Source organism: Pseudooceanicola antarcticus, assembly GCF_900215355.1.
GTDB lineage: Bacteria > Pseudomonadota > Alphaproteobacteria > Rhodobacterales > Rhodobacteraceae > Pseudooceanicola > Pseudooceanicola antarcticus.
Genome location: NZ_OBEA01000005.1, coordinates 335,522 through 391,853 on the forward strand (window position 1 = coordinate 335,522; position 56,332 = coordinate 391,853).

At 68.9% G+C, this 56,332-nt stretch carries 46 protein-coding genes (2 of these 46 cut by a window edge); 17 read left to right on the top strand and 29 right to left on the bottom strand.

Annotated features, from left to right (window positions below):
* A protein-coding gene (locus CRO50_RS14395) for a hypothetical protein (protein ID WP_097146609.1) crosses the window boundary here: on the bottom strand, positions 1-583 show its 5' portion. 104 nt of this gene lie to the left of the window's left edge; the window shows 583 of its 687 coding nt (coding positions 1-583); its start codon is at positions 581-583; the stop codon falls past the left edge of the window.
* Between the two features lie 217 nt (positions 584-800).
* Between CRO50_RS14395 and CRO50_RS14400 the strand changes: the two genes are divergently transcribed.
* The 3 genes from CRO50_RS14400 to CRO50_RS14410 are packed head-to-tail and all read left to right on the top strand — an operon-like array spanning position 801 to position 4,291.
* Positions 801-2,177, top strand: coding sequence for a trypsin-like peptidase domain-containing protein (locus CRO50_RS14400; RefSeq protein WP_097146610.1), 1,377 nt, complete (start codon positions 801-803; stop codon positions 2,175-2,177).
* An 18-nt stretch (positions 2,178-2,195) separates the two neighbouring features.
* Positions 2,196-2,927: a response regulator transcription factor gene (locus CRO50_RS14405; RefSeq protein WP_097146611.1), complete on the top strand. Its 732-nt coding sequence runs from the start codon at positions 2,196-2,198 to the stop codon at positions 2,925-2,927.
* Positions 2,924-4,291 carry a sensor histidine kinase gene (locus CRO50_RS14410; protein WP_097146612.1) on the top strand — a complete coding sequence of 456 codons (1,368 nt, stop codon included), beginning with the start codon at positions 2,924-2,926 and terminating at the stop codon, positions 4,289-4,291. The genes CRO50_RS14405 and CRO50_RS14410 overlap by 4 nt, the downstream gene beginning before the upstream one ends.
* Before the next feature lie 95 nt (positions 4,292-4,386).
* Here the strand turns inward: CRO50_RS14410 and CRO50_RS14415 are convergent, their stop codons facing one another.
* The 7 genes from CRO50_RS14415 to CRO50_RS14445 all read right to left on the bottom strand — a co-directional run bounded on the left by CRO50_RS14415 (position 4,387) and on the right by CRO50_RS14445 (position 11,885).
* A complete protein-coding gene (locus tag CRO50_RS14415) occupies positions 4,387-5,628 on the bottom strand; it encodes an aminopeptidase P family protein (RefSeq protein WP_097146613.1) in 1,242 nt (413 codons plus the stop codon).
* 211 nt (positions 5,629-5,839) lie between these two features.
* Positions 5,840-6,919 (bottom strand): DUF1513 domain-containing protein, encoded by a 1,080-nt coding sequence (locus CRO50_RS14420; protein ID WP_097146614.1) that lies wholly within the window; start codon positions 6,917-6,919, stop codon positions 5,840-5,842.
* Between the two features lies 1 nt (position 6,920).
* A complete protein-coding gene (locus CRO50_RS14425; protein WP_097146615.1) occupies positions 6,921-7,922 on the bottom strand; it encodes an imelysin family protein in 1,002 nt (333 codons plus the stop codon).
* On the bottom strand, positions 7,922-9,508 hold the full coding sequence (locus tag CRO50_RS14430; RefSeq protein WP_097146616.1) for a di-heme oxidoreductase family protein: 1,587 nt from the start codon (positions 9,506-9,508) through the stop codon (positions 7,922-7,924). Before CRO50_RS14430 ends, CRO50_RS14425 begins: the two co-directional genes overlap by 1 nt.
* A 300-nt stretch (positions 9,509-9,808) precedes the next feature.
* Positions 9,809-10,294 carry a bacterioferritin gene (gene bfr / locus CRO50_RS14435; protein ID WP_097146617.1) on the bottom strand — a complete coding sequence of 162 codons (486 nt, stop codon included), beginning with the start codon at positions 10,292-10,294 and terminating at the stop codon, positions 9,809-9,811.
* Positions 10,269-10,535 carry a (2Fe-2S)-binding protein gene (locus CRO50_RS14440; protein ID WP_097146618.1) on the bottom strand — a complete coding sequence of 89 codons (267 nt, stop codon included), beginning with the start codon at positions 10,533-10,535 and terminating at the stop codon, positions 10,269-10,271. Before CRO50_RS14440 ends, bfr begins: the two co-directional genes overlap by 26 nt.
* Before the next feature lie 81 nt (positions 10,536-10,616).
* Entirely contained in the window at positions 10,617-11,885 is a 1,269-nt protein-coding gene (locus CRO50_RS14445; RefSeq protein ID WP_097146619.1) for an imelysin family protein, read from the bottom strand.
* 332 nt (positions 11,886-12,217) lie between these two features.
* Here CRO50_RS14445 and CRO50_RS14450 point away from each other — a divergent pair, with 332 nt between their 5' ends.
* Positions 12,218-14,269, top strand: coding sequence for an NADH:flavin oxidoreductase (locus CRO50_RS14450; protein ID WP_097146620.1), 2,052 nt, complete (start codon positions 12,218-12,220; stop codon positions 14,267-14,269).
* Positions 14,270-14,481: 212 nt separating this feature from the next.
* Here the strand turns inward: CRO50_RS14450 and CRO50_RS14455 are convergent, their stop codons facing one another.
* From CRO50_RS14455 to CRO50_RS14485, 7 genes are all read right to left on the bottom strand, one after another.
* A complete protein-coding gene (locus CRO50_RS14455) occupies positions 14,482-14,703 on the bottom strand; it encodes a formate dehydrogenase subunit delta (protein ID WP_097146621.1) in 222 nt (73 codons plus the stop codon).
* A complete protein-coding gene (gene fdhD, locus CRO50_RS14460; protein WP_097146622.1) occupies positions 14,693-15,508 on the bottom strand; it encodes a formate dehydrogenase accessory sulfurtransferase FdhD in 816 nt (271 codons plus the stop codon). Before fdhD ends, CRO50_RS14455 begins: the two co-directional genes overlap by 11 nt.
* Positions 15,508-18,393, bottom strand: coding sequence for a formate dehydrogenase subunit alpha (gene fdhF / locus CRO50_RS14465; protein WP_097146623.1), 2,886 nt, complete (start codon positions 18,391-18,393; stop codon positions 15,508-15,510). The genes fdhD and fdhF overlap by 1 nt, the downstream gene beginning before the upstream one ends.
* A 3-nt stretch (positions 18,394-18,396) precedes the next feature.
* Positions 18,397-18,612, bottom strand: coding sequence for a DUF4287 domain-containing protein (locus CRO50_RS14470; RefSeq protein ID WP_097146624.1), 216 nt, complete (start codon positions 18,610-18,612; stop codon positions 18,397-18,399).
* Positions 18,609-20,114 (bottom strand): NADH-ubiquinone oxidoreductase-F iron-sulfur binding region domain-containing protein, encoded by a 1,506-nt coding sequence (locus tag CRO50_RS14475; RefSeq protein ID WP_097146625.1) that lies wholly within the window; start codon positions 20,112-20,114, stop codon positions 18,609-18,611. Before CRO50_RS14475 ends, CRO50_RS14470 begins: the two co-directional genes overlap by 4 nt.
* A complete protein-coding gene (locus CRO50_RS14480; protein WP_097146626.1) occupies positions 20,111-20,602 on the bottom strand; it encodes a formate dehydrogenase subunit gamma in 492 nt (163 codons plus the stop codon). The genes CRO50_RS14475 and CRO50_RS14480 overlap by 4 nt, the downstream gene beginning before the upstream one ends.
* Positions 20,603-20,690: 88 nt before the next feature.
* A complete protein-coding gene (locus CRO50_RS14485; protein WP_097146627.1) occupies positions 20,691-21,581 on the bottom strand; it encodes a LysR family transcriptional regulator in 891 nt (296 codons plus the stop codon).
* Positions 21,582-21,917: 336 nt separating this feature from the next.
* Here CRO50_RS14485 and CRO50_RS14490 point away from each other — a divergent pair, with 336 nt between their 5' ends.
* Positions 21,918-23,309 carry a bifunctional enoyl-CoA hydratase/phosphate acetyltransferase gene (locus CRO50_RS14490; protein ID WP_097146628.1) on the top strand — a complete coding sequence of 464 codons (1,392 nt, stop codon included), beginning with the start codon at positions 21,918-21,920 and terminating at the stop codon, positions 23,307-23,309.
* Positions 23,306-24,478: an acetate/propionate family kinase gene (locus CRO50_RS14495; protein ID WP_097146629.1), complete on the top strand. Its 1,173-nt coding sequence runs from the start codon at positions 23,306-23,308 to the stop codon at positions 24,476-24,478. The genes CRO50_RS14490 and CRO50_RS14495 overlap by 4 nt, the downstream gene beginning before the upstream one ends.
* Positions 24,479-24,659: 181 nt before the next feature.
* On the opposite strand, the gene hemP is transcribed toward CRO50_RS14495, so the two are convergent.
* Together hemP and CRO50_RS20205 are read right to left on the bottom strand one after the other, a co-directional pair.
* Positions 24,660-24,821 (bottom strand): hemin uptake protein HemP, encoded by a 162-nt coding sequence (gene hemP, locus CRO50_RS14500; RefSeq protein WP_097146630.1) that lies wholly within the window; start codon positions 24,819-24,821, stop codon positions 24,660-24,662.
* Entirely contained in the window at positions 24,818-24,988 is a 171-nt protein-coding gene (locus tag CRO50_RS20205; protein WP_157791712.1) for a hypothetical protein, read from the bottom strand. Before CRO50_RS20205 ends, hemP begins: the two co-directional genes overlap by 4 nt.
* A gap of 360 nt (positions 24,989-25,348) precedes the next feature.
* Here CRO50_RS20205 and CRO50_RS14505 point away from each other — a divergent pair, with 360 nt between their 5' ends.
* From CRO50_RS14505 to CRO50_RS14525, 5 genes are all read left to right on the top strand, one after another.
* Positions 25,349-26,470, top strand: a complete 1,122-nt coding sequence (locus CRO50_RS14505; RefSeq protein ID WP_097146631.1) for an extracellular solute-binding protein — start codon at positions 25,349-25,351, stop codon at positions 26,468-26,470.
* A 174-nt stretch (positions 26,471-26,644) separates the two neighbouring features.
* Positions 26,645-27,760 (top strand): ABC transporter ATP-binding protein, encoded by a 1,116-nt coding sequence (locus tag CRO50_RS14510; protein ID WP_179747294.1) that lies wholly within the window; start codon positions 26,645-26,647, stop codon positions 27,758-27,760.
* The gene (locus CRO50_RS14515; protein WP_097146632.1) at positions 27,757-29,181 is read left to right on the top strand and encodes an ABC transporter permease; all 1,425 of its coding nucleotides are present in this window, start codon (positions 27,757-27,759) and stop codon (positions 29,179-29,181) included. The genes CRO50_RS14510 and CRO50_RS14515 overlap by 4 nt, the downstream gene beginning before the upstream one ends.
* Positions 29,182-29,314: 133 nt before the next feature.
* Positions 29,315-30,148 (top strand): ABC transporter permease, encoded by an 834-nt coding sequence (locus CRO50_RS14520; RefSeq protein ID WP_097146633.1) that lies wholly within the window; start codon positions 29,315-29,317, stop codon positions 30,146-30,148.
* Positions 30,149-30,157: 9 nt separating this feature from the next.
* Positions 30,158-30,862: a hypothetical protein gene (locus tag CRO50_RS14525; protein ID WP_097146634.1), complete on the top strand. Its 705-nt coding sequence runs from the start codon at positions 30,158-30,160 to the stop codon at positions 30,860-30,862.
* A 36-nt stretch (positions 30,863-30,898) separates the two neighbouring features.
* Here the strand turns inward: CRO50_RS14525 and CRO50_RS14530 are convergent, their stop codons facing one another.
* On the bottom strand, positions 30,899-31,549 hold the full coding sequence (locus CRO50_RS14530; protein WP_097146691.1) for an SGNH/GDSL hydrolase family protein: 651 nt from the start codon (positions 31,547-31,549) through the stop codon (positions 30,899-30,901).
* 78 nt (positions 31,550-31,627) lie between these two features.
* Positions 31,628-32,182: a tetratricopeptide repeat protein gene (locus CRO50_RS14535; protein WP_097146635.1), complete on the bottom strand. Its 555-nt coding sequence runs from the start codon at positions 32,180-32,182 to the stop codon at positions 31,628-31,630.
* Positions 32,183-32,276: 94 nt separating this feature from the next.
* On the opposite strand from CRO50_RS14535, the gene CRO50_RS14540 reads away from it, so the two are divergent.
* Together CRO50_RS14540 and CRO50_RS14545 are read left to right on the top strand one after the other, a co-directional pair.
* Positions 32,277-33,197 (top strand): CehA/McbA family metallohydrolase, encoded by a 921-nt coding sequence (locus CRO50_RS14540; RefSeq protein WP_097146636.1) that lies wholly within the window; start codon positions 32,277-32,279, stop codon positions 33,195-33,197.
* Positions 33,198-33,314: 117 nt separating this feature from the next.
* Positions 33,315-34,934 (top strand): acyl-CoA dehydrogenase family protein, encoded by a 1,620-nt coding sequence (locus tag CRO50_RS14545; protein ID WP_097146637.1) that lies wholly within the window; start codon positions 33,315-33,317, stop codon positions 34,932-34,934.
* Here CRO50_RS14545 and CRO50_RS14550 read toward each other — a convergent pair.
* A complete protein-coding gene (locus CRO50_RS14550) occupies positions 34,931-35,509 on the bottom strand; it encodes a TetR/AcrR family transcriptional regulator (protein ID WP_097146638.1) in 579 nt (192 codons plus the stop codon). The two genes, CRO50_RS14545 and CRO50_RS14550, sit on opposite strands and share 4 nt — an antisense overlap.
* Positions 35,510-35,580: 71 nt before the next feature.
* Between CRO50_RS14550 and CRO50_RS14555 the strand changes: the two genes are divergently transcribed.
* Entirely contained in the window at positions 35,581-36,234 is a 654-nt protein-coding gene (locus CRO50_RS14555; RefSeq protein WP_097146639.1) for an NAD(P)-dependent oxidoreductase, read from the top strand.
* Positions 36,235-36,244: 10 nt separating this feature from the next.
* The gene (locus CRO50_RS14560) at positions 36,245-36,715 is read left to right on the top strand and encodes an anthrone oxygenase family protein (RefSeq protein WP_097146640.1); all 471 of its coding nucleotides are present in this window, start codon (positions 36,245-36,247) and stop codon (positions 36,713-36,715) included.
* 139 nt (positions 36,716-36,854) lie between these two features.
* Here the strand turns inward: CRO50_RS14560 and CRO50_RS14565 are convergent, their stop codons facing one another.
* The 5 genes from CRO50_RS14565 to CRO50_RS14585 form a co-directional block, all read right to left on the bottom strand.
* Positions 36,855-39,017 carry an esterase-like activity of phytase family protein gene (locus tag CRO50_RS14565; protein WP_097146641.1) on the bottom strand — a complete coding sequence of 721 codons (2,163 nt, stop codon included), beginning with the start codon at positions 39,015-39,017 and terminating at the stop codon, positions 36,855-36,857.
* Between the two features lie 94 nt (positions 39,018-39,111).
* Complete coding sequence (locus tag CRO50_RS14570; protein ID WP_097146642.1) at positions 39,112-39,660, bottom strand: MarR family winged helix-turn-helix transcriptional regulator; 549 nt, start codon at positions 39,658-39,660, stop codon at positions 39,112-39,114.
* A 244-nt stretch (positions 39,661-39,904) separates the two neighbouring features.
* On the bottom strand, positions 39,905-40,801 hold the full coding sequence (locus tag CRO50_RS14575; protein ID WP_143516933.1) for a hypothetical protein: 897 nt from the start codon (positions 40,799-40,801) through the stop codon (positions 39,905-39,907).
* The gene (locus tag CRO50_RS14580) at positions 40,789-41,631 is read right to left on the bottom strand and encodes an SDR family NAD(P)-dependent oxidoreductase (RefSeq protein ID WP_157791711.1); all 843 of its coding nucleotides are present in this window, start codon (positions 41,629-41,631) and stop codon (positions 40,789-40,791) included. Before CRO50_RS14580 ends, CRO50_RS14575 begins: the two co-directional genes overlap by 13 nt.
* Positions 41,624-42,931, bottom strand: coding sequence for a capsule biosynthesis protein (locus CRO50_RS14585; protein WP_157791710.1), 1,308 nt, complete (start codon positions 42,929-42,931; stop codon positions 41,624-41,626). Before CRO50_RS14585 ends, CRO50_RS14580 begins: the two co-directional genes overlap by 8 nt.
* A gap of 49 nt (positions 42,932-42,980) precedes the next feature.
* On the opposite strand from CRO50_RS14585, the gene CRO50_RS14590 reads away from it, so the two are divergent.
* Positions 42,981-43,814: a class I SAM-dependent methyltransferase gene (locus CRO50_RS14590; protein ID WP_097146646.1), complete on the top strand. Its 834-nt coding sequence runs from the start codon at positions 42,981-42,983 to the stop codon at positions 43,812-43,814.
* 8 nt (positions 43,815-43,822) lie between these two features.
* Here CRO50_RS14590 and CRO50_RS14595 read toward each other — a convergent pair whose 3' ends face one another.
* Genes CRO50_RS14595 through CRO50_RS14610 form a run of 4 tightly spaced genes read right to left on the bottom strand, consistent with a single transcriptional unit; the run spans position 43,823 to position 55,479 of the window.
* On the bottom strand, positions 43,823-45,607 hold the full coding sequence (locus CRO50_RS14595) for a glycosyltransferase (protein ID WP_097146647.1): 1,785 nt from the start codon (positions 45,605-45,607) through the stop codon (positions 43,823-43,825).
* Positions 45,604-46,785 carry a UDP-galactopyranose/dTDP-fucopyranose mutase family protein gene (locus CRO50_RS14600; RefSeq protein ID WP_097146648.1) on the bottom strand — a complete coding sequence of 394 codons (1,182 nt, stop codon included), beginning with the start codon at positions 46,783-46,785 and terminating at the stop codon, positions 45,604-45,606. The genes CRO50_RS14595 and CRO50_RS14600 overlap by 4 nt, the downstream gene beginning before the upstream one ends.
* 1 nt (position 46,786) lies before the next feature.
* Positions 46,787-48,199 (bottom strand): aminotransferase class I/II-fold pyridoxal phosphate-dependent enzyme, encoded by a 1,413-nt coding sequence (locus tag CRO50_RS14605; RefSeq protein WP_198431778.1) that lies wholly within the window; start codon positions 48,197-48,199, stop codon positions 46,787-46,789.
* Positions 48,196-55,479 carry a type I polyketide synthase gene (locus CRO50_RS14610; protein ID WP_179747295.1) on the bottom strand — a complete coding sequence of 2,428 codons (7,284 nt, stop codon included), beginning with the start codon at positions 55,477-55,479 and terminating at the stop codon, positions 48,196-48,198. The genes CRO50_RS14605 and CRO50_RS14610 overlap by 4 nt, the downstream gene beginning before the upstream one ends.
* Before the next feature lie 447 nt (positions 55,480-55,926).
* Here CRO50_RS14610 and CRO50_RS14615 point away from each other — a divergent pair, with 447 nt between their 5' ends.
* Positions 55,927-56,332, top strand: the beginning of a protein-coding gene (locus CRO50_RS14615; protein ID WP_097146651.1) for a glycosyltransferase family 2 protein. It continues 662 nt past the right edge of the window; 406 of the gene's 1,068 nt are visible here — the first part of the coding sequence; its start codon is at positions 55,927-55,929; its stop codon lies beyond the right edge, outside the window.

Genomic DNA, 56,332 nt, shown 5'->3' on the forward strand with positions numbered 1-56,332 from the left:
CGCTGACATCGGTATCCGAGCAGACCAGCCGCCCCTGCGCGTCCCGGACAAAGAGGTTCAGGTCGGCATCCTTGTGCTGCGCCTCGACATAGACCTCGGCATAATCTCCGCCGACATATTCGAGCGGCGGATAACTGTCCCTGCCACTGCCCGCGATGGTCGAGATCGAATAGACCTGCCCCGAGGCCACGCCCTTGGTGCCGGCGAATCTCACGTCGTCGGCCAGCCGCGCGATGGTCTCGTTGCCATCCGACATCTCAAGGGCGCGCGCCAGCATCTGTTGCCAGGACAGGAGCCGGGTCTGAGGCACGACCCCAACCGGGGCGGGACCCTGCCGGCTGGGGGTGCGGACGATCTGCATGGCCAGCACCGACTTGCGCAGCCTTGCCGCCGCCACCGCCAACATCGGGTCGCGCAGCTCTTCCGCCGCCTCGAAGAGACGCGCCGAAAGCTCGGCATTGCGGATCACGCTTTGCCCCTGGGCCGGCGCGGCTGCCCCGGCCAGGGCCGCCAGCGCCAGCGCGCAGAGGCCCGGCAGGCCGGGGCAGAGCCGTGTCAGGCGGGTCAAGGCATGTCTCATCATCAATGCGCTCCTGGAAACCATACGGTCAGTCTTGCCCGTGCGGATTCATGTTTCAAAGGGTTTCTACGTCTTGGGCCGGGTCCGGGGGCCGGGTGACGACACTTGTCATGTGAGTTGCCGCGAACCGCAGGATAGGCCTAGAAATTGAGATCCACTCCGGACATGGCCCCGACGATCAGCGCCCGGAGACCCTCGGCCAAGGACCGGAGCGCCCAGAATGCCAGACCCCGCCATCCTGACCCGCCGCCCGCTGCCGCTGCTCGGCCGGGCCCTGCTGATTGCGGCGCTGGCGGCCTTGCCCCTTGGCGCTGCCCCCCTTGCCGAGCCGCATGCCGCCACGCCCTTGCAGGCCGAGGTGCCCCCGGAGGCGCTTGAACGCGCCCTGCGGGCCACGCTGCGGCTGACCGAGGTCGAGGACCGGCAGGTCTTCCTGGGGTCCGGCTTCGTCTACGGCACTGACCCGGTGGTGGTCACCAATGCCCATGTCTCTGCGGGGCGGCCCTGGCTGGCGGCGCATTTCGGCAGCGGTGACGCGCAATGGGTCCTGCACCTGCGGCTGCGCCTGATTGATCGCGCCCGCGACCTGGCGATCTACGATTTCACCGAGCCTGTCTCGATGGAGCCCCTCTCCGCCGCCGCCCTGGCACCCCGGACCGGAGAGACGCTCTACGCCCTCGGTGCGCCGCTTGGCCTTCCGCAGAGCCTCAGCCGAGGCGCGCTGTCCAACCCGGCGCGGCAGGTCGAGCCCTCGGTGCCGCTGGCCTACTACCAGCACGATGCGGCGACCAACCCGGGCTCCTCCGGTGGGCCAATGCTAAACACAAACGGAGAGGTCGTGGCGGTCAATGCACGCATCGCCGATGGCTCGCGCTACTTCAACGGGGTGGCCTTTGCGATCCCGATCGCGGTCGTCGACGCCCTGTTGGCGGGCATCCTGCCCGAGGTGCCGGAGCTGGGCCTCAGCCTGCGCCCGCTGAGCCCGCGCATGGCACGGCTTCTGGGCCACAAGCTGCCCGGCGGCGTGCTGGTCGAGGACGTGATCCCCGGCAGCCTCGCCGCAGGGGCGGGGGTGCTGCCGGGGGACATCCTGCTCTCGCTCGCGGGGCGCGAGCTGCGCCGCCCCGGCAGCCTGGCCTTCGCGCTGGAAGAACAGCGCGCCGGGCCCCTGTCCTTGCGCCTCTACCGCCCCGGCACCACGCCCGAGGGCGACTTTCCCAAGGCGATGGAGCTGACCCTCACCCTGCCCGCCCAAAGCGCGGGCCCGGCCTCCGCCAAGACCCCCGCTCCCCAGACCCAGCCCGCGGCGCGCCGCGCGCCGACGGTCAGCGGGGTGGTGCTCGACGGGCGGCGGGTGTTGAAAGTCGCCCCCGAAAGTGCCGCCTTCATCGCCGGTCTTGCCGCAGGTGACCGGATCGAGGCGGTCAATGGCCAGTCCGCCCCGCTGCCCGACATGGCCCGCCTTCGGGGTGCCGCCCTGCTGCGCATCGCCCGCGAGGGGCGCATGCTGCATGTGCTGATTGACCCGGCCGCCCGACCGGCGCTCAACCGACCCTTGACCGGCAATGCGCTGGACCCCGACGTTATCCCCTTCTGAGCTGCCCCGGATGAGCTGATGCAAGACACCCCGCGCCCCGCCCCCCGCATCCTGATCGTCGAGGACGACCTCGAGGCCGCCGAGGCCCTGCGCTCTGCAGCCCTGGATCTGGGCGCCGAAGCGCATCTGGTCGACACCTATGACGAGGGGCTGGCGCAGGCCTCCTCCGGCGGCTGGGACATCATCGTCTTCGACCGCATGCTGCCCGGCGGCGACGGGATCGACGCCATCGCCCGGATCAGGGCGGCGGGCTCCACGGCGCTGGTGATGATCGTCTCGGCCCTGGGTCGGGCCGCCAACAAGATCGAGGGGCTGGAGAAGGGCGCCGACGACTACCTCGCAAAACCCTTCGACCCAGATGAGCTGCGCGCGCGGCTGCGCGCCTTGCAGCGCCGCGCCTCCATGGGAGGGATCGACAACGACCTGGCGGTCTTCGGCGCGCTCGAGATCCGCATGAAGGCCCGCACCGTGCACGTGGGTGCCACCCATGTGCCGGTCAGTCCCAAGGAATTCGAGCTGATCTCCTTCCTTGCCCGCAACGCCGGCGAGGTCGTGACACGGATGCAGCTGCTCGAGAACGTCTGGAACCTGCATTTCGACCCGCAGACCAATGTCGTCGACGTCCATGTGGGTCGGCTGCGGCGCAAGCTGGAACAGGCGGCGGGCCAGCCGGTCATCCATACCGAGCGCGGCGAGGGCTATGTCTTCGACCCGGCGCGCGATGGCGCCGGCGCGGCAGGCCGGGCATGAGGCATCGCCGCGGCACGGCCTCGCTTCGGGTCACCCTGGGCATCGCGGCGGGGATCATCGTGATCTCGCTCTCTGCCATGGGGCTGCAATACCAGCTCACCGCCCGCGCCCTGGCGGCGCGGCAGGCCGAACTGCTCGAGACCGACCTTGAGGCCTTCGCGGCCAATTACCAGCAGCGCCGCATCCCCGCCCTGCGCCAGGCCATCGACTTCCGCTCGGAAACCATGGTGCCGGACGAGGCCATCTACCTGCTGCAGGACCGCGAGGGCGTGAAGCTGGCGGGCAATATCGACGGCTGGCCACTGGGCATCGCGCCCGAGGGGGCGCGTTTCGCGCCTGACCCGGTGCTGGTCTACCACCTGCCCCTGGGTCCCGGCGGCACCGAAATCGCCTATCGCGGCATCGCCCGCGAGCTGCCCGGCGGCTTCCGCTTCCTCACCGCCCGCGCCGAGACCCCGCGCGAGGCGACCCTGGCGCGGCTGCGCGCGGTGATCCTGCCGGTGGCGGCGGGGCTGGTGGCCCTGGCGTTGCTGGCGGGCTGGCTGACCTCCCGCTGGGTGCTGGCGCGGATCGAGCGCATCAACCGGCTGGCCGACCGGGTCGCCGCGGGGGATCTCTCGGCCCGGCTGCCGGGGCAGCGCCCGGACGACGAGTTCGGCCTGCTGGAAACTCACGTCCATGCCATGCTCGACCGCATCGAGGCGCTGAACCGCGCCACGCAGAGCCTGTCGGACCTGATTGCCCATGAGCTTCGCACACCGCTCAACCGCATCCTGCAGAAGATCCGCGCCCTCGACGCCCCCGGCGAACGCAAGGCAGAGCTCGAGGCCGAGATCCACGCCACCACCCGCACCTTCAACGCGCTGCTCGACATCTCCAGCGCCGAGGCCTCCTCGGGCACACGTCCGGGGTTCAGCCCCGTCGACCTGTCAGAGCTCGCGGCCGAGCTGGTCGAGCTCTATCAGCCGCTGGCCGAGGACAAGGGCCTGTCGCTTGGCGCCGATCTCTCTGCTGGCTGCATAGTGCTGGCAGAGCGCAACCTGATCGCCCAGGTGCTGACCAACCTGCTCGACAATGCGATCAAGTTCTGCGCGCCGGGCGACACCATCGCCCTGTCGCTGCACCCAAGCGAGGCGCGCCACCTGATGGTGGTCGAGGACAGCGGCCCCGGCCTGCCCGCAGAGATCCGCTCCGAGGTGACCCGCCGCTTCGTCCGCGCCGAGCGCGACCGCGCGGTGCCGGGCCACGGGCTGGGTCTGGCGCTGGTGCAGGCCGTGGCCACCCACCACGGCGCCAGGCTGGCCCTGCCCGACACCGCCAAAGGCTTCAGGATAGAGATCTCCTGGCCACGGCTTGCCGACTGAGCCGGGAGGCCCGGCACCTGGCGCGGCGGGCGGGCTCGGCCGCAGGGTGGGTGCCAAGCCACCCTCATCCTCTCCGACCAGGGCCCAAATGGTGCTCAGCCGATGATGTTGGCCTCCGGCCCGTAGGGGAAGCGGGTGATGTTCTCGGCCCCCGCCTCGCCCACCACGAGGATGTCGTGCTCGCGGTAGCCGCCTGCCCCTGCCCTGCCCTCGGGCAGCCAGAGCATCGGCTCCATCGAGACCACCATGCCGGGCTCGAGCACCGTGTCGATATCCTCGCGCAGCTCCAGCCCCGCCTCGCGGCCATAGTAATGCGAGAGCACCCCGAAGCTGTGGCCATAGCCGAAGGAGCGATATTGCAGCAGCCCTTCCTCCGCCAGGAAGCGGTTCAGCTCGGCGCAGATCTCGGCGCAGGAGATCCCCGGCCTGATCAGCGAGAGCCCCAGCTCGTGGGTCGCCACGTTGGCCTGCCAGATGCGCAGGCTCTCGGCATCGGGCTCGCCCAGGAAGAGCGTGCGCTCCAGCGCGGTGTAATAGCCCGAGATCATCGGGAAGCAGTTCAGCGACAGGATATCGCCGCGTTCGAGGGCACGGGTGGTGACAGGGTTGTGGGCCCCATCGGTGTTGAGGCCGGACTGGAACCAGACCCAGGTGTCGCGCAGCTCGCTGTTCGGATGGGCGCGGGCGATCTCGGCCTCCATGGCGTCGCGGCCCGCCATGGCCACGTCGATCTCGCGCACGCCTTCGCGGATTGCGGCGCGGATCGCCTCTCCGCCCAGGTCGGCGATGCGGGCGCCTTCACGGATCAGGGCGATTTCTTCGGCGGATTTCAGCATGCGGGCCTGCATCGTCGCGGGTGCGACGTCGACCACCTCGGGCGCGCCGAGGAAGGCGGCCAGTTTCGCCGATTGCGCCAGTGTCAGGTGGTCGCCCTCGATCCCGATGCGCCGGGCACCGCCGGTGAGATCCCGCACCGCGCGCCAGTAGTTGTCGCGCTGCCAGTCGGTGTAGATGACGTTCTCGCCATGGCTGCGCCGCCAGGGCTGGCCCGCGTCGATATTGGCGCTGACCGTGGTGCAGGCGTCCTGCGTCACCACGCAGGCGTAGGGCCGCCCGAAGCTGCAATAGAGAAAGCCCGAGTAATAGGCGATGTTGTGCATCGAGGTCAGCAGCAGCACGGGCAGGTCCATCTGCGCCATGATCCTCCTGAGCCGCGCCAGGCGCGCCTCGTATTCGGCAGCGCTGAAGGGCAGCGGGGCCTTCTCGCCATTGTGGCAGGTGAAGCTGTCGACGCGGGTGTTCAGCTGCGTGGCCAGATCAGTCTTGCGGTCGGTCATGAGGTCATCCTCGTCCAGAGACCGGACGGAATGCCCCCGCCCGGTTTAACGTCCGGGCGTGCAGGACAGGCGCCCGTGGATCTGCCACGGGTGTGCGCCGGATACTCGCGCCGACGCCATCGGCGCGCGGGTCACGGGGCTATCTAGCCGCAGCGCCGCCACCCCAGCAAGCGCCGCCGCGACATGGGGTGCGGCAAAACCGGCCCGCTGCCTAGAGCGTCACCACGTGGTTGTCCCAGGCCCGCTCTGCACGGGTGAAGGGCTGGAACTCAGTCGCGGTGGCATGCCAGACGCCGCCCAGCCCGTCGGTGGCCAGGAAGCCTTCGGGCCCGGCGGCCAGCCCGCAGATGTCGGGGCGGTGGTGGCTGGTGACGAAACGCGCCTCGCGGTCGAAGACATGCAGCCGCCCGCCGCGCGGGCTGGTGATGCCGAAATACTGCCCGTCGCCCGAAAGCGCCACCGAGCCCGCGTAGCCCTGCATGGCCAGTTGCTCGCCCAGCGGGGCCTCGGCCAGCTTCGCCGCCGACCAGCCGCGCCGGTGCAGGCCCAGGAGCGGCGGCGCATCCATCGCATCGCCCTGCCACTGCATGGCAAAGCCTATCAGCCCGTCCGCGCCGCGCGCCAGGTGGCGGATCGAGTTCAGGTGCAGCTCGGGATCGAGAAAAACCTGGTCCAGCAGGGCCCCCTCAGGCGAGACATAGGCCAGCGAGGGCTTCATCTCGGGCAGGTTCAGCTTGCCCCGCCCGTCGTCCACGCGCGGATCGGTCCGGATGCCGCCATTGGCCACCGCAAGCGAGCCGTCGGGCATCAGCAGCGCCTCATGGGGGCCGATGCCATGGGTCTCGATCTCGCCTACCCGCCGGTAGCCCTCCGAGCGCGCCCAGAGGCCGATCTTGCCGCGCGCGGTGATGTAGTCGTTCTCCAGCGTGGCCAGGATATCGCCGCCCTTAAGGAAGGTCCCATGCCCCATGAAGTGCCGCCCCTCGGGGCTTTCCAGCCGGTGCAGCACCTCGCCGCGGGCGCAGTCGATGACCAGCGCGAAGGTACCGGGGCGGCGGGCGAACCCCACGGCCTCTGGCGCCACGGGATGGGCCGCCCCCGCATGGCCCCGCCCCGGCAGCGGCACGCGGAAGACGTCATGGCCCAGGAAGTCGATGCCGAAGAGCGCGTGCTGACCCGAGGGCTCCCGCGCGCAGGCCAGGAAGGCCGGAGAGCCCGCATCGGCCCAGCTCAGCCGGGGGGTCAGGGCAGAGGCCGCCATGGCGGCAAGAAAGGCACGGCGGGTGGTCATCTCAGTCTCCGTCGGCGGAATTGAACCCGGCGGTCAGGCCGAAATGCGCGCCGATCTCGCCCTGCACATCCACCTGCACGGCCCGGATGCGCTGTTGCAGGATCTCGACCTTGAGCCGCCCCGAGGGGTCCTCGACCCCGGCCAGGACCGGGTCCTGCAGCGCGGCGATATGGTCCAGCACATCGGCGAAACCGGCCTCGGTCACCGGCATCGCCTCGGGCGCCATGAGACTGCGCGCCAGCGCCCGCAGACCCAGCATCGAGGCCTCGACATTGCGCAGCGACCGGCCAGAGCGGCGTGCCTCGGCGCGCGCCGGGCGGGGACGCTCGAAGGTGCCTAGCGGGCGGCCCAGTCGCTGGTCCGCGTTGAACTCGAGCCCGGTCAGCAGCGCGGTATAGAGAACCCGGGTGGCCTCGCCCTGCGACAGGTAGGTGGAATTGCCCGGCGCGCCCGCGCTCATCAGCAACGGCGCGGCCTCGGTCCGCCAGTCGCTGTCGATCTCGGCGGCCATGCGCGCCAGATCGGCGCTGATCGCCTGGACCAGGCGGCAGGTATAGTCCGCCTCGCCATAGCCCGCGAACTGCGGATCATAGAGCAGCCGCTCCAGCGCGAAGAAGCCGCGCGCGGCGACCGAAAGCTCGTGGAACTCGTCGGGCTGATCGACGATCGGGTCCGCATCGGCGATCAGCCCGGCCAGCATCCGCGGGGTGAAGCCCTTCTTGTCGGGCCAGAAGGCGATGGCATTGACACGGCCATCGACCTCGAGCGGGCCGAAGCGCAGATGCGCGATCTGCAGCCAGGCATCGAACGCCTCGTCATAGGCCGCGACCATCCCGGCGCCCGGCAGGCAATTGCCCCGCGCCTCTTCGGCCAGCGCCTCGGCGGCCCCGGCGAAGGCGCCGGTGGCGGGCAGCACGTAGCCCTCGACAGCCTCTTTCACCCCGGCCTGACAGGGCGCGGCCAGGCCAAGGGCAAAGGCGGTGATGACGGCGGTCAGGCGCATCAGAGATCCTCCAGGAAGGCAATCAGGGCGGCCCGGTCGGCGGGCGCCATGTCGATGACCTGCTGGCGCGAGGCCTCGGCCTCGCCACCATGCCACAGCACCGCCTCGAGAAGCGAGCGGGCGCGGCCATCGTGCAGGTAATGGCTGTGGCCGTTGACCTGCGGTGTCAGACCAATGCCCCAGAGCGGCGGGGTCTTCCATTCGCGGCCCGAGGCGCGGCCCTCGGGGCGGTTGTCGGCCAGACCCTCGCCCATGTCGTGCAGCAGCAGGTCGGTATAGGGCCAGATCAGCTGGAAGCTCTGCGCCACCTCGCCCGGCAGCCGGTGCGTCACATGTTTGGGCGTGTGGCAGGAGGTGCAGCCGGCAGCATGGAACATCTCCTTGCCGCGCAGCACCTGCGGATCGCCGACATTGCGGCGCTCGGGGACGGCGAGGTTGCGCGAGTAGAAGGTCACGAGCTCCAGCCCCGCCGCGTCGATCTCGGTCTCGCGCACGTCGCCGTCGCCATGAGGCGCGGCGCGGCACTCCGCCTCGGCCTCGGTGCAATCGCCCCAGGGCTGGGTGAAGAGCGGGGTCGAGATGCCGATATCGCCCGAGAAGGCCGCGGCCGATTGCTCCAGCACCGAGGGCGCGCCGGCCTTCCAGCCGAAGCGGCCCAGGGCGGGGCGCTCATGCTCGAAGCTCCAGACCATCTGCGCCCGCCCCGAGATACCGTCACCATCGACGTCCTGCGGATCGACCCTGGAAAGGATATCCTCGGCGGGAATGGCCTCGAGCAGGCCAAGGCCCAGCATCTGCGGCGCCACCCGAGGGCTGAGCATGGCGCCCGGCGCCAGCGGCCCGTAGCCCAGGTCATCGGCGCGCCATTCGGGCCGGCGCAGGCTTGCGGTCTCGCCCCCCGCCAGCTCGACGCGCTCTTCTCTCCAGCTGACGCCCAGGCGGTATTCGGCGGGCAGCCCGGCGATGCCGAAATCCTGCATCTGGCCGCCATAGGTCGGGTCGGGGCGGGTCCGCGCCCCCTCCCCCATGGGATCGCCGAGCGACAGCAGGAAGGCCTCGATCTCGGACATGGGCTGGCTCTCATGGGCCGGCACCGAGACCCGCAGGAACATCGAGACCGCATCATCCTCGGGGCCTTCGGGCGGATGGCCGCGTCCGTCCTTCAGGTGGCAGCGCTGGCAGGAGCGCGCGTTGTAAAGCGGCCCCAGCCCGTCGCTGGCACGTGTCGAACTGGGCGAGCTGACCCAGAGCTTGCGGAAGAGCCCATTGCCCAGCTTGAAATCCATCTCCTCTTCAAAGGAGAGGTTCTCGGAGCTCTGGCTGAAGGCGTCGGCATCGCTGCGCGCCCGCGTGGTGGCCGCCCCGCCAGGGTTCTGCTCGAACCGCTCGGGCTTCGTGAAATCCTCGGTCAGCGCCGTGACCGAGGCGATGCGCGCCGCCTCTTCGGCCGTGCGCGGCAGCACCTGCAGGACCGGCTCGAAGAGCACCTCGGGCAGCGGCGGGCTTTCGGCGCGCGCCGCGGGCGACAGCGCTACCCCGGCCAGAAGAAGTGCAGAGAGAGAACGAATACCGAAGCTCGGGGTCATCGAGGTGACCTTTCCTGGGAATTGCCCTTGAAGAATGGCCCCGACTTGCCACTCCTACCTGAGCAATTCAATCGGAAATACCGTCTCCCTCCCGCGACAGAGCGTCCCGCCGCCCGGACAAGCCCCGGTCCGGCACGGTGCGACGCCCCCCGCCCCCATCCGACGGCCGGAAATACTGCGGGGGAGTCCGCCGCAGGCGGGCGGGGGCAGAGCCCCCTGCCCCGAACGTGAAAAGGAGGCCCGAAGGCCTCCTTCCCGATCTTGCCGGCAGATCTTCCTGCCGGGCCATGTGCGGTGGCCTTACTCCGCCTGATCCGCAGAAGAGGCGTTGAGCAGGCCGTATTTCTCGGCGCCCAGGCTCTCGTAGAGATCCAGCTGGGTTTCGAGGAAGTCGATATGGCCCTCTTCATCGGTCATCAGCTCCTCGAAGAGGTTCTTGGTGACGTAGTCGCCGACGCTCTCGCAATACTCGCGCGCTTCCTTGTAGAGCGCACGGGCATCGTGTTCGCCGGCCAGGTCGGCCTCCAGCGTCTCCTTCAGGTTCTCGCCGATCCGCAGGCTGTCCAGCTTCTGCATGTTCGGGTGACCTTCCAGGAAGATGATGCGGTCGACCAGCTTGTCGGCGTGGTGCATCTCCTCGATGCTCTCGGCGCGCGACTTGGCCGCGATCTTGCCGAAGCCCCAGTCATCCTGCAGTCGATAATGCAGCCAGTACTGGTTGATGGCGGTCAGTTCGCTGCGGAGCGCTGCGTTAAGGTACTCAATAACCTTTGCGTCGCCTTTCATCGGAAGTCTCCTTTCCGGGCGCGCGGCGGAGGCCGCGCAGAATTTCAGGTACCTCAAAACTATCGCAATCGCGCATCGTGTCCATGAATAGCGGCAAACATCCTCCGCAGTCGGCCTTCTTGCCCAGGGCGCGATAGATCTTGCCGGGGGTAATGATGGTCTCGGGGTCGGAGGCGCGCATCCAGTCCACCGCGGCGCGGATGTCTCGGTCGGTGATCGACTGGCAATGGCAGATCATCATGGCAGGTACCTCGGGCTCAGATGTGCCGGGCGGCGGCAGGCGCCACCCGGCTTGTCCTGTCGGGGCCTGTGGCCCTCGGGATCACTGGAAAACGGCGTCCGGGTTGTCGAGGCTGTCAGAGCCCTCGAACCCGATCTGATCCAGCTCAAGCGCGGCCACGGCGCGTTCGATCCCGGCGGTCTGGGTGACCAGCGCATCGACCGCGTTCATGATCAGTGCCTCGCCCTCGGCATTGCCGCGCTCCAGCATCATGTCGTAGGAGAAGCCCGCCTCGGCGGCGCTCTTCAGGGTGGCCAGCTTGAACATGGTGTCCATCAGGTCGGCCTTCAGCGTGGCATCCACCTCCGGGTCGGCCTCGGCCACCAGCTCAGAGAGCGACGCGCCGGAGGTCACGCTGCCATCGATGCCGGTATAGGAGCCGAAGTAGACGTTCCGGATGCCCAGACCGTCGTAGTAATGGCTGTTGTGGGTGTTGTCCGAGAAGCAGTCATGCTCTTCCTCGGGATCGTTCAGCAGCACGCCCAGCTTCATCCGCTCGCCGGCCTGTTCACCGTAGGAGAGGCTGCCCATGCCGGTCAGCATGGCCACGATGCCCGCATCCTCGTCGGCCATCAGCTCGGCCCGCGCCGCACCGCCCTCGGCCCATTGGCCGGCCATCCATTCCAGGTCCGAGACCAGCAGCTCGGTGGCCGCCTTCAGGTAGTCTCCGCGCCGGTCGCAGTTGCCGCCCGTGCAGTCCTCGCCGGTGGCGTAATCGGTCCAGGGACGGTTGCCCGCGCCCTTCTCGGTGCCGTTCAGGTCCTGGCCCCAGAGCAGGAACTCGATGGCGTGGTAGCCGGTTGCGACATTGCTCTCGACCTCGTCGGCCTCGTGCAGGGTGCTTTCCAGCAGCTCGGGCGTGATCTGCGTGGCGTCGATCTCTTCGCCCGACAGGGTGAAGGTCGGATGCGCCACCACGTTCAGCACAGCATAGGCGTTCTCGTCGGTGGCCCCGCCATAGGCACCGTCCACGTAGTCGATCAGACCCTCGTCCAGCGGCCAGGCGTTGACCTTGCCTTCCCAGTCATCAACCACGGCATTGCCGAAACGGTAGACCTCGGTCTGCTGATAGGGCACGCGGGCTTCGATCCAGGCGGCCTTGGCGGCTTCCAGCGCCTGCGCCGAGGGATTGGCGATCAGCGCGTCCACCGCAGCCTGCAGCGCCTGGGCCGTGGTCAGGCTGTCGCCATAGGCGTCGGCGGCGATATCGGCATAGGTGCCCAGCACCTCGGCCTTCTCGACGGCGCCTGCCAGGGCCGGCGCCGAAATCAGCGCGGTCGATGCAAGTGCTGCCTTGATGAAATTGGTCATGAAGATCCCTCGGTTATCTAAGTCTTTGTCGGGCGGTCTGCCTGCAAGGGCCGGCGCCTCGCCGAGGTCCGGTCCCGAGTCACCTGCTTTTCTGACCAAATCGCTCAACCAAGTCAATCCCGACTATTTCATTCGGAAATGACAATTGCCGGAACCTGCCGTCCGCCGGGCCCGCCTGCGCAGCCCCGCGCCGCCGGGGCAGAGATTTCCCCCGCCGCGGGACATTTCCGACCTGGCGCGGATGCTTCACGACATCGGCGAAAGAGAGGGGCTTGGCAGGGTGGTTTTCGCCGTGCTTCGCTCGTCCGGACGACCAAAGCCGGAGCCTGGCCATGACCAAGCGCACATCTCGTGACCCCCTTCTGCAGCCCTATCAGCTCAAGCATCTGACGCTGAAGAACCGGATCATGACGACCGCGCATGAGCCCGCCTATACCGAGGACGGCCTGCCCAAGGAGCGCTACCGCGCCTATCATGAGGAACGCGCCAGGGGCGGCGTCGGCATGGTGATGACAGCCGGCTCGGCGGTGGTCTCGCGCGACAGCCCGGCGGCCTTCGGCAATATCCTGGCCTGGAAGGACGAGGTGACCCCCTGGATGGCGAAGCTGGCCGAGGCCTGCCACGCCCATGGCTGCGCGGTGATGATCCAGCTCACGCACCTGGGCTGGCGCACCCGCTGGGACGTTGGCGACTGGCTGCCCGCCGTGGCCCCCGGCCCGGCCCGCGAACCGGCGCACCGGGCCTTCCCGAAGGTCATGGAAGACTGGGACATTGCCCGCATCATCGAGGACTACGCCGATGCCGCCGAGCGCATGCAGGCCGCCGGGCTCGACGGGATCGAGCTGGAGGCCTACGGCCACCTGATGGATGCCTTCTGGTCACGCCAGCTGAATGCGCTCGACGGGCCCTACGGCGGCAGCGACCTGGACAGCCGGATGAAATTCTCTCTCGACGTGCTGCAGGCGATCCGCGACCGGGTGGGGCCTGAGTTCATCGTCGGGCTGCGCTACACGGCAGATGACCTCGTCGAGGGTTCGATCTCCGAGGCCGAGGGGATCGAGATCGGCCGCCGCCTGAAGGCCACGGGACAGGTGGATTTCCTCAACGTGATCCGGGGCCGCGTGGATACCGAGCCACGGCTCACCGATGTGATCCCGGTGCAGGGCATGACCTCGGCACCGCACCTGGATTTCGCCGGCAAGATCCGCGCCGAGGTGGGTCTGCCCACTTTCCACGCCGCCCGCATCCCCGACGTGGCCACGGCCCGCCACGCGGTGGCCGAGGGCAAGCTGGACATGGTCGGCATGACCCGCGCCCATATCGCCGATCCGCATATCGTGGCCAAGATCATGGCGGGCCAGGAAGACCGCATCCGCCCCTGCGTCGGCGCCACCTATTGCCTCGACCGGATCTACCAGGCGGGGGGTGCGCTCTGCATCCACAATGCCTCAACCGGCCGCGAGCTGGAGCAGCCGCATGTGATCGAGAAGGCCGCGACACCCCGCAAGGTGGTGGTGATAGGCGCCGGTCCCGGAGGGCTGGAAGCCGCCCGCGTCGCCGCCGAGCGCGGCCATGCAGTGACCGTGCTGGAAGCCGCGGACCAACCCGGTGGCCAGATCCGCCTGCTGGCGCAATCGCAACGGCGCTCCGAGATGATCGGCATCATCGACTGGCGCATGGCGCAATGCGAGGAGCTGGGCGTCGCCTTCCATTTCAACACTTTCGCCGAGACCGACGAGGTGCTGGCCCTCTCTCCCGACCTCGTGGTCCTGGCCACCGGCGGCCTGCCCCAGGTCGAGGTGCTGCCCGGCGGCGGTCTGGCGCTATCGCCATGGGAGGTGATCTCGGGCGAGGCCAAGCCCTCGGGCCGGGTGCTGGTCTATGACGAGGCCGGCGACCACGCGGGCGTTCAAGCCGCAGAGCTGCTGGCGAAGGCCGGCGCGGAGGTCGAGCTGATGAACCCCGAACGCGGCATCTCGCCCGAGGTGCTGGGGATGAACTTCGTGCCCTACATGCGCGCCCTGCAGGCGCATGACGTGACCTTCACCGTCGGCCGCCGCCTGGCCGCGCTGGAGCGCGCGGGCAACGGGCTGAAGGCGGTGATCGGCACCGACTACTCGACGGCCACCTACGAGGCGCTCTTCGATGCGGTGGTGATCAATGCCGGCACCCTGCCGATGGATGATCTCTATTTCGAGCTGAAACCCCTGTCGCGGAACCTCGGCGAGGTCTCGCAAGCGGTGCTGGTCGCGGCGCGGGGCTATCCCTTCCCGCAGCGCGCGCCGGACGCCGCCTTCGATCTCGTCCGGATCGGAGACGCGGTCGCCTCGCGCAATATCCATGCGGCAATCTACGAAGCGCTCAGGCTGATGCGGCTGAGCTGAGGGAGAGGGCGTAGGGGGGCTCTGCCCCCGTCGCTGCGCGACTCCCCCGCAGTATTTTCAGCCATCGGATAGGGAAAAGAGCCACTTACATCTATCCGACGGCCTGAAATACTGCCGCCGGAGGCATCCGACAGATGCCGTGAGAGAGCCGTCCGCCCTGAAGCGCGGCCCGCGGCCAAACCCCTAGGGTGCTTGCAGTGCACCTTCCCGGTTCAGGCCTCGGCGGGCCGCCGCACGAATTGCGCCGCCTCCAGCACCAACGGATCAAGCCCCGCCCCGCCTGCATCCACATGGGCAAAGAACTGCGCCCGCATGCGCGGCTCCCAGAAGTCGTTGAGGTGGGCGGCCAGTCGCTCGGCGCCATCCGCGCCGGGCTGGGTCTTGAAGAAGGTGGCGATCTGGTTCGCCATCATGGTCAGTTTCTCAGGCGACATGGGTTTCTCCTTCACCGATCCGCTCGGCGTGGGCGTAGATGTCGAAACCGCCCGCACGGGCGAAGGCGGCCAGGGTGAGGCCCGCGCCCTCGGCCAGGCGCACCGCATGGGCCGTCGGGGCCGAGACCGCGATCAGCGCCGTGCAGCCGACCTGGGCGGCCTTCTGCACCAGCTCGACCGACAGCCGCGAGGTCATGACGAAGGCGCCCGCGCCGGGGTCGATCCCCTGCCCCGCCAGCGCACCGATCAGCTTGTCGAGCGCATTGTGCCGCCCCACGTCTTCACGCGCGGCGAGCAGGCCCTCTCCCGGCCGCAGGAAGCCCGCCGCGTGGACGGCGCGGGTGCGGTCGTGCAGGGGCTGTCGGTCGCGCAGCAGCTCGGCGGCGCTTGCAACCTCGGCCGAGGTGAAGCGCGGACCGGGGCCGACCTGCGGCACGCTGCGCGCGGCCTCGGCCAGCGAGTCGATGCCGCAGAGACCACAGCCCACGGGGCCCATCATGGCGCGACGGCGCGCGGTCAGGGCCTCGCCCCGGTCCTCGGCCAGCCACATGCGGCACTCGGTGCCCTCACCGTGTTCGACAACCTCCAGGCTCTTGATGTCGGAGGGTTTCCCGATGATCCCCTCGGAAAGCGAGAAGCCAAGCGCGAAATCCGCAAGATCCTGCGGCGAGGCCATCATCACCGCCTGCGTGCTGCCGTCGTAGACCAGCGCCACAGGCCATTCCTCGGGCAGCGCGCGAGAGACCTCGCGCGTGCCTTCGGCACCCCAGCTGAGGCCCGGCAGGCTGCGGACGGGCTTTGCCATCACTCGGCCGCCGGCAGGATGCGGCGGGATTGCTCGGCCTGTGCCGCGTAGCGCTCCTGCCAGTCCGAGGGGCCGTTGGACAGGCCGACCTGCACCGCCGTCACCTTGTATTCCGGGCAGTTCGTCGCCCAGTCCGAGAAGTCGGTGGTGATCACGTTGGCCTGGGTATCCGGGTGGTGGAAGGTCGTGTAGACCACGCCCGGACTGACCCGTTCCGAGAGCTTCGCGCGCAGCGAGGTCTCGCCCGAGCGCGAGGCAAGCCGCACCCAGTCGCCCTCCTTCACGCCGCGCACTTCGGCGTCGTGGGGGTGGATCTCGAGCACGTCTTCCTGGTGCCAGGTTGAGTTCTCGGTCCGCCGCGTCTGCGCGCCGACATTGTATTGCGACAGGATGCGGCCCGTCGTCAGCAGCAGCGGGAAGCGCGGGCCGGTCTTTTCCTCGGTCGCCACGTATTCGGTGACGATGAAGCGCCCCTTGCCGCGCACGAAGCCGTCCACGTGCATCAGCGGCGTGCCGTCGGGGTGGGCCTCGTTGCAGGGCCACTGCACGCTGCCCTTCTCTTCCAGCACGTCGTAGCTGACGCCCGCGAAGGAGGGCGTGGTCAGGGCGATCTCTTCCATGATCTGCGCCGGGTGGGTGTAGTGCCAATTGGCGCCCATGGCGTTGGCCAGCAATTGCGTGACCTCCCAGTCGGCATAGCCGGCCTTCGGCGCCATGACCTCGCGCACGCGGTTGATGCGGCGCTCGGCGTTGGTGAAGGTGCCGTCCTTTTCGAGGAAGGTCGATCCGGGCAGGAAGACATGGGCGTAGTTTGCCGTCTCGTTCAGGAAGAGGTCATGGACGATGACACACTCCATCGCCGCCAGACCGGCCGAGACATGCTTGGTGTCGGGATCGGACTGCAGGATATCCTCGCCCTGGCAGTAGAGGCCCTTGAAGGTGCCATCCACGGCGGCGTCCAGCATGTTGGGGATGCGCAGGCCCGGCTCGGGGTCGATCTCGACGCCCCAGGCCTTCTGGAAGACCTCGCGGACCTCCGCGCCCTTCACGTGGCGATAGCCCGGCAGCTCGTGGGGGAAGCTGCCCATGTCGCAGGACCCTTGCACGTTGTTCTGCCCGCGCAGCGGGTTCACGCCGACACCCTCGCGGCCGACGTTGCCGGTGAGCATGGCAAGGTTGGCGATGCCCATGACGGTGGTCGAGCCCTGGGAGTGCTCGGTGACGCCCAGGCCATAGTAGATGGCCCCGTTGCCCCCGGTGGCGAAGGTACGGGCGGCGGCGCGCAGCACGTCGGGGTCGACGCCGGTCAGCACGAAGGTCGCCTCGGGCGAATGCCGCTCGTCGCTGATGAATTCGGCATAGGAGAGGTACTCGTCCCAGTCGCAACGCTCGCGGATATAGGCCTCGTCCGCCAGACCCTCGGTGACGATCACATGGGCCAGCGCGCTGACCACGGCGACGTTGGTGCCGGGGCGCAGCTGCAGGTGGTGGTCGGCGGCGATATGGGCCGATTTCACCAGGTCGATCTTGCGCGGGTCGATGACGATCAGCTTGGCGCCCTCGCGCAGCCGCTTCTTCATGCGCGAGCCGAAGACCGGATGCGCATCGGTGGGGTTGGCGCCGATGACCACGATCACGTCGGTCTTCTCGACCGAGTCGAAATCCTGGGTGCCCGCCGAGGTGCCGAAGGTCTGGCCGAGGCCATAGCCCGTGGGCGAATGGCAGACCCGCGCACAGGTGTCGGTGTTGTTGTTGCCGAAGACGGCACGGGCCAGCTTCTGGACCAGGTAGGTTTCCTCGTTGGTGCAGCGGCTTGAGGTGATGACGCCGATGGACTTCTGCCCGTAAGCCTCTTGAATCCCACGCATCTTCTTGGCGGCAAAGCCAAGCGCCTCTTCCCAGGAAACCTCCTGCCAGGGTTCGTCGATCCGCTCGCGGATCATCGGTTTCAAGATGCGGTCGGGGTGGTCGGCATAGCCATAGGCGAAGCGCCCCTTGACGCAGGAGTGCCCACGGTTGGCCTTGCCGTGCTTCCAGGGCACCATGCGCACCAGCTGGTCGCCGTTCAGCTCGGCCTTGAAGGAACAGCCGACACCGCAATAGGCGCAGGTGGTGACGACCGAGCGTTGCGGCACGCCCATCTCGATCACCGATTTCTCCTGCAGGGTCGCGGTCGGGCAGGCCTGCACGCAGGCCCCGCAGCTGACGCAATCACTTTCCAGGAAGTTCTCGGCCCCCACCGAAACCCGGCTGTCGAACCCGCGCCCCTCGATGGTCAGCGCGAAGGTGCCCTGCACCTCTTCACAGGCGCGGACGCAGCGGTTGCAGACGATGCACTTGCTGGGATCATAGGTGAAATAGGGGTTGCTGTCGTCCTTGGGCAGCCATTCGGGATTGGGCTGGCCCGAGGTATCGCGGGTGGCAAAGTGGTTGGCCTTCTCGGGCGCCGCGTCATAGCGCACTTCGCGCAGGCCGACGACCCCGGCCATGTCCTGCAGCTCGCAATCGCCATTGGCGGCGCAGGTCAGGCAGTCCAGCGGGTGATCGGAGATATAGAGCTCCATCACCCCCTTGCGCATCCGCTGCAGCTTCTCGGACTGGGTGCGCACCACCATGCCCTCGTGCACCGGCGTGGTGCAGGAGGCAGGCGTGCCGCGCCGCCCCTCGATCTCGACCACGCAGAGGCGGCAGGAGCCGAAGGCCTCGAGGTTGTCGCTGGCGCAGAGCTTGGGGATATCCAGCCCCGCCTCCGCCGCAGCGCGCATGACCGAGGTGCCCTCGGGCACCGTGACCTTGGCGCCGTCAATGGTCAGATGCACCGGCTTGCCCGACTTGGCGGGGGTGCCCATGTCCTTGTCATCCCAGGGTATGATGAAGTCTTTCATGGCTTACCCTTCCGCTTTCCATGCGGCCAGCTCATGCGCCACCAGCGCATTGGCGTGACCATGTCCAAGCCCGTGAACCGGCTTCAGGACGGCCACGATCTCCATGTGTTTCTTGTCGCGATGCTGCCGGATGATCTCTTTCCAGTGCTCGATCGGCTGGCCATACTTGGCCTCGATCGACGGGAAATAGGACGCCGGACCTTTGACCTTGTCGCTCATTCCGCAGCCTCCTTCACCTGGCCGAACTCCTCGGGGAAGGCTTCCAGCGCGGAAAGCACCGGGTAGGGCGTGAAGCCGCCAAGCGCGCAGAGCGAGCCGTCTTTCATCACCTCGCAGAGGTCGGTCAGCACCTCGACCGCCGCACCGTCACCGGCCTTGATCCGATCCAGCGTCTCGACACCGCGCACGGCGCCGATCCGGCAGGGAGTGCACTTGCCGCAGCTCTCGACAGCGCAGAATTCCATGGCGAAGCGCGCCATGCCCAGCATGTCGGCACTGTCGTCGAAGACTACCACGCCCGCATGGCCGATCAGCCCGCCCTGCCCGTCGAACTCTTCATATCCGAAGGGCGTGTCGAACTTCTCGCGCCCGAAGTAGGCGCCCAGAGGCCCGCCGATCTGCACCGCCTTGACCGGACGGCCCGAGGCCGTGCCGCCGCCGATCTCCTCGACCAAGTCGCCAAGGGACATGCCGAAAGCGGTCTCGAACAGCCCGCCGTGCTTCACGTTGCCCGCGATCTGCACCGGGATCGTCCCGCGCGACCGTCCTAGGCCGAAGTCGGCGTAATGCGCAGCGCCCTTCTCGAAGATCACCGGCACGGTGGCGAGGCTGATCACGTTGTTGACCACCGTCGGACGGCCCAGGAAGCCCTCCAGCGCCGGCAGCGGCGGCTTAGCGCGGACCACGCCGCGCTTGCCCTCAAGCGAGTTCAGCAGGCTGGTTTCCTCACCGCAGACATAGGCGCCCGCGCCGACGCGGACCTCCATGTCGAAGGCGCGGCCCGAGCCCAGGACGTCGCCGCCCAGCACCCCGGCCGCGCGGGCCAGCTCGATGGCGCGGCGCATAACGGCGACGGCGTCGGGGTATTCCGAACGGGTGTAGACATAGCCCTGGGTCGCGCCAGTGCAGAGCCCGGCGATCGCCATGCCCTCGATCAGGCAGAAGGGGTCGCCCTCCATGATCATGCGGTCGGCGAAGGTGCCGCTGTCGCCCTCGTCGGCATTGCAGACAATGTACTTCTGATCCGCATGGGCCATCCGCACGGTGTCCCACTTGATGCCGGTCGGGAAGCCCGCGCCGCCACGACCCCGCAGGCCCGAGGCTTTCATCTCGTCGATCATCTGCTCGCCGCTCAACCCGAGCGCGCGGCGCAGACCGGCCAGCCCGCCATGGGCCTCGTATTGCGCCAGGTCCAGCGGGTCGATGATACCGCAGCGCTGGAAGGTCAGGCGGGTCTGTTTCGCCAGGAAGGGGATTTCCTCGGTCAGCCCGAGGCTGGGGATGTCGCCCGCCAGGATCGCCGGGATATCGCCGGGCGCCACGGGGCCCCAGGCCTCGCGGCCCTGGCCACGGTCGATCTCCAGCAGCGGCTCCAGCCAGACCATGCCACGAGAGCCGACGCGGGTCAGCGGGGTGTCGCCAAGCGCCTCTTTCAGTGCGGCCGCCACCGCCTCCGATCCAAGCGCCTTGGCGGCGGCGTCCTGAGACAGGTAAACCTTCATGCCGCGCCCTCCAGAGCCTTCTCCAGCCCCTCGACAGAGGCCCGCCCGATCAGCTGGCCGTCCAGCATCGCGGCGGGCGCACAGGCGCAGAGCCCAAGGCAATAGACCGCCTCGACCGTCACCCGGCTGTCCGCCGTGGTGCCGTGATCCTCGAGACCCAGAAGCGAGAGCATCCGCGCCGTCAGCGCTTCGGCGCCCATGGACTGGCAGGCCTCGGCCCGGCAGATCTTCAGCACGTGCTTGCCGGCGGGCGCCTTGCGGAAATCATGGTAGAAGGAAATCACCCCGGTGACCTCGGCGCGGGTCAGGTTCAGCGCCTCTGCCAGCAGGGGCACGGCATTGGCCGGCACGAAGCCGAAGGCGCCCTGGATCTCGTGCAGCATCGGCAGCAGCGGACCTTCGGCCGAAAGATACTTTTCGATCAAGGGTTTGATCTCGGCATCCGCGACCTGGGGCAGGTCTTGCGGAAGGCTTGGCTGCGAAGTCATAGACTCCTCCCTTCGCTGGCTTTGCCGCCCCTTTGCGCCGGTTTTGATGCAAAATCAATATCGCATTTCCGTCATTCGATTGATTTTCTCAATCAAACTCCTGCGCGGCCAGCCCCTCTGCGGTGTCCAGAAGCGCCTGCAGGACCGGGGTATGGGGCGCCTGGTAGGGGGCGACCAGGCCCACCGTCGGCCCCTCCCCCGCCGCGACGGGGATCGAGACCAGCTCTCGCCCCGAGACGAGGTAGCGCGCCAGTTCCACCGGCAGCACGGTCGCCAGCCCGGCCTGTTCGACATGGCTGACCAGCACCACGGTCGAGTTCGATTCCAGGCTGGTCTCGGGGATGATCCCGGCCTCCATGAAGGCGCGGTTGACGATGCGGCGGTTCTGCATGTCGGGGCTGAGCAGGCACAGCTCCTGCCCGGCGAAATCCGCCCAGTCCAGCTGCGCCTTCGCCGCCAGCGGATGGTCCGGCCCGCAGATCGCCGCGTAGCGCTCGCGGTAGAGCGGCGCGGTCGAGACATGGCCCAGGGGCTCGTTGTCGAGATAGGAGATACCGGCGTCGACCTCGAAGTTCTCCAGCATGGTCAGGATCTCGGTCGAGGTGCGGCTCTGGATCGAGAAGGCGACGCCGGGGTGGCTCTCGCGGAAGACCGAGGCCAGGCGCGAGGCCCATGTCAGCGCGGTCGGGATGACGGCGATCCGCAGGTTGCCCGAAAGCCCCTCGCGGGCAAAGCGCATCTCTTCGCGCAGCCGCCGGGTGTCCCCGACGATCTGGCGCGCCCGCACTAGCGCCCGCTGCCCTTCCGGCGTCAGCCCGCCGAAACGCGAGCCGCGCAGCACCAGCTTGACCCCCAGCTGGTCCTCCAGCTGCCGGATGCCGGTCGAGAGAGAGGGCTGTGTGATGCCGAGGCTCTCGGCAGCGCGGCCAAAGTGCTGTTCCCGCGCCAGGGCGATGAGCATTTCCAGTTTCGCAATCATCTCATGTCCTCTGGCGGCGCCCCTGCGGCCCCCGGGCGCCCTCCGCTGTCGGAGAATGCCTCCGGCGGGCGTATTTTCAGCCCGGTGATGCAGCGGGCCCAATATCATCACCAGGCTAGAAATACCTCCGGGGGGAGGGGCTCCGCAAGGAGCGCCGGGGGGCAGCGCCCCCTGCCCCCTCGACACGCGCGAAAGGCCGGGCGCTGCACTGCCCGTTCCGCAAGCGACGGGTGCGGGCCCAAGGGGCTGGCGCAGATCCCTCTTTGTGCTGCGGTTTGATCCATGTCACGGTTTCTGCACCCAATTCTGCCAGCTTGCCGCAAAAAGGGACACAGGATGCTGATCGAGAACAAGACCTTCGACGAGCTGAGCATCGGCCAGAGCGCCGAGCTGAAGCGGCTTTGTACCCAGGACGACCTGATCGTCTTTGCCAATGTCTCGGGCAATCACAACCCGATGCACCTCTTCGACCACGACGGCGATGGCGATGGCCAGAACGAGGCCGTGGCACCGGGGCTCTACCTCGGCTCGATCATCTCGGCGGTGCTGGGCAACATCCTGCCGGGCGCGGGCACGCTCTACCTGTCGCAGAGCCTGGTCTTCCACGACCGCGCCCATGCGGGCGAAGAGCTGGTGGCCAAGGTCACGGTCACCGCCAAGGATCCGGCCACCCGCTGCGTGACCCTTGCCACCGAGCTGCGCCGCCCAGGCGATGACGCGCTGATCCTCTCGGGCGAGGCCAGGGTCGAGGCGCCGAGGGTGAAGATCCACCGCAATGCCGCCGATGTGCCCGGCCTGATCCTGCAGAGGCACCGGCACTTCGAGAAGATCCTCGAGCTCGCCGCGCCGCTGCCGGCCCTGAAGACCGCCGTGGTCTGCCCCGAAGAGCCGAACTCCCTCGGCGGCGCGCTGCTGGCCCGGCGGCACACGCTGATCGAGCCCATTCTCGTTGGGAGCGCCGCGAAGATCGCCGCCACCGCCGCCGAGCTGGGCGAAAGTCTCGACGGTATCGAGGTCATCGACCTGCCCTCGCACCGCGACGCTGCCGCGCGTTCCGTCGCGCTCGTCAACGAGGGCCGGGCCCAGGCGCTGATGAAGGGCCATCTGCATACGGACGAGCTGCTGCGCCCCGCGCTCGACAAGGCAACCGGGCTGCGCGCGGGGCGGCGCTTTACCCATATCTTCGTCATGGATGTGCCGGGGCTGGCCCACCCCCTGCTGGTGACCGATGCGGCGATCAACATCTCGCCGGACCTGAAGACCAAGGTGGATATCGTGCAGAACGGCATCGACCTCGCGCTTTCGCTGGGGATCGAGGTGCCAAAGGTCGGTGTGCTTTCGGCGGTCGAAACGGTGAACCCCGACATCCCCTCTTCCCTGGATGCGGCGCTGTTGTCGAAGATGGCCGAGCGCGGCCAGATCCGCGGCGGGCTGGTGGACGGCCCCCTGGCCATGGACAATGCGGTCGATCTCTCCGCCGCGCGCACCAAGGGCATCACCTCTGAGGTGGCCGGCCGCGCCGAGGTGCTGGTGGTGCCCAACCTCGACGCCGGCAACATGCTGGCCAAGCAGCTGACCTATATTTCCCATGCCGAGGGCGCGGGGCTGGTGCTGGGCGCGCGGGTGCCGATCATCCTCAATTCCCGTGCCGATGACGACATGGCGCGGCTCGCCTCCTGCGCCGTGGCCGCGCTGCACGACGTCCGCATCCGGGGGCTGCGCGCATGAACGGCCACCTGCTTGTGCTGAACGCGGGCTCCTCCTCGCTGAAGTTCGGTCTCTTCACCGCCGGGCCGGAGCCCATGGCCCTGGCCACAGGCCTTGTCGAGCGGATCGGCGGCGCAGCAGAGCTGCACCTGAAGCAGGCCGGGGGCGCGGTGATCGCCGACGGCCCTCTGGGCCCTCGCGGAGCCAGCCACCAGGGCGCGCTGGAGGCCGCGCTCGAGCCGCTGCTCAAGGCCCACCCCGGTACCGCGATCCGCGCCGTCGGTCATCGCATCGTCCATGGCGGGCGCAACTACGCCGAGCCGGTCGAGCTCACGGACCAGGCGCTGTCCTACCTGCAGGAGCTGGTGCCCTTCGCGCCCCTGCACCAACCGCACAACCTGGCCGGGGTCGCTGCAGCGCAGGCGGCCTTTCCACAGGCGCGTCAGATCGGTTGTTTCGACACCGCCTTCCACCGCCACCACCCCTTCGTCAACGACACCTTCGCCCTGCCCCGCCGCTTCTACGAGAAGGGCGTGCGCCGCTACGGCTTCCACGGGCTTTCCTACGATTACATCGCCGGCCACCTGAAGCAGATGGCGCCGCTGCTGTACCAGGGGCGGGTGGTGGTGGCGCACCTGGGCAATGGCGCCTCGATGTGCGGGCTTCTGTCCGGGCGTTCGGTGGCCTCCACCATGGGTTTCTCGGCACTGGACGGGCTGCCCATGGGCACGCGCTCGGGCCAGGTCGATCCCGGCGTGCTGCTCTACCTGATGGAGCAGGAGCAGATGACCCCGGCGCAGATCTCGGAGCTGCTCTACCTTGAAAGCGGGCTGAAGGGCATGTCGGGGATCGGCTCGGACATGCGGGCGCTTCTGGGCTCGGACAACCCCCATGCGGCGGAGGCGATCGAGTACTTCTGCTTCCGCGCCCGGCGCGAACTGGGCGGGCTGGCGGCGGCGCTCGAGGGGCTGGATGCGCTGGTGTTCACCGGCGGTATCGGAGAGAACGCGGCAGAGATCCGGGCGCGGATCTGCCGCGGCATGCAGTGGCTGGGGATCGAGCTGGACGAGCGCGCCAATGCCGCCAGCGCCCCCGTGATCTCGGGCGAGCTTAGCCGGGTGCGCGTCCTGGTGGTGCCGACGAATGAAGAGCTGGTGATTGCCCGCGCAGCGGCGCGGCTGTCCCGCTAGGTCGCGGCCCGCCCCCCTGGCGCCAACCATCGGGGCCAACCATCGGGGCCATCCGCCCTGGACAGTCGCGTGGGGGGCAGTCACGTGGGCCAGCCGCGGGAGCTGGGGCGCCGGGGGCGGTCCGCCCCCCGGCCCGAGGGGGCTCGATGCCCCCGCAGTGACGCCCCCCCCGGCAACCGGACTACTTGGTCAGGATCAGCTTGCCTGCGCGGGTGATCCGCAGGGTATAGACCTGGTCGTTCAGCACGATATGGGCCGTGGACCCGCCCTGGGTCAGCTCCTGCGCAGAGTGCTGCGGCACCGAGGCCAGCAAGCTTGCCTGGTCGGTCTTCTCTGGGATCATCGCGTCGTTTCCTTCCATTCCAACCGGTCCAGCAGATCTTCAAGCCCCGCGTGGCCACCCTCGGGGCCCTCGAAGAGCTTCGCCAGAAGCTCGACCGGGCGGAAAAGCTCGGCCTCTTCAGGCCGCGAGGCCCTGCGTGGCAGGGGGCGGATCAGGTCTCTGGGCATCCGGGGGTGTCCCTTGTCATCCCGCGATCAGAGGTCGCGGTCTTCATGCCCCCTGCGGGGCGCTACGGGCCTAAAGCTGACTGATACGATCAGGAATGTCAATCCGACTAATTTGCTCGACTTTACCAGCCCTGAGCCTGAGAGCCTTCGCCCGTCGGTTGGGCACTCAGCGGGCAATCCACCCCAGAAGTTTCTTGACGCGTCAGTCAAGAAAAGCCTTTCATGATCCCGTTACAAGATCGTCATCTTCCGGAGTCACTCGGAGCATACTGCGGGCCTACCCGCTGGGCCCGCTGCTCTGATACCGGCGCCGGGCCGATAGACGGCATTACACATTCGCACCACCAACAGGGGTTCAACATGACCATTACTCGTCGTACCGCGCTGCAGCTGACCGCTGGCGCCGTCGCCGCTCCGGCCATCCTGCGCGCCACCGATGCGCTGGCCTCCTCGGGCACCGTCAAGGTCTTCGCCTGGCAGGATTACATCCAGCCCAATATCGCAGAGAAGTTCGAGGCCGACACCGGCATCACCCTCGAGCTGACCACCTTCGGCTCCAACGACGAAGCCGAATCGACCGTGCGCGCCAATGGCGGCAAGGGCTTCGACGTGGTCTTCCCCTCGATCACCAATGTCTCGAACTACGTCGACGACGACGGCGAGCATTTCTTCCAGCCGGTCCCCGAGGCCGTGAACATGGATGCCGTGATCCCCTCGTTCCTGCGTGACAGCGCCGCCCTGGGTGGCGTGCAGATGGGCAACCAGGTCGCCCTGCCCTTCGACTGGGGCACCGAGGGCATCACCCTGAACCGCGCCGCGCTGCCCGTTTCGGATGCCGACCTGTCCTATGGCCACCTCTTCGCCGATGGCACCGAGGGCAAGGCCGCCTTCCGCCAGAAGTCCGCGCTGATCGGCGTCGGCCTCTACCTCGACGCCATGGGCGAGATCGACAGCAACCGCATGCTGGACGTCTACAAGTCCGAGGAAGACGCCCGCCGTGTCTTCGGCGCCATCGTCGAATACATGGTCGCCAACAAGGACCACTTCGGCGCCTTCTGGAACAACGGCACCGAGGCCACCGCGGCCTTCAAGGACGCCGGCTGCATCATCGGCCAGACCTGGGACACCACCGGCCTGCTGCTGAACCGCGAGAACCCCGATTTCGTCTACCGCGCGCCGAAGGAAGGCATCATCACCTGGCTCGACAGCTTCGCCATGCTGCGTGGCGCCGAGAACCAGGAACAGGGCGTGGCCTTCATGAACTTCATGCTGCAGCCGGAAGTGGGCGGCATGTTCGCCAACAACACCGGCTACAACTCGGCCGTCGCCGGTGCTGCCGAATTCGCCAGCGACGAGTTCAAGGCGCAGTTCAACGAGACCTACACCGCAGAGGTGCTGTCCAACATGTGGTGGTGGCAGTCCGACACCCCGTTCTACGCTCCCGTCGTGAACGAGATGGTCGAGATCATCACCAACGCCTGATCGCGTTTGGGGGAGCGCCCGGCGTCTGTCCGGGCGCTCCCCTTTTCACATGCAGCCCCCCTGCCCGCGTCGGAGCCTCCGGCGGCAGTATTTGGGGCCATCGGATAGAAGCAGGGCCGGGCAACGGCCCGCAGCGGCGCGCCCTCCGGCGGGCCATCAGCAACGGGGACAACCATGGCCGAGGCGACATTGCGCGGACAGGACGTGCATCTGGAAGCGATGCAGGTGACCTATCCCAACGGGTTCACTGCCGTTCAGCCCACGGATCTGCATATCCGCGCGGGCGAGTTCTTTTCCATCCTCGGCCCCTCGGGCTGCGGCAAGACGACGATCCTGCGCACGGTCTCGGGCTTCGTCGAGCCGACCCATGGCAAGGTGCTGATCGGCGGTGCCGACATGCGCGGCACCGGCCCCAACGGTCGCCCGACGGCTCTGATCTTCCAGAACCTCGCCCTCTTCCCGCTGATGCCGGTCTGGGAAAACGTGGCCTTCGGCCTTGAGGCCCGCGGCGTCGGCAAGGCCGCCCGCCGCCAGAAGGCCCAGGAGCTGCTGGAGCTGGTGGCGCTTGGCGACCAGGGCGAGAAGCTGCCCTCGGAGCTTTCGGGAGGGCAGCGCCAGCGCGTCGCCATCGCGCGGGCGCTGGCGGTCGAGCCTGCGGTTCTGCTGCTGGACGAGCCGCTTTCGGCGCTGGATCTGAAGCTGCGCCAGCACATGCGCGCCGAGCTGCGCGAGATCCAGCAGAAGACCGGCGTGACCTTCATCTACATCACCCATGACCAGGGCGAGGCGCTGACCATGTCCGACCGCATCGCGGTGATGAACGCGGGCGTGATCGAACAGGTGGGCTCGGGCGACGAAATCTATTCCGATCCCGCCTCGGCCTTCGTGGCCAGTTTCGTGGGCGAAGTGAACAGTTTTCCCGGACGCATTGCCTCCGTGGAGGGGGACATGGCGCAGATCGACACCGCCTCGGGCCAGCTGCTGGCGCGCAATCCGCGCGGGCTGGCGGCGGGCGACGCGGCGATCCTCTTCGTACGCCCCGAACAGTTGGGCTTCGGCCCGCATGAAAACAGCTTCACCGCCGCCCTCAAGCGGCGCGACCTGGAAGGCGCTTTCATCAACTACGAGTTCGTCACCGGGACCGGCCAGAGCCTGGTGCTGCACCAGACGAACCACGGCGCGCCCTCGGGCGAGATGACCGAGGCGGAGGTGGGCTTTGCCGCCGCCTCGGCGCTGGTGCTGCCCGAGGGCGCCATGGCGCGCACCGGCCGGGAGCTCGCGGCGCAATGAAGGACCTGGTGCGCGGATATGGCCGCGGTCTGACGGCGCTCTTCTTTGCCGCCGCCCTGGGCTGGGGGCTGATGCTGATCATCCTGCCCCAGCTTACCATGCTGGAGCGCGCGGTGACCGCCCCCGCCCGGCAGCTCGACAGCTCCATCGCCCGGCGGGTCATGCTGGACGCGGGCACCTGCATCTCGGTCCTGGGCACCTACCAGCCGGCCGAGGAAGAGGCCCCCGCCGAGACCGGCGCTCTTGCCATTCCCTCCATGGGCGGTGCCTCCGGCGGCATGGCGGTGCCTTCGATGGGCGGCTCTTCGGGCGGTATGGCCGTGCCCTCGATGGGCAATGCCACGGCGGATCAGGCCACCCGGCCCTATATCCTGCAATGCGACCGCGCCACGACCCACACCCGGCTGGTGCGCGACACCGGCGCCGAGGCCGAGTATCTCGACACGCTCTACGGCGCCCCGTCGCTCTCTGTCGACGACAGCCTGCCGCTGGATCAGCAGATTGCCCAGGCCGAAGAGATCGCCGAGGTGGCGCGGGCGCTCTTCCAGCGCCTGCAGGAGGAGGAGGCCAATGCCTTCCCCTATACGCTCGACAACTTCGAGACCCTCGCCGCGCCGCGCCTGATCCCCATGTCCGCCGAGGCCAGGGCCGAAGAGGACCAGCTGTTCTCGAACCGGCTGCTGAGCCTCGCCGGGCTGCGCTACGAGCAGGACGGCCAGGTCTACGAGCGCATCGGCCTCGTCACCCTGACCCGCACCATCGTCTTTGCCCTGATGGCCACCGCCCTGGCGCTGGTGCTGTGCTATCCCATCGCCTACAAGGTCGCGCTGGCCGCGCCGCCGAAACAGGCGCTGTGGCTCTTCCTCGGGCTGATCATCCCCTACACCATCGTCGAGCTGATGCGGGTCTATGCCTGGACGACGATCATCGACAACCAGGGCCTGATCAACTCGGTGCTGAGCTGGGCGGGGGTGATCAGCGATCCGATCCAGTTCAAGCGCTTCCCCGGCACGATCTTCCTGGTGATCGTCTATACCTACGTGCTGTTCATGGTCTTCCCGATCTACAACGTCATGTCGACGCTCGACAAAAACCAGATCGAAGCGGCCAAGGACCTGGGCGCCAGCGCCGTGCGGGTGCATCGGCGGGTGATCATCCCCCATTCCAAGCCCGGCATCGCGGTCGGCTGCATCGCCACCTTCATGCTGTCTGCCGGGGCCTTTTCGGTGCCGCGCATCATCTCGCGCGGGTTGCAGGCCGAGTGGTTCAGCCAGACGATCTACAACAAGTTCTTCGAGAGCGAGAATTCCAACGTCGGCGCCGCCTACAGCTTTGGTTACACGCTGATCTGCTTTGCGCTGGTGGCGCTCTTCATGTGGGCCATGCGGACCCGCCTGAAAGACTTTGCGAGGGTGCAGTAATGGTTGAACTGGCGCTGTATCAACGGGTGTACGGATTTGCAGAGGGCAACGCCCGTCGAACCGCGGGTTCGCTTCGGGCGAAACGGGGCGGGACCCACCGCAATCGTGCTCTTCAACCTACCGGAGCCCAGGCATGAGATCCGATCGCCTTCTGACCGCCTACACCTGGGCCTTCCTGGTCTTCATGTTCGGCCCGCTGCTGCTGATGGTGATCTCGTCCTTCAACGACGCCTCGCCGCCCTCGGTGACCGAATGGAACGGCCTCACCGGCAAGTGGTACGCCTTCTTCTGGATGCCGGAAGAGACCCTGCGCGCCGATCCGGTGCTGCGCTCGCTGGACCGCGACCGCTTCGTTTCCTGCTTCGGCAATTCGGTGAAGGTCGCCACCATGGTGGTGCCGCTGTCGCTTCTGCTGGGCCTCGCGGGTGCCGTGCTGCTGACCCGCTGGCGCTCGAAGGCCAACGGGGTGCTGTGGTGGGTGCTTCTGTCGCCGATGCTGGCACCGGGTGTGGTGCTGGGCCTCTCGGCGCTGGTCTTCTGGGGCAGGCTTGGCATCAACGCGGGCCTCTTCACCATCGTCATGGCACAGGTGACCTTCATTGCCGGCTACCCGATGCTGATCCTAATGGCTCGCCTGCAACGCCAGCCCATCGAGCTTGAGGAAGCGGCCCTCGACCTCGGCGCCTCGCCCTGGCGGGTGTTCCGCCGGCTGACCCTGCCCTACCTGGCCCCGGCGCTGATCTCGGCGGGAGTCATCGCCTTCATGGCCTCGATGGAGAACTACAACACGACGATGTTTGCCAAGGGCGGCTCCTGCACCCTGGCCACCGAGATCGGCGCCATGGGCCGCAACCCCAATGGGCACCCGCCGGTGATCAACGCCGTCGGCACGATCATCATCGCCATCACCGTGGCCGCCGCGCTCGCCCATACCTTCCTGTTGCGGCGCGAGGGCAAGGAAGAGTAACCCTTTTCCATGAGCACCCCGAAGATCACCGCGCGCTGCCACCCCGCGCTGGAACCGCTGCTGCCGAAGCCCGTTCCGGCGCGGCGCGCCCTGCCCGACTGGCTGCGCGAGATGCCCTCAGAGGCGCCTTCGGAGGTGCTGGAGGGGGCCATGGTGCGGACGGTGAAGCACTGCCCGCCCTTCCTCGATGCGCTTGGCCTTGGCGTGATGATCCCGCTGGCCTGCGATCTGCATTTCGACAAGGGCGCGGTGAGCTGGGACTGGGAGGTGCCCGCGCTGCCCGACACGCTGATTTCCCGCGCGCCCGTCGGCGTGCATGTACCGGAACAGGCGACAGGCGCGCCCTGGCAGCTGGCGGTCAACTCGGTGCTGAAGTTCATGAACTTCTGGACGCTGGAGGTGCCTTCGGGCTGGTCGCTGCTCTTCACCCATCCGATGAACCGCGAGGACCTGCCCTTCCGCACCCTCTCGGGCGTGGTCGACTGCGACCTGTTCCGCGACGGCTACGTGCATTTCCCCGCGCTCTGGAGCGCGCGCGACTTCACCGGCACCCTGCCCGCCGGCACGCCGGTGGCGCAGGTGATCCCGGTGCAGGCAGAGGCCATGGGGCTGGAGGTCGGCGTGATGGACACGGCGCAGGTCTCTGCCAACCGGGCCGTCCAGGAGGAACTGGGGACCGAGACCGGGGTCTACCGCAAGCGCTACCGGCGCTAGGCAGCGCGGAGGTCGGCCCTCAGGGGCAATCCGACCTCAGCGGGTCAGTTGGATCTCGGGGGCGATCAGCCGGGCGATGCGCTCTGATCCGATCTTCGACGGATGCAGGCGGTCGCCGGCAAAGAGCGACAGGTCCGAGGGATCGAAGACGTCATCCATGTCGACCAGGCTGACCCCCGGATCGCGCGCCGCCATGCGCGCCAGTCGCGCCGCGAGGTCCCGGTAGGTCGCAGAGCATTCGGTGCCCGCGTAGCGCGGCGAGGTATAGTAATCGGCCCAGACCACCCGCGCGCCCGACTGCCGCAGATCCGCCACCAGCGCCGGGATCGCGCCCTGGGCTCCGTCTTCCGAGATCAGCCTGCCCAGCACCGCATCGCAATCGGTGCAGTCGCAGCCGGTGCTCAGGTCATTGGCGCCCCCGTTCAGCACCACCCATTCGGCGCTGACCCCACCAAGCTGGTTGGGAATGTTGAGCGGCCCGACACCGCCCATGACCTCTGCCAGCGGCAGCGAAACGTCTCCGACCGGGGTGCCCAACCGGGCCTCCAGCGCATCGGCCACCGAGGCCCCGGCGCTGCGGTTCCAGGCCATGACGGAATCTCCGGCGACGACCACGCGCGCGCCATCGGGGACACCCCGCCCACAGGCCGAGAGGAAGAGCAGGGAGAGAAGGATCAGGATACGCATGGGGCAGATACTGGACCGCCCGGTGCCCATATCAAGTCACATGCCCGTGGGCCCGAGAGGCCCTCATGGCCCGCGCGTTCACAGGTCGAGGCTGAGCCGCCCCTTCGCGACCCGCGTCAACGCCTTCAACGCCTCGGCCCGCGCGCCCTTGCGGGACCAGAGCGCCGCGGCCTCGGGCTCTGCCTCGGGCAGGCCCAGCTCGGCGGCGGCCCGGTAGCGCAGGGCGTCGATCTCGGCGGTTTGCCCGGCCAGCGGGGCGAGCGCCTCGCGCACCGCTGCATGATCGGCCAGCCGCGTGGCGATGCGGGCGAGGTTCAGCCGGGCATCGGCATCCGACGGGTCCAGCGCCATGGCCCTGGCAAAGCCCTGCTGCGCCGCCGCAAGGTCGCCCAGCTTCAGCTCGGTGCGGCCCAGCTCGAACCAGGCATGGGCATGGCTCGGGGCCGCGGCCAGCGCGCGGCGCAGCCAGGTGCGGGCGGCGGGCCACTGCCCGCGCTCCATCTTCACCCGACCGAGATTGTAGAGCAGTGCCGCGTCCGCGGGCGCCTTCCTGGCCAGCCGAGACAGGATCTCGTCTGCCGTCTTCCAATCCCCGGCCCCCAGGGCGCGATTGAGCTTTTCCACGCTGGACATGCGTTCTTGTGCTTGCGCGGCGGGCCAAAATCAAGCCTGTCATGAAAGCATCGCGTGGGCCCTCTAGCAGGGGCCGAAAGACGAGGAGATCCCCATGGCGCTGACAGCCTTCACCCGCCCCGGCCGCTTCTGGCGCGGCAACCTGCACACCCACTCCAACCTCTCGGACGGCGCGCTGGAGCCCGCCGAGGTGTGCCGCCGCTACAAGGCGGAAGGCTATGACTTCATCGCCCTGACCGATCACTTCATTGGCCTCTATGGCTATCCGGTGGCCGATACCCTGCCCTTCCGGGACGAGACCTTCACCACCCTCCTGGGCGCCGAGCTGCATTCGGGCGCCATGCAGAACGGAGAGCTCTGGCATATCCTGGCGGTCGGCCTGCCCGCCGATTTCGCCCCTGCCGATGCGCCCCATTTCCGCCCCGTCGAGGGCCAGGAGACCGGCCCCGAGATCGCCGCCCGCGCCGTGGCCGCCGGGGCCTTCGTCGCCGTGGCCCATCCCCAGTGGTCGGGCCTGACGCTGTCGGATGCGCGCAGCATCGAGGCGGCGCACGCGGTCGAGATCTACAACCACGGCTGCGCCATGGGCTGCGACCGCGCCGACGGGTTCTCCATCGCCGACCTGCTGCTGAGCGAGGGCCGCAAGCTGTCGCTCATCGCCACCGATGACGCCCATTTCACCGAGCCCGACCATTTCGGCGGCTGGGTCATGGTGAAGGCGGAAGAGAATACGCCCGAGGCGCTTCTTGCCGCGCTGAAGGACGGCGCCTTCTATTCGACCGAAGGCCCCGAGCTGCGCGGCGTCGAGCTTGGGGACTCTGCCGTGACCGTCGAGAGCTCCGCGGCCGCCTCGGTCATCCTGCAAGGCCATGGCTCTGCCGCCGTGGCGGCGCATGGAGAAAGCCTGACCCGCACCGAGGTGCCGCTGGCCCGCTTCGCCAATTCGCCCTGGCTGCGGGTCACGGTGATCGACCGGGCGGGCAAACGCGCCTGGTCCAATCCGATCTGGCTCTGACCGATCTCGCCCCGGCGGCGGTCCCCGGCCCGCCAGCGCCGGATCGCAACGGCAGACTTGCGCCATGGCCGTTCCCCCCTCAGGCTTTCCCCCAGAGGAGAGACCCGGAGGACCGCCATGGCAAAGCTGCCTGCCCGCGACCGTCTTGCCACCCACGAGGTGACGAACCAGCCCCCCGCCGAGGGCGACCGGGATCTCTGGGCCTGTGACAGCGTGCTGCGCGAGGCCATCGCCCGCGAGGGCGGCCGGGCCGAGACGCTGTCCCCCTATGCCGCCACCCTCGGCCTTGCCGAGACCCGAGAGACGGGCCGCGCCGCCAATGAGCACCCGCCCGAGCTGAAGCTCTTCGACCGCGCGGGGCGGCGGCTGGACGAGGTCTCGTTCCACCCTGCCTATCACCGGATGATGACGCTTTCGGCCGAGGCCGGCTATGCCGCCCTGCCCTGGGACGGCGCGGCGGGTGGTCATGTCACCCATGCGGCGATGGTCTATCTCGCCTCGCAGGTCGAGCCGGGCCATTGCTGCCCGCTGACCATGACCTATGCCGCGACCCCCGCCCTTCGGGCCGCGCCCGGGATCGCCTCGGACTGGGTGCCGAGGCTCACGGCACGCGCCTATGACCCCCGCCCCCTGCCGCTTGCCCGGAAAAGCGCCGCCACCCTCGGCATGGCGATGACCGAGAAACAGGGCGGCTCGGACGTGCGCGCCAACGCCACGGTGGCAGAGCGCGAGGGCGATCACTACCGGCTGACCGGGCACAAGTGGTTCTGCTCGGCGCCGATGTCGGACGGGTTCCTGACCCTTGCGCAGGCCCCCGAGGGGCTGACCTGCTTCCTCGTCCCCCGCTGGCTGGAGGGCAGCCGCAATGCGATCCAGATCCAGCGGCTGAAGGACAAGCTGGGCAATCGCTCCAATGCCTCGGCAGAGATCGAATACGACAACACGCTGGCCCTGCGCATCGGAGACGAGGGGCACGGGGTGCGCACCATCATCGAGATGGTGCACCACACGCGACTGGACACGGCCATGGCCCCCGCCGGGCTGATGCGCGCCGCGCTTTGCGAGGCGCTCTACTGGACCCGCCACCGCAGCGCCTTCCAGCGCCGGTTGATCGACCAGCCGCTGATGCAGGCGGTGCTGGCGGACCTGGCGCTGGACGTGGAAGCCGCTCTGGTGCTGGGGCTCCGCGTGGCCCGCGCCTTCGACGTCGACAGCCCCGAGGACCGCGCTTTCGCCCGCATCGGCGTGGCACTGGCCAAGTTCCACTCCAACAAGCGCGCGCCCCTGGTCACCTACGAGGCGATGGAGGCCCTGGGCGGCATGGGCTACGTCGAAGACACCCCCCTGCCGCTGCTCTACCGCGAAGCGCCATTGAACGGGATCTGGGAGGGCTCGGGCAATGTCATCTGCCTCGACATCCTGCGCACCCTGGCGAAGGAGCCCCTGGCCGCCGAGACCCTGCGCGCCGAACTGCAGGCCGCAACCGGCAGCGACCCCCGGTATGACGCCGCGCTGAAGGCCCATCTGGCGCGCTGGCCTGCCCTGCCGCCCGAGGCCGAGGCGCGCTGGTTCGCCGAAAGATTGGCGCTTCTGCTGCAGGCGTCGCTGCTGATCCGCCATGCGCCGGGGGCCGTCTCCGATGCCTTCGCCGCCACCCGGCTGGCGGGCGAGTCCGGCCGGATCGCCGGCACCATGGGGGCCTGCGATTCGGCCGCCATCCTGGCGCGGGCCGGCTAGCCCAGCAGAATCCGCCGCGCCGCGCGCTGCATTTCGGTGATGTATTCCTGCTGCGACCAGCCGCAGGTCTCGCAGAGACGCACCCAGCTCTCGACCGACAACAGCGCCCAGAGCAGGTCCGTGGCACGCTCTTCCGAGAGCCCCCCGGCCAGCTGCCCATCCCGCGCCAGAGCGGCGACGGCGGCGGCGCAGCCCTGCCGCACGGCCTCCATCCGTCCTTGCCAGGCGGCCCGCGCCTCGGCGTCGCTCTCCTGCATGGCCATCAGCGCGCGGGACACGCCGCGGATCTCGGGAATGTAGTTGCCCCAGGCACTTACGAAGGCCGCAAGCCGCGTCTCGCCGTCTTCGGCCGCCCGGCTCTCGGCCAGTCGCGCATCGACATCCTTCACCGCATCCACGTGGCGCGTCACCGCCACCAGCAGCTCGGCCCGGCTCGGGAAGTGCAGGTAAAGCGCCTGCCGCGAGATCCCGGCGGCGCGGGCGAAATCCGACATGCGCGTGGGGCTCCCCCCGGCCTCCAGCAGCTTCCAGGCGGTATCGAGGATTTTTCGGCGGGTGGGATTCTCACTTGACATGACGTCAAGGTATCGGCGATTGACATGATGTCAACTTTACACCGTGTCAAGCAAACCTGAAAGGACTCCCCATGCCTGCTCCCTCTGCCACCCCGGCCCGCGTCATCGTCTTCGGTGCCACAGGCTCGATCGGCCGCCTCGCCGTCGATGAGCTTCTGGCCCGCGGCCACGGGGTCACCGCCTTCGCCCGCCACCCCGAAACGCTGGCCCGTCAGGATCCGAAACTGCATCTGCACGCCGGAGACGTATTGGACCCCGAGGCCGTTGCCCGCGCCATGGAAGGCCAGCAGGCGGTGGTGATCACGCTCGGCGCCGGGCGCAGCCTGCGCTCGCGGGTGCGCTCTGAAGGCACCCTGGTGATCATCCGTGCCATGCAGGCGCGCGGCATCCGCCGCCTGGTCTGCCAATCGACCCTCGGCGCCCACGAAAGCTGGTCGAACCTGAACTTCTACTGGAAACGCATCATGTTCGGAGGCCTCCTGCGCGCCGTCTTCCGCGACCACGAGCGGCAAGAGGACATGGTCCGCGCCTCGGGGCTCGACTGGACCATCGTCCGCCCCTCGGCCTTCATCGAAGGCCCCGCCGATGCCGCCTACCTCGAGGATGTGCCGCCGCGCCGCCGGGGCCTTGCCCTGACCATCCCCCGCGCCGTCATCGCCCGTTTCCTCGGGCGCCAGCCCGGCGAGGCCCGCTACCTGGGCCGTGCCGTCGGCATCAGCCAGTGAGGATCAGCCCATGCTCATCCCCCTCGCCACCGGCATTGCCTCTCTCCTCGTCTCGGGCGTCTTCCTCAGCTTTTCGGACTTCATCATGCGCGGCTTCCTGCAGGCCCCCGACCGCGCAGGCGCGGCGGCGATGCAGGGGCTGAACCGCACCGTCTACCGCTCGCTCTTCATGGTGCTGCTGATCGGCCTGGTGCCGCTCTCGGCCCTGCTGGCACTGGCGGGGATCATGGGCCTGCTGCCCGGCACCCCGCTGCTGGTGCTGGCAGCATTGCTCTACCTGGGCGGCGTCATGGCGGTGACAGGGCGCGGCAACGTGCCAATGAACCAACACCTCGACGGGCTCTCGCCCGAGGCGCCCGAGACCCGCATCTACTGGCAGCGCTACGCCCGCGTCTGGACGCGGCTCAACCACATCCGCACCGCCTCCAGCTTCGCCGCCGGCCTGCTATGGATCGCCGCAGCCCTGCCGCCCGCACCCTGATCATCACCAGGCTGAAAATACTCCGGGGGTGAATTGGGCCCGGAACGGGCACAAGAGGGGGCAGCGCCCCCTGCCCCCTTCGCCAAAGAAAAACGCGCCCGGAGGACCGGGCGCGTTCGCATTCACGTGGCAGGCAGGCTCAGAGCTTGCCGATCGAGAAGAACATCGTCTCGCCCGAGTGGTCATCCACACCGTCATTGTCGGTCGAGATCCAGGCGGTGCCGTCCTCCATGATGGCCAGCCCCTCGACCTTGTCGATAACATAGCCGCCAGTCGCCTTGAGGTCGGGGAGCAGGTCGCGGACCTCTTCCTTGGCGACCACCGGCAGTTCGCCGTCCAGCGGCGCGGGCACCATCTGCGCGGCGGGGATGCGATAGACCTTCTTGGTCACCGCCGCATCGCCGATCTGGTTGTCGCGCTCGATTACGTAGAACCAGTCGCCATGGGCCACGATCTCGGAAAGACCCACCCAGCCGGTGGCAGGTTCGGCCTTCTCGTAGAGCACGGCGCCCCAGGTCCCGGTCTCGGTGTTGTAGGCCACCAGCTTGACGTGGTTCCTGGGATCGTCCTTCCACTCACGCTGCACGGCCATCCACAGGGTATCTCCGACCCGGGTGATGCCCTCGAAGCCAAAGCGCTTCTCCACCGCCATCAGCTCGGCCGGCAGACCCACCTCGTCCTCGATCTCGCCATCGGCACCGACGTGATAGAGCGCATGGGGCACGACCCGGTCGGTACGACCTTCCGAGGCGATCCAGAAACCGCCCTCTCCATCCAGGGTGATGCCTTCCATGTCCAGCTTCTGCGCCGGCTGACCGGCGCGGGTGACGCGGATCACCTCGACGATGCGGGCCGGGGTCTGGCTGGGGTCGATCCTGAAGATCGAGGGCTGCATGGCATAGAAGCTGTCGTTCACGGCCCAGATGAATTCGCCGTCGGCCACCATGCCGGAGTTCGCACCCCAGCCGACCGGCTTGCCATTCTCGGAAAGCCCGGCAGAGGTCAGCATCGGGTAGCTGGCCGGCGCCTGCTGGTACTCGAAGATCATCACATGGGCGCGCACGCCGCCATCCTCGACCAGGTCTTCCTCGTTGGCCGAAACCAGGAGGTTGCGCTCGGGGATGGTCACATAGCCCTCCGGTCCGATGCCCGAGGGCAGCAGCTGGGTCAGCACCGGCGCGGTCGGGTCGGTGACATCGTAGACCCCGACGATCGAGGACCGCTCGGCGCCGACGAAGACCATGGGCGTGCCGGCAAAACTGCCGAAGGTCACCGACTCGGGCTCGACGCCCTTGTTACCCGAACGCTTCTCGGGATAGTGGCCCGCCTCGATCACGGCGTATTCGAAGGACACGCCGCTTTCGTAGACGACAGAGCCATCCTTGGCGAAGATCGTCCACCCGCGCGAGCCGCCGTCCATGTCGCCCTCGTTGGCGATGGCGAAGTGATCGTCGTCGATCCACTTGACCGCATCGGGTTCCCGCAGGCGACCGGGCTGGGAGGCGTTGAAGGTCAGCGCCCTTTCCTCGTCCACGTCGATGCCGTCAAGGTCGACAGCCCCGGCAGAGAAGTGGTTCAGGATCTCGCCGTCCCGGTCGACGATGATCAGGTGGTTGTTCTCCTGCAGCGTGATCACGGTCTCGCCCAGGGCATTGATGTCGACGAACTCGGGCTCGGGATCTTCCGGCGCGATCTCGGCCAGGCCGGTCAGCACGACGTGCTTCAGGCTCGCGCAGTCCAGCGCCATGCCGTCGGTGCCGACCATGACCAGATCGCCCGCGGGCATCTGGCCCACGCGGCCATCGCCCAGGTCCTCGTCCCGCTCGTTCTCGATGGCGACCGTGATGAAGTCACCTTCCCCGGAGACGGCGATACTGTCGGGCTGGCCGCCCAGGTCGCATGCGCCGGAGATCTCGCGCGTGGCGATATCGACGCTCACCAGCTTGCCCGAAGGCTGGGTGTAGCTTTCAGAGGTATTGACGCCGACAAAGGCGGTCTGCCCGATGATGGCGACCGAGGTCGGCTCTCCGCCTAGGGCGACATTGCCAAGGGGTGCGGGGTTCGCCGGATCGGTGATGTCGATCAGCCCGAGGCTTTCCAGCGGGCTGTCGGTATAGGCCAGGGTCATGCCGTCGGCGGTGGCGGCAATGATCTCGGCAGAGGTGGTGCGGGACGTATCCTCGCCCTCGGCCATGTTCAGCGGCGTCGGGAAGCTGGCGATACGGTTGAAGTTCATCTCGGCGCTCGCCATGCCGGCCGTCAGGGCCAGCAGCGAGGTCAGAGCGGTCACGCGAATAGGCATGTCTTTCCCCCTACGGTTGGATACCGCAGAGGTGCCTGTGTCCTGTAACGGGGAGATTGCAGATATGTGTCACCGGCGCGAAATACGCGCCGGGCTACTCGGCCTCGCGCGTCGCCGCCTCGCCCAGCAACTCGCCCGAGGCGTTGAGCTCTGCCATGACACCCATCAGCTTGGACAGGGAGCGGTAGAAGCTGCGCCGTTCGGCGGCGGTCAGCCTTTCCAGCAGGTATTGCTGCCGGGCCCGGCCCACGCGCAGCACTTCGCGGCCCACGGCCAAGCCTTCCTCGGTCAGCTCGAAGATGGCGCGGCGGGCATCCTTGGGATCGGTCGCCTTGCGCATGTAGCGGCGTTCCACCAGCGAGGCCGCGGCGCGGCTGATCTGCGCCCCGTCCAGCAGCAGCTTCTCGCAGATCTCGCCGTAGGACAGCGGCTCGCTGTCGACGAGACGGGTCAGCACCCGGCCCTCGGCAAGGGTCAGGTCGAAATGACGGGCATTGTACTTGGAGATATTGCGGTTGAACTCTCCCGAGAGCATGCCGATGCGATATGTGAGGTATTCCTCATGATCCATCAGCGTGTAGTCGGGGCCGCCGTTCTCGTCCAGGAAGGCAGGCATCTGCCAATAGGGTTGGCTCTTGGGCATGATCAGGCTCTAAAAGGATTGGTCTTGGCGACGTTAGGCAAAATTCGTTGATCCGTCAAACAATCTACCCCTGTCGCCGCGAAGGCAATCCGCAAATGCCATCCATTTGAGCACGTTCTACCTTGAGGGTATTCACTGTGGCCCGAGAGCCGCAGGATGAAGACCGGACGGGGGCCATGTGAAGGCGGCAAGCAGCCGGGGCCGCGCCCCGCTTGCGGGCCCCCAAAGCGCCGCCTGGCGCCCTTTAGCCGGTTTGCGCGGGACGATGCAAGAGCGCACGCAGAAGTGCGCCGGGATCGGGGCGCGACAGCGGCTCCGGCGGCTCATCCGGCAGGCGGTCGTCGAACTGCACGCCGTAGCGCTCGGCCAGCCTTGCGTTGCCCTGCGCCACCTCGGCCAGCAGGCGGGCGCGCAGGGCGCCGCCCAGACCATGCCGGCGCCGGTCGCCGCGAAGGCTCCAGGTGACGAAGGGGACGAGGCGGCTCAGGCCATGGCGATTGAGCAGGGCACAGAGCGCAGCCGAGTTCATCGAGGGCGAGAGGTTGGCCATGCGCTTCGGCCCCGCCGTGAAGGGCAGGCCCGCGGCCTCGAGAAACTGCGCCACCGCGCCGCCATCAAGCCCCGGATCATAGGCACGTGCCTCGATCCGGGCGAAGCCGGACCAGAAATCGAGGATACGGTCGTATTCCCGCCGCCGCCGGTGCCAGTCCCGGTCCACGAACTCCGCCAGATAGAGCCCGGTCTGCCCCTGTTTGCACAGCTGGTTCCAGTGGCTCTCCATCAGGTAGTCCTGCCGCCTGAGCAGGGCCACCACGGTGATCTCGTAGTGCCGCGCCAGCTGACGCATCGGCGCGAAGGCGCGGTAGCAGGGCAGCGAGAGCCCCTCCTCCGAGAGCACCAGGTGCGGCAGGCCCGAGCGCGCGTGATCGCGGCGGATCGCCTGCAACTCCTCGGCGGCGCGACCCTCGGCGAGGGCGCGGTAGAGGCTAGTATGCTTGGGAATCTCGGGATGCGGCGGGCGGGTGGTGGCGCCGTAGTGGAAGCCCGCGCGGGCCAGCGCCGGCCCTTCGCGCGCCAGCCAGCCCTGGATCGCCGTGGTGCCCGTCTTGTGGGTGCCGATGTGCAGGATCAACCGTTGCATGGGGGGCGCGGCGCCTCCTCTGGTTGCAGGGGCCCGTTGTCGACCGTGAAGCGCTGATCGCGCATCAGCGCCGCGCGCCAGCGTCGCGGCAGCGCATTGAGCAGCGCCAGCGCCAGGGCGGCCCGGCGTGGAAAGACCAGCCGCGACCGCCCCCGCGCCACGGCCCGCAGGATGCGCTCTGCCGCCTGCTCGACCGGGACGATCATCGGCAGCGGCTTGGCCTCTTGCGTCACCTGCTGCGCGGCCTGCCGGGTTTCCACATGGCCGGGCTCGACCAGCAGCACCGAGACACCGCTGCCCGCCAGCTCTGTCCGCAGCGCCGCGGCATAGTTGGAGAGCCCGGCCTTGGCCGCTGAATAGGCCGCCGCATCCGGCAGAGGATCGCGCGCGGCCAGCGAACTGATCAGCACGATCCGCCCCTGCCCCGCCTGCCGCATCCGCACCGCCGCCGCCTCGGCCAGGGCGATGGCGCCGGTCAGGTTTACCTCGATCACCCGGCGGGAGACCGCCTCGGGCACCGGCTGCCCTGCGGCGGGGCGGCCACCGAAGAGGCCCATGGCAATGATCAGAAGCTCGGGCGGGTTGTCGCGGCTGATCGCCTGCAGCCAGTCGGCGGCGGCACCGGGCCGGGACAGGTCCCCGGCCCGGCACGAGACCTCTGCCCCGCGCCGCCGCAGATCCTGCGCCGTCCGCTCCAACTGCCCTGCCACCCGTGCCGCCAGGGCGATCTGGCGCCCCGGAGCGGCCAGGGCGCGGGCCAGCGCGGCGCCGATGCCCCGGCTGCCCCCGGCGATGGCGATCTTGCGATAGGGCAACCCATGCTCAGACATCCATCGGCACCCCCAGGGCCCGCCCCCGCGCCAGCCTGGGCGGCACCGGATCGAAGAGCCCCGCCGGATCGGCCCCCAGGATGCGATCGGCCATGGCGGTGACGGCTGCACGCTGGCCCTCTTCCCCGTAGAAGTCGCCACGCACATGCAGATGCGCTGCAAGCACCCGGATCACCGCATCCAGCAGACGCGGGTCGGGCGGCTCGGGCGCCTGCCAGAAGCGGTCGAGCCCGCCCTGGTGGGTCAGCCCCGCCATGTCGTAGATCGCCACCCCCGCCACCAGCACCGGGCAGCGCCGAGACAGCGCCATCAGCCCGGCGGTGGAGTTCACCGTCACCAGCCCCCGCGCGCGCAAGGCCCAATCCTCCAACCGGCCGCCATCCAGCACGTGGACCCGCCCGCTCAGCCCCAGCCTGCGGGCACTGCGCGCCAGGAAGCGGCGCCAGGGCACGAGGCCGTTGTCATGGGGGTGCAGCTTGACCACCAGCTGCGCCTCGGGCGAGGCGCTGCCCGCGAAAGAGCGCAGGACCTGCCCCAGGAACTGCCGCTGATCGCGGAACGGGGAATTCGCGCGGATCTGGTAATCCCCCTGCATCTGCAACGCGACGAGGTAATAGGGCAGCCCGCGCGCCCTGAGCCGCCGCGCCAGCGCCTCTGCCTGGGCCACGCCGCGCGCCGCCCGCCGGTGGCGCGGCAGGTAGGACAGATACTCCACCACCGGGTTGTCGGGCCGGTCCCGCTGGAACCGAGGATAAAGCAGCGCCAACAGGTAATTGCTCAGGTGGTAGGTGACATCGCCCGAGGTCTCGCGCTCGGGCGGGAAGGCGTAGCGGCGGGCAAGATCCGGCCGGGGCAGATCACGCGCGGCGGCCAGCAACCTGCCGGGATCGCAGGTCAGCAGGGAATAGAGGCTCTGCCCGCCCGGCTCCGAGACGATCCAGTCGGGGCGCAGGTAGCCGTATTCGTAGGATAACGCCCGGATTCCAAGGCGTTCGGCCACCTGCCGGGCGGCGGCGTGATAGGGGATGCGATCGCCGAAATAGACGATGTCGGTGATGCCCTCGGCCCGGATCAGACGGTCCAGCCAAAGCGGCCAGGCGGCGAGGCTGCCGCGGTAGCTGCGCGTGCCCGGCCCGTGCCAGAAAAGCCAGTCGCCAATACAGAGGTTGACCCGCAGCACCCCGGCGCCCCGCGCGACAAGCTCGCGCCCCAGGGCGCGGGCGAACCCCGAAGGAGGCCCCTGCAGAAAGAGCACCTTGGTGGCGTTGGCCGGGCGGGGGAAGGAATGCAAACATGTCATGATCCGCCCTCCCCGCAGCGGGGAGCGCCCCTGCAAGGGAGCCCGCGCCATGCCCGATTTCCTGCGCGCCCGCCGTGACCGGCGCAGGCCTTTGACCAGGCTGGGATATCACCTGCTCGACCTCGCCTCATACGAAAGCGCCTACCTGCTGGGCCCGGCGCGGCGCGAGCTGTTCTTCAACTCGGGCTATCTGCCGCTGGCCAGGGACTTCCTGGTCCCGCCCGAGATGGAGGCCGAAGCCCATGCGGCGATGATGTATCACTTCGTCGCCCGCTGCCTTCCCGCCGAGGCGGGCCTCAAGCTTTCGCCGCGCCGCATCGCCGATATCGGCTGCGGACCGGGCGGCGGGCTGGCCTATATGGCAACGCTCTACCCCCGCGCGGCGCTCTGCGGCACCGAACGGGCCTGGGCGGGCCGGCGACTGGCACGTCAGCATGTGCCCAGGGCGCAGATCCTCGGGGCCAAGGCCCCCCTGCCCGGCCCCTGCGACCTGATCACCGGGGTCGGCACGCCCACCTACATCGGCCTCGCGGCCTTCCTGGCACGCTTCGCGCCTCAGCTCAGCCCCGGAGGCGTGATCTCGATCTCGGGCGGCTACCGGCAGGGCGATCACGCAGCCCTGCGCAGGGAGCTGGAGCAGGCGGCCCGGGCCCAGCAGCTGCGCCTGCTTGACTACCGCGATATCGCGGCCGCCACCCGTGCCGCGCTCGAGGCCGACATCCCGCGCCGCGAGGCCGCGCTGGCGCAGCTTCCGGCACCCTTCAGGCCCTATGCCAGGAGATGGGCGGATCTGCCGGGCACACCGGAATACGAGGAATATCAACGCGGTGAGCGCTGCGATTTCGCGGCGGTGCTGCAGGCCGCAACGGATCGGCGTGACTGACGCCCCGCTCATTGCGCGAACCTCTCGTCCCAGGCCCTGCGGCTGGCGTGGCGCATCGCCTCCGCCTGCCAGCGCCGTGCCGCGCGGCGGTGCAGGCAGAGGAACCTGAGCCAGAGCCAGAGCGCCCGCGCCACGCCGCGCCAGAGCCTGAGCCTGTCCGGCGACAGCTCCAGACAGTCCTGCCCCTCCATGTCGCGGCGGCGCAGGTAGGCACCGGGCGGGACGCTGGCGGGGTTGATCTCATAGAGCGAAAGGCTGTGCGCCGGGGGATCCTTTCGGGCGACCAGGGTGATCTGCACCAGCCGGTAGATGAAATACGCCACCCGCCGCCAGAGCCCCGCCGGCATCGGGGTCATGGGGCGCGGTCCGGGCGGCGCGGCGCGGCCCTGGATGCCATCTTCCCGTGCGAAGCGATCCAGCACCTCCCGATGCAGCTCTGCCGGCGGGCGAGCCAGCACCGCATCGGGGCCTGCAAGGTAGTCCTCTGCCGCCGCCTCGACCGCGCGGGCCATGCGGTATTGATGGCAGATCAGCCGCGCGATGAGCGCGCCCAGCACATCCACCGGACGCGGCGGCCGCGCCAGCTGCGGATAGAGCGCCGCGTTGATCAGCAGGTTGCGGTAGTCGTAGTAGGTCAGCCAGGGCTGGGCCTTGGCGGCGAAGGCATCGTGCCAGACGCCGCAACCGGGCAGCGGCAGGCTCTCTACCCCCTGCGCCCCGAGCCTGCAGCCGAACTCTATGTCATCGCCACGGATGAAGAGCGGCAGCGGCAGGCCCGCGCGGCGCAGCGCCGCCAGCGGCACGGCACAGTACCACCAGCCGTTGTAATGGGCAGGCTCCACCCGGTCGAAAAGCCCCAGCGTCTGCGGACGCACCAGGCTGCGCCCCATGCCGTAGGAGTTCACATGCCAGCCCGGCCGCACCCGTGCGCCGGCCTCGTGCAACACCCGCGGCCGCTCGGTCTCGAGCATGGCGCCGCCGAGGGCCGCGCTGTCGCCGGTATAGGCAAGCGCGTCGCAGAGCCTTCTGATCATGCGTGGATCCAGCAGGATGTCGTCGTCCATCAGCAGGTGATGGCTGGGCTCTGCCGCGCTGGTGGCGGCCTCGGCGAGGCCACGGGTGAAACCTCCGGCACCGCCGAGGTTGGGCTGGTCGATGAGCCGCGCGCCAAGGCTTTCCAGCGCCCGCTGCGTCGCTTCGCCCGAAAGCGCCGCGCCCTGGTTCACCACGATCACGTCGGCCAGCTCCGGCAGGCTGCGGCGGATCGAGGCCAGGGCCTGCAGGGTCCGGCAGAGCTGCGGCTCGCGGTTGAAGGTGCAGATCCCGATCGACAGCCGCACCGGGTCGGGGTCGGTCCCGGTGACGAAGGCCCCGTGCAGGATCTGGCAGGGCGAGAGACATTCGACCACCAGCGCCAGGTGCCCGGTCTCTCCGGTCTCCTTCAGCGGCAGCACGAAGGTCTCTCCGGCACCTTCCAGCTCTTGCAGGGTCAGCAGGCGCGGTGGCCGGTCGGCGCGGCGCAGCTCGACCAGCACCCGCGCCCGCCCGTTCAGCGCCAGCCGCAGCGCAAGATCCGCGACCCGCGAATGGGGCAGCCAGAAACCGAGATAGAGCGCGTTGAACCAGGTGCCGAAATCAAGCCGCGTCCCGGCGGCGCAATAGAGGATGCCCCCGGCCTGGCGTGGCGGCGGATCGGCCCTGAGATAGAGATCCTCGGGCCGGTCGGAGGCCGGAAAAAGCAGCTCCTGCAGGCGGTAGGTTGGCTCGTTGGGAAAGATACCGGGGACGTTCATGGGTCATGCACGAAGGCAGGCGCCTTCCCTCCCTGGGCCCAGGTCCTGTTCAGCACGCGGGCGGTTTCCAAAGCGCGGCCGATGGCGCGGTCCATGTCGAGATAGGCATAGGTGCCGAGCCGCCCGACGAAGGTCACCCCCGAGGTGGCCTTCGCCCGCTCGACGTATTGCGAGAGCCGCTTGCGGTCGTTCAGCAGCCGCAGCGGGTAATAGGGCGTGTCCCCCGGCCCCGCGTCGCGGCTGTATTCGCGGAAACACAGGCTGCGGTCCGGCGCCGCCTCGGCCCAGGGGGCGAAATGGCGGTGCTCGGTCACGCGAGTATGGGGCGTCTCCTCGTCGCAATAGTTCATCACCGCGATGCCCTGGACATCGCCGCAGGGCGCCTCGATCCGCTCGAAATCAAGCGTCCGGTAGCCCAGGGGCCCCAGGTCCCGGTCGAAGTAGCGATCGAGCGGGCCGGTGTAGATCAGATGATCAACCCCCTCGGGCGGCGCCCCCTCGAAGGCGGTGCCCAGACGCAGCTCGACGCGGTCGGCGGCAAGGATCGCCTTCACCATCTCGGTATAGCCCCGGCGCGGAATGGCCTGGTGCGGATGGTCGAAATAGCCGTCGTCATAGTCGAAACGCAGTGGCAGCCGCTTGAGGATCGAGGCGGGCAGCTCCGCCGGCTCGACCCCCCATTGCTTGCGCGTGTAGCCGCGCAGGAAGGTGGCGTAGATCTTCTCTCCGACAAAGCGCAGGGCCTGATCCTCGAAGCTTTGCGGCTCTTCGATGTCACTGGCGCATTGGCCGGCGATGAAGGCGCGCGCCTCCTGCGGAGACATCTGCCGCCCGAAGAGCTGGTTGATCGTGTGCAGGTTGATCGGCAGGGAGTAGACCTGCCCGCCGGCCATGGCCTTCACCCGGTGGCGAAAGGGCATCATCTCGGCAAAGCGGGTGACATAGGCCCAGACCTCTTCATCCGCCGTATGAAAGATATGGGGGCCGTATTCATGCACCATGATGCCGGTGGCCGGGTCCTGCGCGGTGTGGCAATTGCCGGCGACATGGCGGCGCTCGTCCTGCACGATGACGCTGTGCCCGGCCCCGGCCAGCTCGCGCGCCAGCACCGCGCCCGAGATCCCTGCCCCGACGATCAGGATGCGCTTCGGCGGCGCCTGGCCCAGGCTTGCGTCCATCTCAGCCCCCCGCCCGCTGGGCCGCACCAAGGAGCCGGGTGAAACCCTCGGCCTCGAGCTGATCGAGGCAATCGCGCGTGGCCTCCAGCGCCCTGTCGATATCCTCGGGCCGGTGATCGGAGGAGAGGAAGAAGCGCAGCCGCGCGCTGCCCATGGGCACGCCGGGGAAGGTCACCGGGGCCACGTTGACGCCCGCCGCCAACAGGCGCTCCGAGAGCTTGGTGGCAAGCGCGCTGTCCCCGATCATCACCGGCAACACGCCCGAGCCAACCGCCGCGCCGCAGTCGAGCCCGAGGTCGCGCGCCTTCTCAAGGAAATGCGCCCCGAGCGTCTGCAGCTGTGCCGCGCGTCCCGGCTCGCGCGCGAGTAGGCGCAACGCCTCTGCCGCCGAGGCCGCCAGACAGGGCGGCAGGGCGACCGAGAAGACATGCCCCGGCGCACGGGCCTTCAGGTAACGGATCAAATCCTTGCTGCCCGCCACGTAACCACCTGTGGAGGCAAGGGTCTTCGACAGGGTCCCCATCCAGATATCGACCTCTGCGGGGTCGATGCCGAAATGCTCGAAAACGCCCCGGCCGCTGGCCCCCACGGGGCCCAGGGCATGGGCCTCGTCCACCATCAGCCAGGCGTCGTAGCGGTCGCGCAGGGCCAGCAGGCGCGGCAGGTCCGGCAGGTCGCCATCCATGGAATAGAGCCCCTCGACCACGATCAGCACATGCCGATGCAGGGGGCGGTGGTTCTCGAGGATGCGTTCCAGCGCGTCCATGTCGTTGTGGGGAAAGCTGCGCCGCGCCGCCGCCGACAGCGCCATGCCGGTGCTGACCGAATTGTGCACGAAGGCATCCGAGAGCACCAGGTCGCGCTCTTCCATCAGCGTCGGGATCAGGCTGACATTGGTGGCATGGCCGCTGACGAAGCTCAGCGCCGCCTCGCAGTGATAGTGCCGGGCCAGGGCCTCTTCCAGCGCCAGGTGCACCGGCCTCGTCCCCGACACCATGCGGCTGCCCGAGGCCGAGACCCCGTAGCGCTCGAGCGCAGACATGGCCGCCTGGCGGGGCCTTGGGTCGGCGTTCAGACCGAGGTAGTCGTAGGAGCCGAAGTTCAGCACCTCGGCGCCCGCGATTTGGCTGCGGCTTTGCGCATGGCCCTCGTGCAGGCGGAAGTAGGGCGAGCCAAGGCCAATGGCCGCGCCGGCCTGCTCCAGCATCTGCAACTGGCGAAACCCCTCGAGCTCTTTCAGCCCCTGGGGCCGGGGGCCCGAGACCTCAGCCTTGCGCGGCCGTTCGGGAACTCTGGCCGTGTCGCGCACATCATGCGGGGCCGGCGCGGGCTCTTCCAGCGCCTGCCGCGCCGCCGCCAGCGCCGCGCCGCGCATCTTGGGATCAAGTCCACGCCTGTGGGGGGCTGCTCTCATTCCGCGGCCTCCATCTTGCCGTCACCCGCCTTCGCTCCGGCCAACTGGCCGGGCGGGGCCGGTTCCGTCCCGCCGGACACCAGGTGCTGGGAGGCCAGGTCCGCCAGCGCATGGCCACGTCCGCCCCCCTGGATATGGGCCACCATCCTGGCCGCGATCTCCTCCATGCTCTGGGCATCAGAGATCGCCATCAGCGGGATGTCATCGCCAAGTGCCTGCTGCGCGGCAAGGCCCAGCTCGACCCCCATCAGGCTGTCGACACCGAACTCCGACACCGGGCGGCTGGCGGAAAGCGAGGCCTCGGGGACCCGCAGGATGCGCGCGATCTCGCGCCCGAGGAAGGCCGTCAGGCGCTTGACCGCAGCCTCGGGGGAGAGCGCGGTGATGGCCTCTCGCAGGTCGTCGCCCTCGGCCCCTTCACCCGCCTGCCGGCCAAGCGCCTGCAGGATGCCGAAGGTCGGTGCCCTGAGCAGCCGCAAGCTTTGCGCCGGCGCGGCCCAGGACATCGGCGAAACCCAGATCACCGGGTCGCGGGTGATCTGCTGCGCGGGCTCCAGCAACTGGTCAAGCGCGCGCAGGGCCTGGCGGACGCCGAACTCGACCCCGCCGCCGAAGCGCTTCAGAAGCTGGGCCGTCTCGCGGTCGCGGGTCAGGTAGCCCGCATCGGTGATCGCCCCCCAGCCCACGGCAAGGGCCGGCAACCCCTGCGCATGTCGGCGCCGGACCAGCGCCTCGGCCCAGGCATTGGCGGCGACATAGGCGCCCTGCCCGTGATTGCCGATCAGCGTCGCCATCGAGGTGAAGACGACGAAATTGCGCAGCGAATCCTGCCGCGTCTCGAGATCGAGGTTCTCTGTCCCGGTGATCTTCGCGGCCATCACCTGGGCCAGCGCCGCCTCGGAGAGATCGGCCAGGCGCATGTCCTTGAGAACCATGGCACTATTGACCACCAGCGAGAGAGGCCCCCAGCTTCGCAGCTCGGCCAGGGCGGTGTGCAGGGCGGCGCGGTCGGTGATGTCGCACGAGAGATGGCGGATCTCGGCGCCCCGGTCGCGGGCCCGCGTCATGGCCTCTCGCATCTCGGCACCGGGCACCGCAGAGCGGCCCATGACCGCGAGCTTGCGCGCGCCGTTGCGCACCAACCTGTCGGCGAGCTCCAGCCCCAGCCCACCGCCGCCGCCGGCGATCAGCGTGACGCTCTCGGCATCGCAGCGGTAGATCGGCGGGACCTCGGGGCGGGCCCGCGTGGGCGTCCGGGGCGGATGCAGCACCACCTTGCCGATATGGCCCGAGCGCTGCATCAGTCGGAACGCCTCTTGCGCCTCCTCGCCGGGGAAGGCCCTGTATGGCAGCGGCGAGAGCGCCGCCTCGCGGATCAGCCCCATGACCTCGGCAAAGAGGCTGCGGGCGAGCTCGGGGCGCGCCACCAGCAGGCGGTCGATGTCGACGCCGTGGTAGGCGATATTCTCTTTCAGCGGACGCAGGCCGACGCCGGTATTGGCGTAGAAATCGACCTTGCCCAGCTCGAGGAAGCGCCCGAAGGGGTTGAGCAGCGCCAGGCTGCGCTCCATCGCCTCGCCCGCCAGCGCGTTCAGCACCAGGTCGACGCCCCCCGCCAGGCTCGGGATCTCCTCGGCGAAGCGCAGATCGCGGGAGGAATGGACATGGTCCACCCCGAGGGCGCGCAGGTAGGCGCGCTTGGCCTCGGTCCCGGCAGTGGCGATCACCTTCGCGCCGCGCCATTGGGCGATCTGCACCGCCGCAAACCCGACACCGCCCGCGGCGCCATGGATCAGCACCGTCTCACCGGGCTGCAATTGTCCCAGGTGCTGCAGAGCATACCAGGCGGTGAAGAAGGCCACGGGCATCGTCGCCCCGGCCTCTGCCGAGATCCCCTCAGGCAGCGGCGCGACCCATTCCGCGCCGGTTGTCATGTGGCTCGAGAGGCAGGAGGGGCCGAAACTTGCCACCAGCTGCCCTGGCTGCAACCCCTCGACGCCCTCGCCCAGAGCCTCGATCCGGCCGGCGCATTCCAGCCCCAGGGTCGGCCCCGCGAAGCCACCGTCCAAGGCCTCCTCCGGCAAGAGCCCCATGGACCACATCACGTCGCGGTAGTTCAGCCCCACGGCCTCGACCTTCAGCCGCACCTCGCCCGGCCCCGGTTCGGGCAAGGCGGCGCTGCGCCATGCCAGCCGGTCGAGCCCCCCCGCCGGGTCCGGCATCAGGCGAAGCGCGGGGGTCAGCGGAGGCGGCGCGTCGCCCCCCATCCGCACCCGCAACGCAGCAAAGGTGCCATCCTGAAGAACCAGCTCGGTCTCGTCCGTGCCCCTGGCCACGAGCTCCAGCAGCATCGGCAGGCTGTCCTTCGCAGGCGCGGCGCCGCAATCCACCGCATGGATGCGGCAGGCGGGATATTCGTTCTTGGCCGTCCGGGCGAGGGCCCAGAGGGCGGCCTGCGCCGGGTCGGGGGCGGGCAGGCCCGCAGCGGCCGCCCCCTGCGGGGCAATCAGCCAGATCTCCCGCCCACCCTCGGCCTCTGCGTCACGCAAGATCTTGGCAAATTGCAGAATACGGGCCCGCAATGCTTCCGGATCGGCCTCGGGCCGGGCAACGAGGAAGAGGGCGTCTTCGGTCTCGACCTGTCCAAGCGCGGCGCAGTATTCGCTCTCGCCCAGAGCGGACCAGAGCCTGTCGCAAAGGTCCGGGGCGGCATCAGTTGGTGACACCTCTTCCGGCTCCGCCGGTTTGGCGTGGATCAGCAGGGAGCCGCCCCCGCCCCGCGGCATGGCCTCCACCCTGAAAGGCTCGGCACCGGCGGCGATGGCAGCCTCCTGCAGGCCCTCGGCGGCTTGCAGACGCGGCGGATGTATCGCCTCGGGGTCGGTTTCTCGCGCCTGTTCGCCAGCGAGGCGCAGGAGCGCGACATGGGGCCGGGGCGCCTGTTCGGAAAGCAGGAGTAGCGCCCCCGGTCGCATCGCGGCACGCAGTCCGGCGAGCCGTTCGGAAGAGACCACGGGGCGCAGGCCAGAGCCGCAGCCCAGGATCATGTCGAAGCCGCCCGAGGCCTTCAGATGAGACGAGGCCAGCCGTCCGATACCCCCCGCCAGTGGTGGTGGCACCGGGGCGTCGCAGGTGTCATCAAGGCACCAGAGCTCGGCCTTGGGCAAGGCGTTTCGCAGATGCGACAGCACCAGGGGGGCGCTTTCGGACACATCCAGCAGGCGCGGCGGAGAGGCCGCGTCGGGCCAGTCGCCCAGCAAGGCCATGGTGCGACCGGCCAGGGCCCTGGCGCGAGCCTGCAGCAGGGGCGATCCCTGCGTGAGCCCCTGTAGCACCCCGCGACCGAAGAGCTGCTCTTCCGACGGCAGGTCGGCCCGGCCCGCGAGGACATCAGGCAGCACCTCTGCCAGCCGCGCCAGCGCCGCGCATTCCGCGACAAGAGAGGGGTACTCCGCAGAGATCCCGGCGAGCAGCGCGTCGGCCTCGGGCAACTCAGCGGGGGGCCGCGCGGCCCCCATGGCGTCAGCGCTGCTCGCTGGCAGCAATGGCGTCAGGCAGGCGGCACGCTCGGGACGGGCGGCATCGCCTGCCTCGGCCATGGCATCCATGGCGATCCTCCGGGCCAGGGCGTCCAGCAGCAGAGCCGGTTCCTCCAGAGGGTCGCCGCCGGTTTCGGCGGCCATGTCAGGCAGTTCGCCCCAGGGCGCTCGGGGCGTGGACCGGGGCAGTGGCACGCAGTCCATCCCGAAGGCATGGGCGCTGAAATCCACCGGTTGGATCAGCCGCAGGGCGCGCATTTCGACCCCGTGCAGCGTCGCCGTGGCCTCTCCCCCTTCGTCGTAAAGGGTGACCTCGGCGCGCAGGCTGCGCTCGCCGCGCCGGGTCAGGGTGATGCGACCGGACATGACCTTGGCACCGGGACGCAGCAGGGTCAGTCTGGCCACGCGCACCGGCACGAAGCCAAGGCCGAGATCGGCATAGCGGCTCTGGTCGAGCGCGGCGATCAGCCCGTGCAGCACAGCATCGGTGGACACCGGGTCAAGCAGGTAGTCCCGGGGTACGTAGCCCTCGGGCCGGGCCTCCTGCAGCAGCACCTCGATCACCTCCTCCGAGGGCCGGCGGAAATGCGAGAGGTTGCGGAAACCGGGACCGTAGGACAGCCCGATCTCTTCGGCCTGGCGGTAGACCTGGTGCGCCTGACCGTCGCCGGGCAGGACGTCGGGGTCCGGCGCGGGGGCGACCTCGGCCAGATCCGGCTCAGCCCGCGCTACCCGGCCCGAGGCATGCAGTCGCCAGGCCTCACGGCTCCAGCGCGGGCGAGAGGAGACACGCAGGCGCCGCTCGGGCCCCGAAAGCTCGACCCGTGTTTCCGACAGGCTGCGCGGCGGCAGCGGCAGGGCGGAAAGCATGTCGAAGTCCAGCAGCGCGATCTCCCTTGTCCCGAGGCCCCGCTCTGCGGCCGCAAGGGCCATCTCGACCAGCGCCGTGCCGGGCAAAAGCACCTGGCCGCCCACCCGGTGATCGGCAAAGACCGACTGCAGGTCCGGATCCATCTCGTTCTGCCATTGATGCGCATCGGCGGCGCTTTCGATGCCCAGCAGCGGGTGGTAGCCCTGCCGCCCGCTGGTCCGCATCAGGGGCTCTGTCCGGGTGGCATCGAAGCGCTTCAGCTGCCAGGGGTAATGGCCAAGCTCGCGCGCGGGCCCTTCGGGCCTGGGCGCCAGCTTGCCCCGGTCCATCGCCGCGCCATGGACCAGCAGGCGCGCCTGCAACCTCTCGATCGGGTCGGGCGAGGCCGGGTCCCTGCGGCTGAGGCCGGGCAGGATCAGTCCGCCACGGGCCTCTTTCAGCACGTCGCGCGCGTAGCCTGCAAGCACCGGGTCCGGGCCGATTTCCAGGAAAAGCTCCCGCCCCTCCGCCGCCATTGCCGCCATCGCGCGGTGGAAGAGCACCGGCTGGCGCATGTTGCGCCACCAGTAGAAGCTGTCCAGATCGCCCCCGGCCACGCGCCCGCCGGTGACGGAAGAATGGAAGGGCAGCGCCTCCGGCCCCGGTTTCAGCACGCCGAGCCTGTCGAAAAGCGCCTCGCGCAGGCTTTCCTGCATGGAGGAATGGAAAGGATAGTCGACGCGGATCGGCACGCAGGCCAGCCGCAACACCTTGCGGGCATGACGGGTGAAGGCCTCGAGCGCCTCGCGCGGACCGACAAGCGACACCGAGCGGGGACTGTTCTCTGCGGCGATCTCGATCTGCGGGTCGCCGTAGTCGGCAAGCGCAGCCCGCGCCTCTTCGGCGCCCAGTTGCAGGGCCGCCATGGTGCCCCGCCCGGCCAGGGCCTGTTGCACCATCGAGCGCGCCTCGATGAGCCGCACCGCCTGGTCGAGATCCAGCGCCCCGCAGGTGAGCGCGGCGGCGACCTCTCCGGCGCTGTGACCCAGGACCGCGGCGGGCTGCACGCCCGCGGCCATGAGCGCACGTGCGGTGGCGGCCTGATCGGCAAAGAGCAGCGGCTGCGAGACCGGCGCCTGCTTAAGCTCGGTGGCCAGGTCAGGGGCGTTCAGCTTCTCGACCAGCGACCAGCCGCTGCGCCTTTGCCAGGCGCGATCAATACGGTCGTATTCCGCTCGGAAGGCGGGGCTGCCTTCATAGGCGGCAAGGCTCATGCCCGCGTATTGGGCGCCGTTGCCGGAAAAGAGAAAGACCGGCGGAGCGTTCCTCAGCGTGGCATGGGCGGTCTCCAGCGCCGGGTGGCTCTTGCCGGCGCGGAAGGCCGCATGGGCGGCACGGGCCATCTCCGCGTCGCGGCTGAGGATCGCGGCACGCACGGGGTGCAGGTCGCGCAGGTGCAGGGCCTCGTCATGCAGGCGCCGGTTCTGCGCACCATCCGGGCCATGCGCTCTGGAAAGGCTCTCTTCGAGGCTCTGTTGCAGCGCCTCGCGACAGAAGGCAGAGGCCAGAAGCACCGGGCGCGCGTCGTCCCCTGTCTGGGCCTCGGGCAGGGGATCGGTTAGGGGATCGGGCGGATCGGCGGCGATCACCGCATGGGCATTGGCCCCGCCGAAGCCGAAGGAACTGACACCGGCGAGCCGGCCCTCTCCCAGCTCGACCGCCTCGTTCGCAACCGAGAGATTGAGGCTGTCGAAGGCAATCGCAGGGTTGGGCCGCGCCGCGTGCAGGCTGGGCGGAAGACGCTTCTTTTCGAGCGCGATCAGGGATTTGAGCAGACCCGCGCTGCCCGCTGCCGGCTCCAGGTGACCGATGTTGCTCTTGACCGATCCGATGGGCAGGGGCTGGCTGCGACGCTGGCCAAGGGCACGCCCCAGGGCGCCGGCCTCGACCGGGTCCCCGACGGCGGTGCCGGTGCCATGGGCCTCGACGAAGGCCAGCGCATCGGGGTCGATCCCGGCGCGCTGGTAGGCGCTTTGCAGTAGCGAGAATTGCGCCGCCTCGGACGGCAAGGCGATATTCACCGTCCTGCCGCTGGTATTCGTCTCGACATGCAGCAACCGGCCTCGGTGGCGCGGAGACAGCCGCCGCCCCGCCTCGTCGCGCACCAGCACGAAGGCCACCGCGCCCTCGCCCCGCACATAGCCATCCGCCCCGGCACCGAAGGCCTGGCAGAGCCCCGTCGGAGAGAGCATCCGCGCGGCGGCGAACCCCACGAACTGGTTGGGGATCAGCAGCGCGTTAGTGGCGCCGACCACGGCGATCTCGACCTCCTCCCGCTCCAGAGCCTGCAGCGCCGCCGAGAGCGCGAAGAGAGACGAGGAGCAGGCCGTGTCGATGGTCATCGAGGGCCCGTGCCAGTCGAATATGTGGCTGACCCTATTGGCAATCACCGCCAGGGAAGAGCCGCTCATGATGTAGCTGTCCGCCGCCTGCGGATCATGGGACAGCCCGGTGCCGTAGTCCATCAGCGAGGCGCCGGCGAAGACGCCGATATCCCTGCCCGCGAGCTCCGATGGCTTCAGGCAGGCGTCTTCCAGTGCCTCCCAGACCACCTGCAGGAAGAGCCGCTGCTGCGGATCCATATAGAGCGCCTCGCGCGGAGAGATGCCAAAGACCGCCGGATCGAACTGGTCGATCCCGTCGATCACACCCGCCGCGAAGCTGTAGGTCCGACCCGGCGTGCCCGGTACCGGGTGGAAGAAGGGCGCATGGCGCCAGCGCGTCTCCGGGATCTCGGTCACCGCCGAACGCCCGGCATAGAGCAGCTCCTCGAAGGCCTCGACGTTCGGGGCCATGGGCAATCGGCAGGCGCGGCCGGCGAATCTGATCATCGTTCCCCCTGACCCTCGGCGCCAGCCAGGTGGCCCGCCGGAAGCGCAAGAAATACAGGAGAGACGCCGCCCTGTCGGTCGCAGGTCACCACGCGATTTCCCGGCCTTGACCGGGGCAGAGCAGCCTCTCGTCGCGGCGCTAGAAAATCCGGGGGGACTTAAGAAACGGTTTATGCGCGCCATGTGGCATGCGCCCAGGGCGTCCAGACCACGTATGCGCCGCCCTGAGGGGCCCAAGGTACCCACGAAAGTTGATTACTTCCAGCATCTTACGACCTGCCCTGCGACCTTTTGGCATATCGGGCAGTGCACCTGCGGCAGGCGGTCTCGGTCACGCCGCGGCGGGGACAACGGAAAGTTAACACTCAGACCGCATAGTGGGGAAAGCGATGACGACAGAAGGGCGCAGGCGATGAAGATCGGGCCGGGCATACGGGGCACCGTGCGGTGACGCGGTTCTCTTGCATCACGCCATTCTTCGGCGAGGGAAGGCTATTGGGTGAAAGTCTGGACAGCCTGCTGGGCCAGACGCTGGAGGACTTCGAGCTGATCCTGGTCGACGACGGTGCGGATGAGGCAACGCGCGCCGTGGCGGCGGGCTACCGGGATGCGCGGATCAGGCGAATCCGGCAGGCCAACGGCGGGCTCTCTGCGGCGCGCAACCGGGGCATTTCGGCGGCGCGGGGCGACTACCTGTGCTTTCTCGACGCCGATGACACCCGGCCGCCCTGGGCGCTTGAGTGCCTGGATCGGATCGTCCGGGAGGACGCGCCGGACCTGGTGCTGTGCCGGGGGCATCTGTCGGAGGAGAACGGACAGCTTCAGCCTTTCTACGACCGCGCGGTGCTGGACG

What these genes read in the sequence shown, in the direction of transcription:
- CRO50_RS14400 (WP_097146610.1), top strand. Translation starts at nt 801, where the DNA reads ATGCCAGACCCCGCCATCCTGACCCGCCGCCCGCTGCCGCTGCTCGGC.
- CRO50_RS14405 (WP_097146611.1), top strand. Translation starts at nt 2,196, where the DNA reads ATGCAAGACACCCCGCGCCCCGCCCCCCGCATCCTGATCGTCGAGGAC.
- CRO50_RS14410 (WP_097146612.1), top strand. Translation starts at nt 2,924, where the DNA reads ATGAGGCATCGCCGCGGCACGGCCTCGCTTCGGGTCACCCTGGGCATC.
- CRO50_RS14415 (WP_097146613.1), bottom strand. Translation starts at nt 5,628, where the DNA reads ATGACCGACCGCAAGACTGATCTGGCCACGCAGCTGAACACCCGCGTC.
- CRO50_RS14420 (WP_097146614.1), bottom strand. Translation starts at nt 6,919, where the DNA reads ATGACCACCCGCCGTGCCTTTCTTGCCGCCATGGCGGCCTCTGCCCTG.
- CRO50_RS14425 (WP_097146615.1), bottom strand. Translation starts at nt 7,922, where the DNA reads ATGCGCCTGACCGCCGTCATCACCGCCTTTGCCCTTGGCCTGGCCGCG.
- CRO50_RS14430 (WP_097146616.1), bottom strand. Translation starts at nt 9,508, where the DNA reads ATGACCCCGAGCTTCGGTATTCGTTCTCTCTCTGCACTTCTTCTGGCC.
- bfr (WP_097146617.1), bottom strand. Translation starts at nt 10,294, where the DNA reads ATGAAAGGCGACGCAAAGGTTATTGAGTACCTTAACGCAGCGCTCCGC.
- CRO50_RS14440 (WP_097146618.1), bottom strand. Translation starts at nt 10,535, where the DNA reads ATGATGATCTGCCATTGCCAGTCGATCACCGACCGAGACATCCGCGCC.
- CRO50_RS14445 (WP_097146619.1), bottom strand. Translation starts at nt 11,885, where the DNA reads ATGACCAATTTCATCAAGGCAGCACTTGCATCGACCGCGCTGATTTCG.
- CRO50_RS14450 (WP_097146620.1), top strand. Translation starts at nt 12,218, where the DNA reads ATGACCAAGCGCACATCTCGTGACCCCCTTCTGCAGCCCTATCAGCTC.
- CRO50_RS14455 (WP_097146621.1), bottom strand. Translation starts at nt 14,703, where the DNA reads ATGTCGCCTGAGAAACTGACCATGATGGCGAACCAGATCGCCACCTTC.
- fdhD (WP_097146622.1), bottom strand. Translation starts at nt 15,508, where the DNA reads ATGGCAAAGCCCGTCCGCAGCCTGCCGGGCCTCAGCTGGGGTGCCGAA.
- fdhF (WP_097146623.1), bottom strand. Translation starts at nt 18,393, where the DNA reads ATGAAAGACTTCATCATACCCTGGGATGACAAGGACATGGGCACCCCC.
- CRO50_RS14470 (WP_097146624.1), bottom strand. Translation starts at nt 18,612, where the DNA reads ATGAGCGACAAGGTCAAAGGTCCGGCGTCCTATTTCCCGTCGATCGAG.
- CRO50_RS14475 (WP_097146625.1), bottom strand. Translation starts at nt 20,114, where the DNA reads ATGAAGGTTTACCTGTCTCAGGACGCCGCCGCCAAGGCGCTTGGATCG.
- CRO50_RS14480 (WP_097146626.1), bottom strand. Translation starts at nt 20,602, where the DNA reads ATGACTTCGCAGCCAAGCCTTCCGCAAGACCTGCCCCAGGTCGCGGAT.
- CRO50_RS14485 (WP_097146627.1), bottom strand. Translation starts at nt 21,581, where the DNA reads ATGATTGCGAAACTGGAAATGCTCATCGCCCTGGCGCGGGAACAGCAC.
- CRO50_RS14490 (WP_097146628.1), top strand. Translation starts at nt 21,918, where the DNA reads ATGCTGATCGAGAACAAGACCTTCGACGAGCTGAGCATCGGCCAGAGC.
- CRO50_RS14495 (WP_097146629.1), top strand. Translation starts at nt 23,306, where the DNA reads ATGAACGGCCACCTGCTTGTGCTGAACGCGGGCTCCTCCTCGCTGAAG.
- hemP (WP_097146630.1), bottom strand. Translation starts at nt 24,821, where the DNA reads ATGATCCCAGAGAAGACCGACCAGGCAAGCTTGCTGGCCTCGGTGCCG.
- CRO50_RS20205 (WP_157791712.1), bottom strand. Translation starts at nt 24,988, where the DNA reads ATGCCCAGAGACCTGATCCGCCCCCTGCCACGCAGGGCCTCGCGGCCT.
- CRO50_RS14505 (WP_097146631.1), top strand. Translation starts at nt 25,349, where the DNA reads ATGACCATTACTCGTCGTACCGCGCTGCAGCTGACCGCTGGCGCCGTC.
- CRO50_RS14510 (WP_179747294.1), top strand. Translation starts at nt 26,645, where the DNA reads ATGGCCGAGGCGACATTGCGCGGACAGGACGTGCATCTGGAAGCGATG.
- CRO50_RS14515 (WP_097146632.1), top strand. Translation starts at nt 27,757, where the DNA reads ATGAAGGACCTGGTGCGCGGATATGGCCGCGGTCTGACGGCGCTCTTC.
- CRO50_RS14520 (WP_097146633.1), top strand. Translation starts at nt 29,315, where the DNA reads ATGAGATCCGATCGCCTTCTGACCGCCTACACCTGGGCCTTCCTGGTC.
- CRO50_RS14525 (WP_097146634.1), top strand. Translation starts at nt 30,158, where the DNA reads ATGAGCACCCCGAAGATCACCGCGCGCTGCCACCCCGCGCTGGAACCG.
- CRO50_RS14530 (WP_097146691.1), bottom strand. Translation starts at nt 31,549, where the DNA reads ATGCGTATCCTGATCCTTCTCTCCCTGCTCTTCCTCTCGGCCTGTGGG.
- CRO50_RS14535 (WP_097146635.1), bottom strand. Translation starts at nt 32,182, where the DNA reads ATGTCCAGCGTGGAAAAGCTCAATCGCGCCCTGGGGGCCGGGGATTGG.
- CRO50_RS14540 (WP_097146636.1), top strand. Translation starts at nt 32,277, where the DNA reads ATGGCGCTGACAGCCTTCACCCGCCCCGGCCGCTTCTGGCGCGGCAAC.
- CRO50_RS14545 (WP_097146637.1), top strand. Translation starts at nt 33,315, where the DNA reads ATGGCAAAGCTGCCTGCCCGCGACCGTCTTGCCACCCACGAGGTGACG.
- CRO50_RS14550 (WP_097146638.1), bottom strand. Translation starts at nt 35,509, where the DNA reads ATGTCAAGTGAGAATCCCACCCGCCGAAAAATCCTCGATACCGCCTGG.
- CRO50_RS14555 (WP_097146639.1), top strand. Translation starts at nt 35,581, where the DNA reads ATGCCTGCTCCCTCTGCCACCCCGGCCCGCGTCATCGTCTTCGGTGCC.
- CRO50_RS14560 (WP_097146640.1), top strand. Translation starts at nt 36,245, where the DNA reads ATGCTCATCCCCCTCGCCACCGGCATTGCCTCTCTCCTCGTCTCGGGC.
- CRO50_RS14565 (WP_097146641.1), bottom strand. Translation starts at nt 39,017, where the DNA reads ATGCCTATTCGCGTGACCGCTCTGACCTCGCTGCTGGCCCTGACGGCC.
- CRO50_RS14570 (WP_097146642.1), bottom strand. Translation starts at nt 39,660, where the DNA reads ATGCCCAAGAGCCAACCCTATTGGCAGATGCCTGCCTTCCTGGACGAG.
- CRO50_RS14575 (WP_143516933.1), bottom strand. Translation starts at nt 40,801, where the DNA reads ATGCAACGGTTGATCCTGCACATCGGCACCCACAAGACGGGCACCACG.
- CRO50_RS14580 (WP_157791711.1), bottom strand. Translation starts at nt 41,631, where the DNA reads ATGTCTGAGCATGGGTTGCCCTATCGCAAGATCGCCATCGCCGGGGGC.
- CRO50_RS14585 (WP_157791710.1), bottom strand. Translation starts at nt 42,931, where the DNA reads ATGACATGTTTGCATTCCTTCCCCCGCCCGGCCAACGCCACCAAGGTG.
- CRO50_RS14590 (WP_097146646.1), top strand. Translation starts at nt 42,981, where the DNA reads ATGCCCGATTTCCTGCGCGCCCGCCGTGACCGGCGCAGGCCTTTGACC.
- CRO50_RS14595 (WP_097146647.1), bottom strand. Translation starts at nt 45,607, where the DNA reads ATGAACGTCCCCGGTATCTTTCCCAACGAGCCAACCTACCGCCTGCAG.
- CRO50_RS14600 (WP_097146648.1), bottom strand. Translation starts at nt 46,785, where the DNA reads ATGGACGCAAGCCTGGGCCAGGCGCCGCCGAAGCGCATCCTGATCGTC.
- CRO50_RS14605 (WP_198431778.1), bottom strand. Translation starts at nt 48,199, where the DNA reads ATGAGAGCAGCCCCCCACAGGCGTGGACTTGATCCCAAGATGCGCGGC.
- CRO50_RS14610 (WP_179747295.1), bottom strand. Translation starts at nt 55,479, where the DNA reads ATGATCAGATTCGCCGGCCGCGCCTGCCGATTGCCCATGGCCCCGAAC.